The organism is Streptomyces sp. NPDC026206 (genome assembly GCF_040638465.1).
Lineage (GTDB): Bacteria > Actinomycetota > Actinomycetes > Streptomycetales > Streptomycetaceae > Streptomyces.
Genome location: NZ_JBEZYL010000027.1, coordinates 1 through 51,686, shown reverse-complemented (window position 1 = coordinate 51,686; position 51,686 = coordinate 1). Strand labels below are relative to the sequence as shown.

Annotated in this window: 54 protein-coding genes and 3 pseudogenes; 37 read left to right on the top strand and 20 right to left on the bottom strand. The window is 70.9% G+C overall.

What is annotated here, in order from left to right; genetic code table 11:
- Window positions 1–235: 235 nt before the first annotated feature.
- The 4 genes from AB0F13_RS26445 to AB0F13_RS26430 all read left to right on the top strand — a co-directional run bounded on the left by AB0F13_RS26445 (window position 236) and on the right by AB0F13_RS26430 (window position 3,018).
- A complete protein-coding gene (locus AB0F13_RS26445; RefSeq protein WP_362087237.1) occupies window positions 236–943 on the top strand; it encodes a DUF2993 domain-containing protein in 708 nt (235 codons plus the stop codon).
- 513 nt (window positions 944–1,456) lie between these two features.
- A complete protein-coding gene (locus AB0F13_RS26440) occupies window positions 1,457–2,299 on the top strand; it encodes a sulfurtransferase (RefSeq protein WP_362087234.1) in 843 nt (280 codons plus the stop codon).
- A 32-nt stretch (window positions 2,300–2,331) separates the two neighbouring features.
- Window positions 2,332–2,619, top strand: a complete 288-nt coding sequence (locus AB0F13_RS26435) for a DUF1416 domain-containing protein (RefSeq protein ID WP_362087231.1) — start codon at window positions 2,332–2,334, stop codon at window positions 2,617–2,619.
- Window positions 2,620–2,742: 123 nt separating this feature from the next.
- Entirely contained in the window at window positions 2,743–3,018 is a 276-nt protein-coding gene (locus AB0F13_RS26430; RefSeq protein ID WP_362087228.1) for a DUF3099 domain-containing protein, read from the top strand.
- Window positions 3,019–3,065: 47 nt separating this feature from the next.
- Here the strand turns inward: AB0F13_RS26430 and AB0F13_RS26425 are convergent, their stop codons facing one another.
- Window positions 3,066–3,431, bottom strand: a complete 366-nt coding sequence (locus AB0F13_RS26425; RefSeq protein WP_362087225.1) for a DsrE family protein — start codon at window positions 3,429–3,431, stop codon at window positions 3,066–3,068.
- Between the two features lie 273 nt (window positions 3,432–3,704).
- Between AB0F13_RS26425 and AB0F13_RS26420 the strand changes: the two genes are divergently transcribed.
- From AB0F13_RS26420 to AB0F13_RS26395, 6 genes are all read left to right on the top strand, one after another.
- Entirely contained in the window at window positions 3,705–4,301 is a 597-nt protein-coding gene (locus tag AB0F13_RS26420) for an FABP family protein (RefSeq protein ID WP_362087222.1), read from the top strand.
- A gap of 329 nt (window positions 4,302–4,630) precedes the next feature.
- On the top strand, window positions 4,631–5,707 hold the full coding sequence (locus AB0F13_RS26415) for an iron ABC transporter permease (RefSeq protein WP_362087246.1): 1,077 nt from the start codon (window positions 4,631–4,633) through the stop codon (window positions 5,705–5,707).
- Window positions 5,707–6,474: an ABC transporter ATP-binding protein gene (locus tag AB0F13_RS26410; protein ID WP_362087219.1), complete on the top strand. Its 768-nt coding sequence runs from the start codon at window positions 5,707–5,709 to the stop codon at window positions 6,472–6,474. Before AB0F13_RS26415 ends, AB0F13_RS26410 begins: the two co-directional genes overlap by 1 nt.
- A gap of 8 nt (window positions 6,475–6,482) precedes the next feature.
- Complete coding sequence (locus tag AB0F13_RS26405; protein ID WP_362087216.1) at window positions 6,483–7,511, top strand: ABC transporter substrate-binding protein; 1,029 nt, start codon at window positions 6,483–6,485, stop codon at window positions 7,509–7,511.
- A gap of 19 nt (window positions 7,512–7,530) precedes the next feature.
- Complete coding sequence (locus AB0F13_RS26400) at window positions 7,531–7,980, top strand: transcriptional repressor (RefSeq protein ID WP_362087213.1); 450 nt, start codon at window positions 7,531–7,533, stop codon at window positions 7,978–7,980.
- Window positions 7,981–7,990: 10 nt separating this feature from the next.
- The gene (locus AB0F13_RS26395; RefSeq protein ID WP_362087210.1) at window positions 7,991–8,971 is read left to right on the top strand and encodes a folate-binding protein; all 981 of its coding nucleotides are present in this window, start codon (window positions 7,991–7,993) and stop codon (window positions 8,969–8,971) included.
- A 6-nt stretch (window positions 8,972–8,977) separates the two neighbouring features.
- Here AB0F13_RS26395 and dtd read toward each other — a convergent pair whose 3' ends face one another.
- A complete protein-coding gene (gene dtd / locus AB0F13_RS26390; protein ID WP_362087207.1) occupies window positions 8,978–9,403 on the bottom strand; it encodes a D-aminoacyl-tRNA deacylase in 426 nt (141 codons plus the stop codon).
- A gap of 294 nt (window positions 9,404–9,697) precedes the next feature.
- Between dtd and AB0F13_RS26385 the strand changes: the two genes are divergently transcribed.
- The 4 genes from AB0F13_RS26385 to AB0F13_RS26370 all read left to right on the top strand — a co-directional run bounded on the left by AB0F13_RS26385 (window position 9,698) and on the right by AB0F13_RS26370 (window position 13,327).
- A complete protein-coding gene (locus AB0F13_RS26385) occupies window positions 9,698–10,204 on the top strand; it encodes an ABC transporter substrate-binding protein (RefSeq protein WP_362087243.1) in 507 nt (168 codons plus the stop codon).
- A 52-nt stretch (window positions 10,205–10,256) separates the two neighbouring features.
- Window positions 10,257–11,264, top strand: coding sequence for an asparaginase (locus tag AB0F13_RS26380; RefSeq protein ID WP_362087205.1), 1,008 nt, complete (start codon window positions 10,257–10,259; stop codon window positions 11,262–11,264).
- Window positions 11,265–11,341: 77 nt separating this feature from the next.
- Entirely contained in the window at window positions 11,342–12,586 is a 1,245-nt protein-coding gene (locus tag AB0F13_RS26375) for a GNAT family N-acetyltransferase (RefSeq protein ID WP_362087202.1), read from the top strand.
- Between the two features lie 147 nt (window positions 12,587–12,733).
- Window positions 12,734–13,327, top strand: a complete 594-nt coding sequence (locus tag AB0F13_RS26370) for an NAD(P)H-dependent oxidoreductase (protein WP_362087199.1) — start codon at window positions 12,734–12,736, stop codon at window positions 13,325–13,327.
- Here the strand turns inward: AB0F13_RS26370 and AB0F13_RS26365 are convergent.
- Window positions 13,269–14,432, bottom strand: coding sequence for a competence/damage-inducible protein A (locus AB0F13_RS26365; RefSeq protein WP_362087196.1), 1,164 nt, complete (start codon window positions 14,430–14,432; stop codon window positions 13,269–13,271). The genes AB0F13_RS26370 and AB0F13_RS26365 overlap by 59 nt on opposite strands.
- Window positions 14,433–14,526: 94 nt before the next feature.
- Window positions 14,527–14,910, bottom strand: coding sequence for an ArsR family transcriptional regulator (locus tag AB0F13_RS26360; protein WP_362087193.1), 384 nt, complete (start codon window positions 14,908–14,910; stop codon window positions 14,527–14,529).
- Here AB0F13_RS26360 and AB0F13_RS26355 point away from each other — a divergent pair.
- On the top strand, window positions 14,879–15,913 hold the full coding sequence (locus AB0F13_RS26355) for an MFS transporter (RefSeq protein WP_362087190.1): 1,035 nt from the start codon (window positions 14,879–14,881) through the stop codon (window positions 15,911–15,913). The genes AB0F13_RS26360 and AB0F13_RS26355 overlap by 32 nt on opposite strands.
- Before the next feature lie 86 nt (window positions 15,914–15,999).
- Here AB0F13_RS26355 and AB0F13_RS26350 read toward each other — a convergent pair.
- A pseudogene (locus AB0F13_RS26350) lies at window positions 16,000–16,215 on the bottom strand (helix-turn-helix domain-containing protein); the annotation flags it as partial.
- A gap of 169 nt (window positions 16,216–16,384) precedes the next feature.
- Here AB0F13_RS26350 and AB0F13_RS26345 point away from each other — a divergent pair.
- Window positions 16,385–17,221 carry a pentapeptide repeat-containing protein gene (locus AB0F13_RS26345; protein WP_362087187.1) on the top strand — a complete coding sequence of 279 codons (837 nt, stop codon included), beginning with the start codon at window positions 16,385–16,387 and terminating at the stop codon, window positions 17,219–17,221.
- Between the two features lie 102 nt (window positions 17,222–17,323).
- On the opposite strand, the pseudogene AB0F13_RS26340 reads toward AB0F13_RS26345, so the two are convergent.
- Together AB0F13_RS26340 and AB0F13_RS26335 are read right to left on the bottom strand one after the other, a co-directional pair.
- Window positions 17,324–17,532 (bottom strand): annotated as a pseudogene (locus AB0F13_RS26340) (cupin domain-containing protein); the annotation flags it as partial.
- A gap of 60 nt (window positions 17,533–17,592) precedes the next feature.
- Window positions 17,593–18,357 (bottom strand): annotated as a pseudogene (locus AB0F13_RS26335) (NAD(P)H-binding protein); the annotation flags it as partial.
- Between the two features lie 106 nt (window positions 18,358–18,463).
- Between AB0F13_RS26335 and AB0F13_RS26330 the strand changes: the two are divergent.
- The 4 genes from AB0F13_RS26330 to AB0F13_RS26315 all read left to right on the top strand — a co-directional run bounded on the left by AB0F13_RS26330 (window position 18,464) and on the right by AB0F13_RS26315 (window position 20,922).
- Window positions 18,464–19,348, top strand: a complete 885-nt coding sequence (locus AB0F13_RS26330) for a sigma-70 family RNA polymerase sigma factor (RefSeq protein ID WP_362087184.1) — start codon at window positions 18,464–18,466, stop codon at window positions 19,346–19,348.
- 81 nt (window positions 19,349–19,429) lie between these two features.
- Window positions 19,430–19,831 carry a helix-turn-helix transcriptional regulator gene (locus tag AB0F13_RS26325; protein WP_362087182.1) on the top strand — a complete coding sequence of 134 codons (402 nt, stop codon included), beginning with the start codon at window positions 19,430–19,432 and terminating at the stop codon, window positions 19,829–19,831.
- 18 nt (window positions 19,832–19,849) lie between these two features.
- Window positions 19,850–20,458, top strand: coding sequence for a hypothetical protein (locus AB0F13_RS26320; protein WP_362087179.1), 609 nt, complete (start codon window positions 19,850–19,852; stop codon window positions 20,456–20,458).
- 122 nt (window positions 20,459–20,580) lie between these two features.
- On the top strand, window positions 20,581–20,922 hold the full coding sequence (locus AB0F13_RS26315; protein ID WP_362087176.1) for a DUF2516 family protein: 342 nt from the start codon (window positions 20,581–20,583) through the stop codon (window positions 20,920–20,922).
- 3 nt (window positions 20,923–20,925) lie between these two features.
- Here the strand turns inward: AB0F13_RS26315 and AB0F13_RS26310 are convergent, their stop codons facing one another.
- Both AB0F13_RS26310 and AB0F13_RS26305 read right to left on the bottom strand, forming a co-directional pair.
- Window positions 20,926–22,173, bottom strand: coding sequence for a fused response regulator/phosphatase (locus AB0F13_RS26310; protein ID WP_362087173.1), 1,248 nt, complete (start codon window positions 22,171–22,173; stop codon window positions 20,926–20,928).
- A gap of 230 nt (window positions 22,174–22,403) precedes the next feature.
- Window positions 22,404–23,513: a C40 family peptidase gene (locus AB0F13_RS26305; RefSeq protein ID WP_362087170.1), complete on the bottom strand. Its 1,110-nt coding sequence runs from the start codon at window positions 23,511–23,513 to the stop codon at window positions 22,404–22,406.
- A gap of 322 nt (window positions 23,514–23,835) precedes the next feature.
- Between AB0F13_RS26305 and pstS the strand changes: the two genes are divergently transcribed.
- From pstS to pstB, 4 genes are all read left to right on the top strand, one after another.
- A complete protein-coding gene (gene pstS, locus AB0F13_RS26300) occupies window positions 23,836–24,969 on the top strand; it encodes a phosphate ABC transporter substrate-binding protein PstS (RefSeq protein ID WP_362087167.1) in 1,134 nt (377 codons plus the stop codon).
- 219 nt (window positions 24,970–25,188) lie between these two features.
- A complete protein-coding gene (pstC, locus tag AB0F13_RS26295) occupies window positions 25,189–26,184 on the top strand; it encodes a phosphate ABC transporter permease subunit PstC (protein WP_362087164.1) in 996 nt (331 codons plus the stop codon).
- Window positions 26,185–26,275: 91 nt separating this feature from the next.
- Window positions 26,276–27,352: a phosphate ABC transporter permease PstA gene (gene pstA, locus AB0F13_RS26290; RefSeq protein WP_362087162.1), complete on the top strand. Its 1,077-nt coding sequence runs from the start codon at window positions 26,276–26,278 to the stop codon at window positions 27,350–27,352.
- 65 nt (window positions 27,353–27,417) lie between these two features.
- Window positions 27,418–28,197 (top strand): phosphate ABC transporter ATP-binding protein PstB, encoded by a 780-nt coding sequence (pstB, locus tag AB0F13_RS26285; protein WP_362087159.1) that lies wholly within the window; start codon window positions 27,418–27,420, stop codon window positions 28,195–28,197.
- Window positions 28,198–28,317: 120 nt separating this feature from the next.
- Here pstB and AB0F13_RS26280 read toward each other — a convergent pair whose 3' ends face one another.
- Together AB0F13_RS26280 and AB0F13_RS26275 are read right to left on the bottom strand one after the other, a co-directional pair.
- The gene (locus AB0F13_RS26280) at window positions 28,318–29,316 is read right to left on the bottom strand and encodes an inorganic phosphate transporter (protein ID WP_362087156.1); all 999 of its coding nucleotides are present in this window, start codon (window positions 29,314–29,316) and stop codon (window positions 28,318–28,320) included.
- Window positions 29,317–29,322: 6 nt separating this feature from the next.
- Window positions 29,323–29,943 carry a DUF47 family protein gene (locus AB0F13_RS26275; RefSeq protein WP_362087153.1) on the bottom strand — a complete coding sequence of 207 codons (621 nt, stop codon included), beginning with the start codon at window positions 29,941–29,943 and terminating at the stop codon, window positions 29,323–29,325.
- 265 nt (window positions 29,944–30,208) lie between these two features.
- On the opposite strand from AB0F13_RS26275, the gene AB0F13_RS26270 reads away from it, so the two are divergent.
- A complete protein-coding gene (locus AB0F13_RS26270; RefSeq protein ID WP_362087151.1) occupies window positions 30,209–30,586 on the top strand; it encodes a metal-sensitive transcriptional regulator in 378 nt (125 codons plus the stop codon).
- An 87-nt stretch (window positions 30,587–30,673) separates the two neighbouring features.
- Here the strand turns inward: AB0F13_RS26270 and AB0F13_RS26265 are convergent, their stop codons facing one another.
- Window positions 30,674–30,874, bottom strand: a complete 201-nt coding sequence (locus tag AB0F13_RS26265) for a hypothetical protein (protein ID WP_362087148.1) — start codon at window positions 30,872–30,874, stop codon at window positions 30,674–30,676.
- A gap of 112 nt (window positions 30,875–30,986) precedes the next feature.
- Window positions 30,987–32,024, bottom strand: a complete 1,038-nt coding sequence (locus AB0F13_RS26260) for a hypothetical protein (protein WP_362087145.1) — start codon at window positions 32,022–32,024, stop codon at window positions 30,987–30,989.
- An 89-nt stretch (window positions 32,025–32,113) separates the two neighbouring features.
- Here AB0F13_RS26260 and AB0F13_RS26255 point away from each other — a divergent pair, with 89 nt between their 5' ends.
- On the top strand, window positions 32,114–32,329 hold the full coding sequence (locus tag AB0F13_RS26255; RefSeq protein ID WP_362087142.1) for a hypothetical protein: 216 nt from the start codon (window positions 32,114–32,116) through the stop codon (window positions 32,327–32,329).
- 101 nt (window positions 32,330–32,430) lie between these two features.
- Here the strand turns inward: AB0F13_RS26255 and AB0F13_RS26250 are convergent, their stop codons facing one another.
- The 3 genes from AB0F13_RS26250 to AB0F13_RS26240 form a co-directional block, all read right to left on the bottom strand.
- Window positions 32,431–33,159 (bottom strand): phosphatase PAP2 family protein, encoded by a 729-nt coding sequence (locus AB0F13_RS26250; protein WP_362087139.1) that lies wholly within the window; start codon window positions 33,157–33,159, stop codon window positions 32,431–32,433.
- Window positions 33,160–33,351: 192 nt separating this feature from the next.
- Complete coding sequence (locus AB0F13_RS26245) at window positions 33,352–34,362, bottom strand: bifunctional lytic transglycosylase/C40 family peptidase (protein ID WP_362087137.1); 1,011 nt, start codon at window positions 34,360–34,362, stop codon at window positions 33,352–33,354.
- Between the two features lie 67 nt (window positions 34,363–34,429).
- Window positions 34,430–36,181 carry a protein kinase gene (locus AB0F13_RS26240; RefSeq protein WP_362087240.1) on the bottom strand — a complete coding sequence of 584 codons (1,752 nt, stop codon included), beginning with the start codon at window positions 36,179–36,181 and terminating at the stop codon, window positions 34,430–34,432.
- A gap of 152 nt (window positions 36,182–36,333) precedes the next feature.
- Here AB0F13_RS26240 and AB0F13_RS26235 point away from each other — a divergent pair, with 152 nt between their 5' ends.
- The 3 genes from AB0F13_RS26235 to AB0F13_RS26225 all read left to right on the top strand — a co-directional run bounded on the left by AB0F13_RS26235 (window position 36,334) and on the right by AB0F13_RS26225 (window position 37,645).
- Window positions 36,334–36,675, top strand: coding sequence for a DUF6507 family protein (locus AB0F13_RS26235; RefSeq protein ID WP_362087134.1), 342 nt, complete (start codon window positions 36,334–36,336; stop codon window positions 36,673–36,675).
- Window positions 36,672–37,301, top strand: coding sequence for a hypothetical protein (locus AB0F13_RS26230; protein ID WP_362087131.1), 630 nt, complete (start codon window positions 36,672–36,674; stop codon window positions 37,299–37,301). The genes AB0F13_RS26235 and AB0F13_RS26230 overlap by 4 nt, the downstream gene beginning before the upstream one ends.
- Window positions 37,302–37,435: 134 nt before the next feature.
- Window positions 37,436–37,645, top strand: coding sequence for a DUF397 domain-containing protein (locus AB0F13_RS26225; RefSeq protein ID WP_362087128.1), 210 nt, complete (start codon window positions 37,436–37,438; stop codon window positions 37,643–37,645).
- Window positions 37,646–37,658: 13 nt separating this feature from the next.
- Here AB0F13_RS26225 and AB0F13_RS26220 read toward each other — a convergent pair whose 3' ends face one another.
- On the bottom strand, window positions 37,659–38,900 hold the full coding sequence (locus tag AB0F13_RS26220) for a protein kinase (protein WP_362087125.1): 1,242 nt from the start codon (window positions 38,898–38,900) through the stop codon (window positions 37,659–37,661).
- A 325-nt stretch (window positions 38,901–39,225) separates the two neighbouring features.
- On the opposite strand from AB0F13_RS26220, the gene AB0F13_RS26215 reads away from it, so the two are divergent.
- The 7 genes from AB0F13_RS26215 to AB0F13_RS26185 all read left to right on the top strand — a co-directional run bounded on the left by AB0F13_RS26215 (window position 39,226) and on the right by AB0F13_RS26185 (window position 47,089).
- Window positions 39,226–39,534: a hypothetical protein gene (locus AB0F13_RS26215; protein ID WP_071965919.1), complete on the top strand. Its 309-nt coding sequence runs from the start codon at window positions 39,226–39,228 to the stop codon at window positions 39,532–39,534.
- A gap of 205 nt (window positions 39,535–39,739) precedes the next feature.
- Window positions 39,740–40,594 carry a hypothetical protein gene (locus tag AB0F13_RS26210; RefSeq protein ID WP_362087122.1) on the top strand — a complete coding sequence of 285 codons (855 nt, stop codon included), beginning with the start codon at window positions 39,740–39,742 and terminating at the stop codon, window positions 40,592–40,594.
- Window positions 40,584–41,975 (top strand): hypothetical protein, encoded by a 1,392-nt coding sequence (locus AB0F13_RS26205; RefSeq protein ID WP_362087119.1) that lies wholly within the window; start codon window positions 40,584–40,586, stop codon window positions 41,973–41,975. The genes AB0F13_RS26210 and AB0F13_RS26205 overlap by 11 nt, the downstream gene beginning before the upstream one ends.
- Window positions 41,972–43,531 (top strand): SCO6880 family protein, encoded by a 1,560-nt coding sequence (locus AB0F13_RS26200; RefSeq protein ID WP_362087116.1) that lies wholly within the window; start codon window positions 41,972–41,974, stop codon window positions 43,529–43,531. The genes AB0F13_RS26205 and AB0F13_RS26200 overlap by 4 nt, the downstream gene beginning before the upstream one ends.
- Window positions 43,532–43,541: 10 nt before the next feature.
- Window positions 43,542–45,017: an ATP-binding protein gene (locus AB0F13_RS26195; protein WP_362087114.1), complete on the top strand. Its 1,476-nt coding sequence runs from the start codon at window positions 43,542–43,544 to the stop codon at window positions 45,015–45,017.
- A gap of 55 nt (window positions 45,018–45,072) precedes the next feature.
- A complete protein-coding gene (locus AB0F13_RS26190) occupies window positions 45,073–46,587 on the top strand; it encodes a type VI secretion protein (RefSeq protein ID WP_362087111.1) in 1,515 nt (504 codons plus the stop codon).
- Window positions 46,588–46,669: 82 nt separating this feature from the next.
- Window positions 46,670–47,089, top strand: coding sequence for a nuclear transport factor 2 family protein (locus AB0F13_RS26185; RefSeq protein ID WP_362087108.1), 420 nt, complete (start codon window positions 46,670–46,672; stop codon window positions 47,087–47,089).
- 144 nt (window positions 47,090–47,233) lie between these two features.
- Here AB0F13_RS26185 and AB0F13_RS26180 read toward each other — a convergent pair whose 3' ends face one another.
- The 3 genes from AB0F13_RS26180 to AB0F13_RS26170 form a co-directional block, all read right to left on the bottom strand.
- A complete protein-coding gene (locus AB0F13_RS26180; protein WP_362087105.1) occupies window positions 47,234–48,445 on the bottom strand; it encodes a serine hydrolase domain-containing protein in 1,212 nt (403 codons plus the stop codon).
- Between the two features lie 148 nt (window positions 48,446–48,593).
- Complete coding sequence (locus tag AB0F13_RS26175) at window positions 48,594–49,250, bottom strand: response regulator transcription factor (protein ID WP_362087102.1); 657 nt, start codon at window positions 49,248–49,250, stop codon at window positions 48,594–48,596.
- A complete protein-coding gene (locus tag AB0F13_RS26170; protein WP_362087099.1) occupies window positions 49,247–50,314 on the bottom strand; it encodes a histidine kinase in 1,068 nt (355 codons plus the stop codon). The genes AB0F13_RS26175 and AB0F13_RS26170 overlap by 4 nt, the downstream gene beginning before the upstream one ends.
- Window positions 50,315–50,505: 191 nt before the next feature.
- Here AB0F13_RS26170 and AB0F13_RS26165 point away from each other — a divergent pair, with 191 nt between their 5' ends.
- Window positions 50,506–51,555 carry a hydroxyacid dehydrogenase gene (locus tag AB0F13_RS26165; RefSeq protein ID WP_362087096.1) on the top strand — a complete coding sequence of 350 codons (1,050 nt, stop codon included), beginning with the start codon at window positions 50,506–50,508 and terminating at the stop codon, window positions 51,553–51,555.
- Window positions 51,556–51,686: the final 131 nt, after the last annotated feature.

Here is a 51,686-nt window from a genome sequence, read left to right as displayed (position 1 = left end):
GAGATCCTCGTCACGTCGCGAAATTTTCCCGGTTTTCCCCGCGCTTGAGGAAGAGACCGGACGGGCTGCATTTGCAGCCCGTCCGGCGCTTGAGGACAAAGAAACGGCGAAAGGGCGGGACCGGGGCAGGACCCCCATCGGTTACAGACCGGTGACGTGCGCGCCCCCGCGTTCACCCGAACAGTCCGGTTAGGCTCACGGGACAGCCTGACCGAGAGTGGGGGACCGACAGCCGATGCGCGCCATACGCACAACCCTGATCGTCGCCGTGATCCTGGCGGGCCTCTTCGTCGCCGCGGACCGGGCGGCGGTCTACTTCGCCGAGAACCAGGCAGCCGAGAAGATCCGCAGCAGCCAGGGGCTCTCCGGCACCCCCGACGTCTCCATCAAGGGCTTCCCCTTCCTGACCCAGGTCGCGGGCTCCGAGCTCGAAGAGGTCGACATCAAGCTCGACGGCGTCACCGCCGGCGCCGGCGACCGCTCGGTCAAGGTGAGCGGCTTCGACGCCCAGCTGCACAACGTCCGCATCGACAGCAGCTTCTCCTCGGCCGTCGCCGGCAGCGCGACGGGCACCGCCCACCTCTCCTACGACGAGCTCACCAAGGCCGCCGGCGACCCCAACGTCTCCGTCGCCTACGGCGGCAAGGACGGGGCCGGCCGCAGCCAGGTGAAGGTCACGGGCCAGGTGACGGTCATGGGCCAGCCCGTGCAGCGCAGCGTGGTGTCCACGGTGAGCGTGGTGAACGGCAACACGATCCGGGTGCGGGCGGACGAGGTTCCGGCGCAGGGCATCCCCGGCCTGGAGCGGAAGGTCCGCGAGAAGACCGACTTCGACCGGCAGCTCTCGGGCCTGCCCAAGGGCATCAAGCTCGACAAGGTCGTCACGACGCCGACCGGCGTCGACATCACGCTGACGGGCACCGACGTCAACCTGGCCGGCTGACGCTCCGCCGCCCGGCCGGACGGGACGCCCACGCCCGGGCAGTCCCGTACGGGCCCGGGGCCCGCGCCCCGGGCCCGTACGGACGTCCACGTTACGAGACGTGGTGTCCGCGCATCAGCTCCCAGGGGCGTCCGGGGGCGCGTACGGCCGCACGGCGGGGGCCGCGCGTGGCCACGCAGGCGACACGCAGGCGACGCGCGTCCCACCATCCGGGATTTTCCATCTCACTATTCGGCCCCCTGGTGACAGGGCTCCCGGTCCCTCCCTACGATCGCCCCATGAAGCGACAGGCGGATCTCACCAAGCGACGGGCAGTGGACCTGTGTCGCGTGGCCGCCATGCTCTGTCGCCCCGTCTGACGGGGACCGCTCTCCGGCTCCCCCTTCGGCCGTTCCGGCCGCCTCCCCGCACCATCGCTCCCCCCGCCGCGCGGCGCAGCCCCCGGTAAGGCCCCGGCCGCCGCGCACCCGCACACGCTGGCGCACATCTGCAACTGCCCCGGAGGAGAACAGCATGAGCCGCAACGACGTCCTGGTGGACGCCGACTGGGTACAGGCCCGCATCGACGCAGGCGACCCGAAGACCGTCATCGTCGAGGTCGACGAGGACACCTCCGCGTACGACAAGAACCACATCAAGAGCGCCATCCGGATCGACTGGAAGTCCGACCTCCAGGACCCGGTCCGCCGCGACTTCGTCGACCAGGCCGGCTTCGAGAAGCTCTTGTCCGACAAGGGCATCGCGAACGACGACACCGTCGTCCTCTACGGCGGCAACAACAACTGGTTCGCCTCCTACGCCTACTGGTACTTCAAGCTCTACGGCCACCAGGACGTCAGGCTCCTCGACGGCGGCCGCAAGAAGTGGGAGCTCGACTCCCGCGACCTGGTCGCCGAGGTGCCCCAGCGCGCCCGCACCCAGTACACGGCCAAGCCGCAGGACCCCTCGATCCGTGCCTTCCGCGACGACGTCCTCGCCTCCATCGGCTCGCTGAACCTGATCGACGTGCGCTCCCCCGACGAGTTCAGCGGCAAGCTGCTCGCCCCGGCGCACCTTCCGCAGGAGCAGTCGCAGCGCCCCGGCCACGTGCCGGGCGCGCGCAACATCCCGTGGTCGAAGGCGGCCAACGACGACGGCACGTTCAAGTCCGGCGCCGAGCTCAAGGAGCTCTACGAGGCCGCGGGCGTGGACCTGGCCAAGGACACCATCGCCTACTGCCGCATCGGCGAGCGCTCCGCGCACACCTGGTTCGTGCTGCACGAGCTGCTCGGCCAGCACAACGTCCGCAACTACGACGGCTCCTGGACCGAGTACGGCTCGCTCGTCGGCGTGCCGATCGAGCTCGGCGCCAACTGACCTCCCGACCAGCGCAACGAGAAGGATCACTCATGTGTGGAGCAAAGGCCGGCGGTCCGGACGCCTCGACCGCCAAGCCCGGTGAGACCACCATCCAGGGCTCGGTGACCCGCGACGGCGTGCCCGTCCAGGGGTACGTGCGCCTGCTGGACAGCACCGGCGAGTTCACCGCCGAGGTGCCCACGTCCTCGACCGGGCAGTTCCGCTTCTACGCCGCCGAGGGCACGTGGACGCTGCGGGCGCTCGTGCCGGGCGCGACGGCGGAACGCACGGTCGTCGCCCACAAGGGCGCGCTGGCGGACGTCGCCATCGCCGTCTGACGCCACCGCGTCGGGCACACGAACGGCCGGAGGGCCGTACCCCGGGGTTGGACGCCTTGATGGTGGGGTACGGCCCTTCGCGCTACCTTCGCGCCACCCCCGGCGCGGTCGTACGGTGAAAGGGTGTACGCGAGGCGCCGACACCTCTACTTCGCCATGATGGGCGTCTGCATCTTCATGTTCGTCCTGGCGTGGTCCGTGGTGCGCCTGTGGTCGGTGCCGGCGGCGGTCGGGATGTGCCTGTTCGCCATGGTCATCCCCCCGGTCGCGGCCATCGTCGCCAACCGGCGCGGACCGGACGACCGCTGGTGGGACGACCCGTCGGGGGACCCGAAGTCGGACGAGTGGTGGGACGAACTGGACGGCAAGCGCCGCCGCCCGGAGTCCCGCGACCAGTAGCGGACCGGCTTCGGCGGACCGAGTGGGTCAGTGGCGGACCGAGTGGGTCAGTAGACGAGCGCCTGCACGCCGTCCGCCATGATCTCGCTCACGAACACCTGCGCCCCCGCGATGCGCGCGCCCTCGATCAGGTCCTTCTCCTCGATGTCGCGGCGCGCCGCGCACTGCGTGCACACCGTGATCATCCCGCCGGCGCCCCTGATGCCGTCGATCAGGTCCGGGAGCGGTGCCGCGTGCGGCAGCTCGAACTCCGCCGCCCGCCCCGGCAGCCCGAACCACGACGACTCGCCGGTCAGCCACAGCGAGACCTCGACGCCACTGGCCGCGGCCACGGCCGCCACCGTGAACGCCTGCGAGCACCGCTCGGGCGCGTCGGCGCCCGCCGTCACCTTGATCACAAGCTTCTTCGCCATGCCGCCACTCTAGGACCTGACACCGCCGGCGGCCGGACGCCCGGGAACGATCCACCTCACAGCGCCACTCGCGCAACGGCCGACTAGACTCGTGCCCGGTCCGTACACCCACACTCCGACCGAGGAGCGCGCTCGTGCTTGAGGCATTCTTCACCACCCTGCTCGTCCTGGTCGCGGTTGGCGTCACCGCCTTCGCGGGCCTGACCTTGAAGAAGCTGTACCAGGGCCAGCGCTGACCCCCCTGTCCGCACCCCCTACAGATCGCCTGAGCTGATGATCGAGATTCCGTCCGACCTCCACCGTGACCTCGCGCCCCTGGTCTTCCTCCTCGGCAAGTGGGAGGGCGCGGGCGTCGCGGACTTCCCCGGCGCCGAGAAGTGCAACTTCGGGCAGGAAGTCACCTTCTCGCACGACGGCCGCGACTTCCTCGAGTACACCTCGCACACCTGGGTGCTCGACAGCGAGGGCAAGATGGTCCGCCCGCTGGAGACCGAGAGCGGCTTCTGGCGCATCGACGCCGACCGCAAGGTCGAGATCGTCATGACGCGCGACTCGGGCGTCGCCGAGGTCTGGTACGGCGAGCTGGCCGACAAGAAGCCGCAGATCGACCTGGCCACGGACGCCGTGGCCCGCACCGCGGCCTCCGGCCCGTACACCGGCGGCAAGCGCCTGTACGGCTACGTCAAGGGCGACCTGATGTGGGTCGGCGAGAAGGCCACCCCCGAGGTGCCGCTGCGCCCCTACATGTCCGCGCACCTGAAGAAGGTCGCCACGCAGCAGAGCCTGCAGGAGTGGGCCGAGAACCTGCCCGAGGACCTGCCGGACGGCGTCTCCTTCTTCCGCGAGGACGGCACGCCCTACACCCCCTGAGCACCACCTCACGAGCGCCCCGCGGGGGAAGTCCGGTCGAATTCCGGCGCTGACCCTCCCCCATAGCCCGAACGGCATGGGGGCGCCCCCATCGGTAGGCGGAAAGCCCCCTCGGGGGCTTTCCGCGAGCCCGATCGCCTGCGGCGGCGCAGCTCCCCGCACAACTCGCCGTGGACTGCGAGGGGACACCCGCGCGGATCGCGCCGCGGGCCACTCCTCGGTACGTACGCCCGGACAGATCCGGAAGAAGCTGCGTACGCAGAGAAAACACGGCCCGAGGCGAAGGCGTACCGCCCGTGGCGATCGATCCTCCGGCCCTTGCTACCGGGCTGCCGGGCGGCCCGCCCGCCGGCACGGCCCCGCCACCGCGGCGCAGGCTCCCCCTGGCGCCGCTGCTGGCCGGGCTCACCGTCGCGCTCGCCGTCTCGCTGCTGTGCTGCGTGGCGCTGGGCTCCTCCGGCGTCGGCTGGGGCGCGGCGCTGCGCTATCTGCGGGCGGGACTGACCGGCGGGAGCATCGCGCCCGGCGAGATCGCGGCGTACACGATCATCTGGGAGCTGCGCTTCCCGCGCGCCCTGCTGGCCGCGGTCGTCGGGGCGGGGCTGTCCGCCATCGGCGTGGGCGCCCAGGCCATGGTGCGCAACGCCCTCGCCGACCCGTTCACCCTCGGCATCTCCTCCGGCGCCGCCGTCGGGGCCAACGCCGTGCTGCTCTTCGGGGCGTTCGCCTCGCTGGGCGTGTGGGCGCTGTCCAATGCCGCCTTCCTCTCCGCGCTCGCCGCCATGGCCCTCGTCTACGCGGCGGCGCGCACCGCGCACGGGCTGACCCCGCTGCGGCTGGTGCTGACCGGCAGCGCCATGTACTACGGCTTCTCCGCTGTCACCACGCTCATGGTCTTCCAGGCCGACCGGGGGGAGGCCGCCCGTTCGGCGATGATGTGGCTGCTCGGCAGCCTGGGCGGCGCCACCTGGTCGTCCCTGCCCATCGCCGCCGCCGTCGTGCTGGCCGGGACCGGGTATCTGCTGTGGTCCGCGCGCGCCCTGAACGCGCTGGCCATGGGCGACGAGACCGCCGCCGCGCTGGGCGTGGACGCCGAGCGGCTGCGCCGGGTGCTGTTCCTCGTCACCGCCGCCGTCACCGGGGCCGTCGTCGCCGTCAGCGGGGCGATCGGCTTCGTGGGGCTGATGGTTCCGCACATCACCCGCATGCTCGTCGGCGCCGACCACCGCCGGGTGCTGGCCGTGGCGCCGCTGCTGGGCGCCGTCCTCCTGCTGTGGGTGGACGTCGTCTCCCGGCTGCTGCTGGCGCCGGTGGAGCTGCCGGTCGGGGTCATCACGGCGCTCATCGGCGTGCCGTGCTTCGTGCTGCTGATGCGGCGGCGCGGCTACACCTTCGGAGGTTCGTGATGCGCGTGGCCATCGAGGGGCTGTCGGTCGAGGTCGCGGGCGCCCGGCTGGTCGAGGACATCACGCTCCGGGCCGGCAGCGGTCAGGTCGTGGGGCTGGTCGGCCCGAACGGCAGCGGCAAGTCCACGCTGCTGCGCTGCGTCTACCGCGCGCTGCGGCCGGCCGCCGGGCGGGTGCTGCTGGACGGCGACGACCTGCATGCCCTGACCGCCCGCGAGGGGGCGCGCAGGCTGGCGGCGCTGCCGCAGGAGTCGGGCGGTGAATTCGACTTCACCGCCTCGGAGGTCGTGGCGATGGGCCGGCTGCCACACCAGAGCGCGGCCGGGCGGGTCACGGCGGCCGACACGAGCGCCTGTGCCACGGCCCTGGAGCGGGTGGGTGCGGCCCACCTCGCCGGCCGCGGCTTCCTGACCCTGTCGGGAGGCGAGAAGCAGCGGGTGCTGATCGCCCGGGCGCTGGCCCAGCAGCCGCGGGTGCTGGTGCTGGACGAGCCCACGAACCACCTGGACATCGCCCAGCAGCTGGAGGTGCTCGCGCTGGTGCGCGCCTCGGGGCTGACCGTCCTGACCGCGCTGCACGACCTCAACCTCGCCGCCTCCCACTGCGATGTCCTGTACGTGATCGCGGGCGGCCGCATCGTCGCCTCCGGCCCGCCGCACTCCGTGCTCACCGCCGCTCTGCTCGCCGAGGTCTTCGGCGTACGGGCGCACCGCGTGCCGCACCCGGCCTCCGGCGCCCCGCAACTGCTCTTCGACCGACTGCCGTAAGGACACCCATGCGCACCGCCCGTATCTGCGCCGCCCTGCTCGCCGCCGTCACTCTCACGAGCTGCGGCGCGAAGGTTTCGGATGCTTCCGGCGACAAACAGAGCGAGGCCGGCTCGGCCCACTACCCCGTGACCGTCGAGAACTGCGGCGTGAAGACGACGTACGACAAGGCGCCGCGGCGCGTGGTCACCAACGACGTCGGCATCGCCGAGATCATGTTCGCGCTCGGCCTGGAGGACCACATGGCCGGCTATGTGGCCCCCGACTACAGAACGGGCCGGGACGACAAGGGCGAGGCACCCTGGAAGGCCGGCTACGGCAAGGTGAAGCGGCTGGCCAAGAAGGAGATCAACAAGGAGCTCGTGCTGGACGCGAAGGCGGACCTCGTCTTCGCGGGCTGGAACTACGGCTTCGGCGAGGGCAACGGCTTCACCCCCGAGGCGCTGAAGAAGCTCGGTGTGGGCTCGTACGTCCTCACCGAGTCCTGCCACAACGGCACCACCGGCAAGTCCCGCGGGGTCATGCCGCCGCTGGAGGCGCTGTACACCGACCTGGAGACGCTGGGGAGGATCTTCGACGTCGAGGACCGGGCGCGAAAGCTCGTCGAGGGCTTCAAGAAGCGCGTCGCCGACGCCCGGGCCGGTGTCCCGGAGGACGGCAGGGCGCCGCGGGTCTTCCTCTACGACGACGGCCGGGACAAGCCGCTGACGGCGGGGGCGTTCGCCGGGCCGCACGACATCATCACCAAGGCCGGTGGCGACCACGTGATGAAGGACCTCAAGGACTCGTGGGTCACCGTCGGCTGGGAGACCGTCGTCGAGCGCGACCCCGAGGTCATCGTCATCAACAACTACGGCGATGTGAGCGCGGCGGAGAAGAAGAAGTTCCTGATGTCCTACCCGCCGCTCGCGGGCGTCTCCGCCGTCAAGAACGACCGCGTTTTCGTCCTCGACTACGTGGATCTCGTCGAGAGTCCCCGCAACCCGGCGGCCATCGCCGTCCTGGCCGACTGGCTGAAAGGGGTACGCGAGGGCTGACGCTGCCTAGACTGGGAGCGTGGTGGACACCGACTGGCAGAGCGACCTCCGTAAGCGCGGCTATCGGCTGACCCCGCAGCGCCAGCTCGTGCTGGAGGCGGTCGACCGCCTTGAGCACGCGACACCGGACGACATCCTCACCGAGGTCCGCAGGACCGCGGGCGGGGTGAACATCTCGACCGTCTACCGGACGCTGGAGCTGCTGGAGGAGCTGGGCCTGGTCAGTCATGCCCACCTCGGGCACGGTGCGCCCACGTACCACCTCGCGGACCGGCACCACCACATACACCTGGTCTGCCGGGACTGCACGGCCGTCATCGAGGCCGATGTGTCGGTCGCCGCGGACTTCACGGCGAAGCTGCGCGAGGACTTCGGTTTCGAGACCGACATGAAGCACTTCGCGATCTTCGGCCGGTGCACGCAGTGCTCCTCGAAGGCTTCCTCGAACGCGCCGGCGACGGCCCCTTAGGCTTGGCGGCATGCTGCGTCAATCGAGAAGCCCGCTGCTGTCGCTGCCCGGTGCCGTCCCCGCCGAGGGCCCGGACGAAGGCGTCGCCGCCCACTACGGCGATCCCTTCCGCGAGCAGCGTGCGCTCGCCGGCGGATCCGGGTTCGTGGACCTCTCCCACCGGGGGGTCGTCACCGTCACCGGCGCCGACCGGCTGAGCTGGCTGCACCTGCTGCTCACCCAGCACGTGAGCGACCTCCCGCCCGGCCGGGCCACGCAGGCGCTGGTCCTCTCCCCCCACGGCCACATCGAGCACGCCCTGTACCTGGTCGACGACGGGGAGACGACCTGGGCGCACGTGGAGCCCGGCACCCAGGAGGCGCTGATCGCTTACCTGGAGAGCATGAAGTTCTTCTACAGGGTCGAGGTCGCCGACCGTACGGACGACATCGCGGTGACGTACCTGCCCGCCGGCTCGATCACCGAGGTGCCCGAGGGCGTCGTGGTGCGCGAGACCGCTCACGGCCGTGATGTGTTCCTGCCGCGCGAGCGGCTGGCGGACTTCGCCGCCGCGCACGGCCCGGCGGCGGGCGTCCTGGCCTACGAGGCCCTGCGCGTCGAGGGCCACCGGCCACGCCTCGGCCGCGAGACCGACCACCGCACGATCCCCCACGAGCTCGGCCTGATCGGTGAGGCGGTGCACCTCCAGAAGGGCTGCTACCGCGGCCAGGAGACCGTCGCCCGCGTCCACAACCTGGGCAAGCCGCCGCGCCGGCTGGTCTTCCTGCACCTCGACGGCAGCGAGGTGACCCTCCCGGCCCACGGCGCCCCCGTCCGGCTGGCCGCCGACGGCCCGGAGGGCCGCCAGCTGGGCTTCGTCACTACCGCCGTCCGCCACTACGAGCTGGGCCCGATCGCCTTGGCCCTGGTGAAGCGGAACGTACCGGTCGACGCTGCTCTCCTGGTCGGCGAGGGCACGGCCGCCTCGCAGGAGACCGTCGTCGAGCCCTGACCGGGCTCAGACCTCCACCAGCACCGTGAACGGGCCGTCGTTCGTGAGCGAGACCTTCATGTCCGCTCCGAAGCGGCCCGTCTCCACGCGCGCCCCCAGCGCCCGCAGCTGCGCGACGACCTCGTCGACGAGCGGCTCCGCCACCGCCCCCGGCGCGGCCGCGTTCCACGTGGGCCGGCGCCCCTTGCGGGCGTCACCGTAGAGGGTGAACTGGGAGATCACGAGCAGCGGTGCGCCCACGTCGCTGCAGGACTTCTCGTCCTGCAGCACCCGCAGGGACCACAGCTTGCGCGCCAGCTGGGCGCAGCGCTCCGGCGTGTCCTCGTGTGTCACGCCGACGAGCACGCACAGGCCCTCGCCGACGATCTCGCCGACGACCTGACCGTCCACGGCGACGCTCGCGCCGTTCACCCTCTGCACCACTGCACGCATGCGGACCATGATGCCCTGCGGCCATCCAGGGCTGTTCGGGTGGAGAGACCCTGCGCCCGGGGCACACCGAGTGGCACGATGCGTGCAGGCGGTGCCATATGCGGGCAAGGGCAACGTGATCCGGCCGCACACCGCCCGAGGGGACGGAACCGCATGACCACACCCACCGAGGATGGCCCCATGCTCACCGCGGCCGACCGCACGGCCGCGGAGCTCAAGGGCCTCAAGAACTTGAAGGACCTCACGGCAGTGGACAGCTTGCACGCCAGGCCCCCGAGCCAGCGCTCCGGGCGGATGGCGGACGTCCCCGGGCGGCGGCTGACCGAGCTGTGCCTCGTGGAGCTGCGTGCGCTGCGCCGGGACGCGCAGCGCGACGAGGCCGACCTCAGCTACGTGCGGCGGCTCCTGCAGGGCCGTATCGACATTCTGCGGGCCGAGCTGGCGCGCCGGGCGGCGCCGGGCTCACCGGTGGTGGAGAGGCTGCTGGTGGAGCGGCTGACGGAGATCCTCGCGGACGGCCCCTCGGCGCACCGCTCGTCCGCCCGCCATGTGACGGTGGGGACGCCGCACAGCGAGGAGTACCGGCGGCTGGCCGACGACATGCTCTCGGAGGTCGAGCTGTCGGACCTGGGGGCCCGTACGGACGGTGAGCTGCGCGAGGGCATGGGGCGCCTGGAGGAGTACGAGCGGCAGGTCTCCGTGCGCCGTACGGGACTGCAGCGCACGGCCGACGATTGCAGTGCGGAGATCGCACGAAGGTACCGTGAAGGAGAAGCACAAGTAGACGACCTCCTCTCGTGATCGCCCGTCGGGCTCCGGAGGCGGTTCTCGCACCACCCCCGGAAGGCCGACGATGACCTCCTCCCCGATACACGCAGCGCCCGCGCAGGTCCCGTCCGGCGGTGCCACCGGCACACCGGGCATACCCCCGGTCCTCGCCGAGGTCGTGCGCTCGGGCTTCGTCGAGGGCCAGCACCGCGGCTCGCTGGTGATCCTGGCGGCCGACGGCAGCGTGGAATTCGCGCTCGGCGACCCGGCGGCCCCGGTCTACCCGCGGTCGGCCAACAAGCCGATGCAGGCGGCCGCCATGCTGCGGGCCGGTCTGGAGCTGTCCGGTGAGCGGCTGGCGCTGGCTGCCGCCAGCCACTCCGGCGAATCGTTCCACCTGGATCTCGTCCGCAAGATGCTCGACGAGTTCGGCGTCCCGGAGGAGGGCCTGCAGACCCCGCCCGACCTGCCGCTGGACCCCGTCGAGGCGGAGTCCTACCTGGCCTCCGGCCTGGTCCGCGACCGGGTGACCATGAACTGCTCCGGCAAGCACGCCGCCATGATCGCCGTCTGCGTGGCCAACGGCTGGCCGGTGGAGAGCTACCTCGCGCCCGAGCACCCGCTGCAGCAGCTGGTGCTGCGCACCGTGGAGGACGCGAGCGGCGAGTCCGTCGTGCACGTCGGCACGGACGGCTGCGGCGCGCCCCTGATGGCGCTGACGCTGACCGGCCTGGCACGGGCCTTCCGCAGCTTCGTGCTGGCCGAGCCGGGCACGCCCGAGCGCAGGGTGGCCGATGCGATGCGCGCCCATCCCGAGTACGTCGCCGGTACCCGCCGCCCGGACACGTGGCTGATGCGGGAGATACCGGGGGCGCTGTCGAAGATGGGCGCCGAGGCGGTCCAGGCGGTGGCCCTGCCGGACGGCCGCGCCCTCGCCTTCAAGATCAACGATGGTTCCGGGCGGGCCCTGGGCCCCGTGCTGGCGCGCTCGCTGCAGCTGCTGGGCATCGACTCCCCCGTCGTCGCCCGCATCGCCGACGAGCCGCTGCTGGGCGGCGGACAGCGCGTCGGTGAGATCCGTGTCGCCTTCTGAGCAGGGCGTGTACTGAACCGCTGACGGACGTAACGAAACCCATGCGTCCGGCCGGGCAGGGCCCCTAGCGTGCTCGCATGAGCCTTGAGGTGCGAACGATCGGCGATTCCGACCTCCCCGACTGGATCCGTGCCATGCACACCGGCTTCCTGCGACCGCCCTCGGTGACCAAGGAAGAGATAGAGGTACGCCGCGCGGGCACGGACCTGGAGCGTGCCCAGGGGGCCTTCCACGCGGGGCGCTGCGTGGGCACGTTCCGCAGCTTCGCGCAGCGCATCACGGTGCCCGGCGGGGCATCGGTGACGGCGGACGGGATCTCCAACGTCACCGTCTCGCCGACGCACCGCCGACGGGGCCTGCTCAGCCGCATGATGGAGCGCGACCTGCGGGCCGCCCGGGAGCGCGGCGACGCCGCCGCGACGCTCGTCGCATCCGAGTGGCCCATCTACGGCCGGTACGGGTTCGGGCCGGCCGCCTGGGTCACCGAGTGGGAGGTGGAGGTGGCCCGCGCCGGGCTGGACAAGCGCTACGCGGGCCCGGCGGACGGCGGCCGGGTCGACCTGGTGGACGCGGCCGCCGTGCTCCGGCACGGGCCCGGGCTGCACGAGCGGCTGCGCGCGACGCGGCACGGCGTCATCGACCGCAGCGAGCGCTGGTGGCGGCTGGCCACGGGTGACATCCCCGTGCCCGGCAACACGTCGTGGACGGAGCCCTACTACGCCCTCTACCGCTCCCCCGGCGGCACCGTCGACGGGCTGCTGACCTACACCGCCGACGAGGTGTGGGACGGCATGCGGCCACTGAACACCGCCGCCGTACACGGCCTGATAGCGGTCTCACCGGAGGCCGAACGCGCCCTGTGGTACTTCCTGTTGTCGGTCGACTGGGTCACCAAGGTCACCTCCTGTTACCTCGCGCCCGACGACCTCCTGCCGCACCTGCTGCCCGACCCGCGCGCGGCGAAGGTCATCCTGCAGTCCGACTTCCTGTGGTTCCGCCCCCTTGACGTGCCGGCCCTGCTGGAGGCCCGTACGTACGCCTGCCCGGGCTCCCTCGTCCTCGACGTCGGCGACCCGTGGGGCCTGGCGGGCGGGCGCTTCCTGCTGGAGGCGGACCCGCAGGGCGCGAGCTGTACGCCCACGAAGCGGCCGGCCGAACTGTCCCTGGGCGTGGGCGGACTGGGGTCCTTGTACCTCGGCGACGAGTCCGCGGTGCGGCTCGCGGCGCTGGGGCGGATCGGCGAGGAGCGGGCGGGCGCCGTGCGGCGCGCGGAGCTCATGCTGCGCACGGCGCGCAGGCCGTGGTGCCCGGACCTGTTCTGAGTTCCTCGCGGACCGCTGCGGATCGCTCCCGGCCCGCGCTTGACCTCAAGCAAGGTTGAGGTAGGAGGCTTCTTCCCACGGCCCCGGGGCTCACCGCCCCGGGACGTTCCGCCCGCGCCTTTCGACCCTGCCGAGGAGAACTCCATCATGTCCCAGGCCCCTTACCGCCTCGCCGTCGTCGTCGCCTCCACCCGCGAGGGCCGCTTCGGCCCCACCGTCGCCAAGTGGCTGGCCGAACAGACCGCGCAGCGCGACGACATCGACGTCGACGTCATCGACCTGGGCGAGCACCCGCTGCCGGTGAACCTCAGCAGCGAGCCCGGGCCGCAGGAGGCCGCCGCCCTCGCCGGTGTGACCCCCCGGCTGGCGGCGGCGGACGCCTTCATCGTCATCACCCCCGAGTACAACCACAGTTACCCGGCCTCCCTGAAGAACCTCATCGACTGGCACTACACCCAGTGGCAGGCCAAGCCGGTGGCCTTCATCTCCTACGGCGGCCTGTCCGGCGGCCTGCGCGCGGTCGAGCACCTGCGCCCGGTCTTCGCCGAGCTGCACGCCGTCACCATCCGCGAGACCGTCAGCTTCCACAGCCCCTGGGGCAAGCTGGACGAGACGGGCCGGCACCTGGACGAGGAGGCCGGTACCTCCGCTGCCGGCGCCGCCAAGGCGCTGCTCGACCAGCTCACCTGGTGGGCGCTGTCCCTGCGCGAGGCGCGCGCGGCCCGCCCGTACGGCAAGTGAGGCGTTCACCTCGACCGGCAGCCGGGTGAGCCGGAGACCCGGCGGCATCGTGCACCGCGAGGTGCACGACGTGGTGCCACCGCAGGCCGAGTACTCCCTCACCGGGGAGGGCCAGGACCCGCACACGGCACCGGCTCCCCTCGGCGCCCTGGGGGGCGGCCGGCGCCGGCGGACCGGCCGCGCAACCGGGCGGGGACATGGCGGGCACCGCCGCCGCACTACTTGGCCGGAACCGGCCACGTGCTGCCCGGGGCCGCCGTCCACGGGCAGCTTCACACCGGTGGTGGACGTCGCGACGGCGGCCGGGAACAGGGCCGCCCGGGCCGCCTCGTCGGCGCAGCCGTGCCGCTTCATCGGGGCGATCTCGCCGCCCCGGGCCTGGAGTGGGCCTGATCCTCGGCCGCGATGCTGCTCGGCACGGGCCGCCGCGACCCGTGCCCCGGCGGGCGGCACCTGCCGCCGAGGACGCCGAGCGCGTCGTCGTGCGCATCACGCCGCGCAAGGTCGACGGCTCGCTGTAGGCCGGTACCCGCAGGTCCGTACGGTCGCGCTCCGCCTCAGGCGCCGTCGGACGGTTCAGGGCGTCGTCGAGCACGGGCCGGCACTCCTTGGGCGGGCCGGGAAGCATGACGACGCGGGTGGCCCCCGTCTCCAGGAGCGCGCCCCAGGCGGTGCCGTTACCGTTCGGCAGGAGCTCGGTCCCGCGCGGGAAGAGGGCCTGCTGCCGGTTGCTCTCGTGGACGGTGAGGCCGAAGCGGGTGAGCCGCTCGACGACGGCGTCCCAGGCCTCCGCACGGTGTTCGAGGTCGCGGCCGAGGGCGTCGGCGAGGCCGAAGCGGGTGACGTCGTCCGAGGTGGGCCCCAGGCCGCCGATCACGATCAGGACGTCGGCGTGCAGGAGGGACTGGACCGCCGCGGAAATGACCCCCAGCGAGTCCCCCACGGTGCGGTGCTCGACGACGCGGAAGCCGCCGCCGCGCAGGGCGGCACCGGCGGCCGCACTGTTGGTGTCGGCCACCTCTCCGGACAGCAGTTCGTCGCCGACGGTCAGGACGGCGGCGGTGGGTTCCGGCACCGACGCCGAAACGATCTTTTCGATGCTCATGTGACGGCTTCCTGGTGGAACGGTGGTGGCGGACGGGGAGGTTCGGGCGGATGCGGCGGCACGGGCCGCGGGGGCGGCCCGTGCCGCCGCCGCGTCAGGACGCCTCGGGAGGCGTCCAGTCGGCCACGAGGCCGAGCAGCCCGGGGAAGCGGGCGTCGAGGTCGTCGACCCTCACGTGGCTGCGCCGCTCGAGCCCGTACTGGCGCTGCCGGGTGACGCCGGCCTCGCGCAGGGCCTTGAAGTGGTGCGTGAGCGACGACTTGGGCCGGTTGAGCCCGAACCACCCGCAGGAGTGGTCGAACTGCTCGGATTCCAGCAGGAGTTTGCGCACGATCCCCATGCGCAGTGGATCGCTCAGAGCGCCCATCACCACTTCCAGGGGCAGCTCGCCCACTGCCGGCTCCGGCAGGGGGTCGGGCAGACCCTCGGGTGTGGGCAGGACCTTGATGGCCGCTTGTGCGCGGGCCGTTGGCGTCATTGGCGTGGTCTCGGACCGGGTCGGCCGCAAGCCCGTCCTGCTGCCGGCGCTGGCGCTGACGGTGCTGGCCTGCGGGATCTTCGCGACCGCCACCTCCGTGGCCGCGCTGATCGTGGCCCGGCTGTTCACCGGAATCGCCGTCGGCGCCGTCGTCTCGGCGGGCATGGCCGCGGTGACGGACGTGGCCGGACCCGACCGCAAGCGGCTCGGCGCCCTGCTGGCGTCCTGCGCGATGGTCCTCGGCGCGGGCCTGGGCCCGCTGCTGGCCGGCGTGCTCTCCGAGACGCTGCCCGCCCCGACCGTCACCGTCTTCCTCGTCGAGATCGCGCTGCTTGCCCTGGCGTTCCTGACCGTGCTGCGCATGCCGGTGCACCGCCCGGCGGTCGTCGGCAAGGGCGCCTGGATCCGGGTGCCCAAGGTGCCGCAGGGCAACGGCCGCCAGCTCCTGCTGGGCATCGCGGTGTTCGCCCCCGGCATCACCTCGGCCTCGTTCGTGCTCTCGCTCGGCCCGTCCCTGCTGTCCGGCCTGCTGGGTACGACCAGCCGCGTGGTGGCCGGTGCGATGGCCTTCGTGATGTTCCTTACCGCCACGGGCGTGCAGTTCGCGGTCAAGCAGCTGCAGGTGCGGACGATCCTGATCGCCGGTTCGGCGAGCATCGTGGCCGGCATGGCCGCCCTCATGGCCGCCGTGCACACCTCCTCCGTCACCTTCCTGGTCGTCGCCGCGGTGCTCGCCGGCGCCGGGCAGGGCATGGGGCAGCTCGGCGGCCTCTCGCTGCTGAACTCCAGCGTCCCCGGAGCACGCCTCGCCGAGGCCAACGCGGCGCTCAACGTGAGTGGTTACGTCCCCGCCGGCGCCCTGCCCGTCTCGGCCGGCTACCTGAGCGACGCGATCGGCCTGACCAACGGCGCGACCACCTTCGCGGTGGCGCTGATCGGCCTCGCGGTCGTCGGCGGCCTCATCGTCCTCGCCGGCCGCCGCCGGACGCCCGAGGCCGCGTAACGCGGCGCCCGGAACCCCCGAGCCCCCATGAGAAGAGGGAACCCCCGCCGCTCGACCACGGCGACGGCCGGCACCTCCTTGGAGGGGTAGTGGAAGTAGACCGCGCCCTTGGTCATCCCCACCCGGTCGGCGACGTCCTCCACCGAGGTGCGGCCGAAGCGCTGTGCCGCGAAGAGCTCCGCGGCTGCCCGCAGGACAAGGGACTTGGTGCGGATGAAGCGGTCCTGCTTGGGGGCGGGGCCCCGGGTGACGGCGATCGGTTTCGCCGAGAACGCGGACGTCGGTGGGGCGTCGTTCGCCATCTGTGCTCCGTCTCCTGCGGTCACACCGTTGATCACGGGAACCGCAGGTCCGGCCTGCCCGGACAGCTGTCGGCTCCTTGAGCCTGGCCGGCGCCCGCACCCCCGGCGTTAGACTCGAAGGTCCATGTCGGAGCCCAGTCACGCCCGGGCACGAGGAGAGCAGCACACGGTGTCCGAGGAAGACCGAAACGCGCACGCCGGCACAGGCCGCCGCCTCGACCTGCTCGGCGACTGCGAGAGCTGCTTCGGGCTCTGCTGCGTCGCGCTGCCGTTCGCGGCCTCGGCGGACTTCGCGGTGGACAAGGACGCCGGGAAGCCCTGCTCGAACCTCCGGACGGACTTCCGCTGCGGCATCCACACCGGCCTGCGCAAGAGCGGTTTCCGGGGCTGCACCGTGTACGACTGCTTCGGCGCCGGGCAGAAGGTCTCACAGGTCACCTTCGGCGGCCGGGACTGGCGGCAGGCCCCGGAGACCGCGCGGCAGATGTCCGACGTCTTCCCGGTCGTGCGCCAGCTCCACGAGCTGCTCTGGTACCTGACCGAAGCACTCGCGCTGCCCCCGGCCCGCCCGGTCCACGCCGAGCTGCGCAGCGCCCTCGACGAGACCGAGCGCCTCACCCTCCTCGACGCCGGGCTCCTCGCGGACGTCGACGTGGCGGCGCACCGGCAGCACGTCAACACCCTGCTGCTGCGCACGAGCGAGCTCGTCCGCGCCAAGGCCGGGCGCAGGACGAAGGACCGCCGGGGCGCCGACCTCATGGGGGCCCGCCTCAAGGGCGCCGACCTGCGCGGCGCCAACCTGCGCGGGGCCTATCTCATCGCCGCCGACCTGCGCGGCGCCGACCTGAGGTGCGCCGACCTCATCGGCGCGGACCTCCGCGACGCCGACCTGCGGGGCGCCGACCTCACCGATTCGGTCTTCCTCACCCAGCCCCAGGTCAACGCGGCCAAGGGCGACGCCGCCACCAAGCTGCCGCCCGCGCTGAACCGGCCCTCGCACTGGTGAGCCGGCGGGGCTCGCGGGCCTCGATGAGGGAGAGGGACGGGTGGGCGACGAACGAGCCGTCCCGCTCGATCCGTTCGTGCAGCTCACGCAGCCGGTCGCGGGTCACTTCGCCGCTTCGAGGGCGGCGCGCCACACCGGGCCGTCCACGTAGTGGTTGTCGAAGCGCTCGGACGACTCCTTGATCTCCTTCGGGCTCGCCTCGCCCCGCATCACCCGGCCGAGCAGCCGGAGGTAGCCGAAGCGCGGCATGCCGGGCGTGAGACGAACAGCACGTCGGCTTCGGCGCCGGGAGCCACCGCGAAGGCGTGCGGGCGTGCGGGGTGTGCGGCGGCACGAGCGTCACCGGCCCACCGGCTCACCGGCCCACCGCTCACCCGCTCCGCCAGGAAGTCCTCCCAGGTCCGCTTGCCCACGGCTGCCCCCTCGAAGGACAGGTTCTCGCCGGCCCGGTACGCGCGGCCGGCCTTTCCGGGCATCCGGACCGGCATCATCAGCCGGCTCTTTCCGCGCGCTTGCAGGTATCCGCGGCTCAGATCGGCCATCCCGTACACCGTCGGCCCGGCCAGGTCGGGCACCAGGCCGGCCGGCTCGCCGAGCGTCAGTTCCACGAGCCGGGCGGCCACTTCGCGCGAGTCGACCGGCTGGAACCGCAGTCCGCCCGGGCAGGGCACCACGGGCATCTTCGCCATCTTCTCCACCACCTTCAGGACCAGGTCGTGGAACTGGGCGGCCCGCAGCGTCGTGAACGGTATGCCGGAGTCCGCGATGGCACGCTCTGCGTCCCGCTTGGCCTTGAACCAGCCCAGCGGCATCGTCTCCGTGCCGATGACCGAGACGTACACCAGGTGCCGCACCCCGGCCCGTGACGCGGCCCGCACCAGGTTGCGGGTCGCCTCGTCATCGCCCTTGGGGCCGCCCGCGAGGTGCAGAACGGTCCCGGCCCCGGCCACCGCCGCCTCGGTCCCCTCGTCCTTGAGCAGGTCACCGGTCACGTACTCGATGCCGTCCCCGGGCTCGCGGCTGTGCCGGCTGAGCACCCGCACGTCGCAGCCGGCGTCCCGCAGGAGCGGCACGACGAGGCGCCCGAGCGTGCCCGTGCCGCCGGTGACCAGAAGGGGGGAGGTCGTCGCGGTCATCTCAACATCTCCGATTCGTTCGCCCGGGAGATGATCTCCCGGCTGCAACCCGGTCGGTTTTCGTGGGTCTGCTGCTATGACCCGCGGCGAGTAAGGAATGTGACAGGTGGACGAGAATTCTTTTCTGACGGAGCGTTTCGAGGAACACCGGACGCGTCTGCGGGCGGTGGCCTACCGGATGCTCGGCTCGCTCAGCGAGGCCGAGGACGCCGTTCAGGACACGTGGTTGCGCCTCAGCCGCACCGATACCGGCGACGTCGAGAACCTCGGCGGGTGGCTGACCACGGTGGTGTCACGGGTGTGCCTGAACATGCTGCGCGCCCGTCAGGTGCGGCGTGAGGATCCCCTCGACGGGTATGTGCCCGACCCCGACCGCGGGGAGGAGGACGGGTGCGACCCCGAACAGGAAGCGTTGCTGGCCGACTCGGTGGGGCTGGCCATGCTGGTGGTGCTCGACACGCTGTCGCCGGCCGAGCGGCTCGCCTTCGTCCTGCACGACATGTTCGCCGTGCCCTTCGACGAGATAGGCCCGATGATCGATCGATCCCCGGCCGCGACCAGACAGCTCGCGAGCCGCGCCCGCCGCCGGGTCAAGGGCGGCGCCCCGGCGCCCGACGCCGATCCGGCCCGCCGGCGTCCGGTCGTCGAGGCCTTCCTGGCCGCCACCCGCGGCGGGAACTTCGACGCGCTGGTCGCACTGCTCCACCCGGACGTGGTGCTCCGGGCCGACAGGGCGGTCGGCCCCACGCCCGAGCCCATCCTCGTCCGCGGCGCCCACACCGTGGCCGCGGGCGCGATGGCCGCCATGGCCCGGGCGCGGTTCACCGGGCCCGCACTGATCGACGGAGCGGTCGGACTGGCGATGGCCCGCCGAGGACGGCTGTTCCTGGTCCTCGACTTCACGATCACGGACGGCAGGATCACCGAAATCGACCTGATCGCGGAGCCGGACCGCCTCCACCGCCTGGACCTCGCCGTCATCGACGACTGACACGGCCCCACGCCCGACACGCTGGCTACTTTTGCAAGCACCTGCTTGCAAAAGTTAGCAACGTGGGGCAGCATCGTCCCCATGGCATCACTCAACGTCGGCAACCTCGGCGGGTTCCTGCGCGAGCAGCGGCGCACCGCGCAGCTGACGCTGCGGCAGCTCGCGGATGCCGCCGGAGTGTCCAACCCGTATCTCAGCCAGATCGAGCGCGGCCTGCGCAAGCCGAGCGCCGAGATCCTGCAGCAGCTGGCCAAGGCGCTGCGGATCTCCGCCGAGACGCTGTACGTGCAGGCCGGGATCCTCGACGAGCGGGACCGGGACGAGGCGGAGGTCCGCAGTGTGATCCTCGCCGATCCCTCGATCAATGAGCGGCAGAAGCAGGTGCTGCTCCAGATCTATGAGTCCTTCCGCAAGGAGAACGCGCTCGCGGCGGACGAACCGGACGACCCCAGCACACCTTCGAGCAGCAAACCTTCGAGCTGATCCGGGAGACCCATCGTCATGGCCATCACACAGGACATCCGCAAGACCGCAACCGACACCGCCTACGCCGCCGCGGGTGCGGCCGACCTGGCGGCCGAGAAGCTCGGGCAGCTCGTCACCGAGGCCCCCGAGCGTTTCGAGCAGCTGCGCAACACCGACCCGAAGGCCTTCGGTGAGCGGGTGACCCAGCAGGCCAAGCAGGTGCAGACCCAGGTGACCACCAAGTTCACCGAGATCGTCGGGACGATCGACACCGACGCCAAGAAGCTGGGCCAGACCGCCCAGGACCTGGCGCTGCAGGGCGTCGGGCAGGTCGTGGCGGTCGCGGCGCAGGCCGGCGAGACGTTCGAGAAGCTGGCCGAGCGCGGCCGCACGGCCGTGAAGACCTGGCGCGGCGACGCCGCGGAGGAGATCTCGGAGATCGCCGTCGCCGTGGAGCCGGACGCCGAGAGCGACAAGCCTGCGGCGAAGGACGAGCAGCCGGCCGCGGCGGCCACGGACGCCGACGGCGGGGCCGGGGCCGAGGCGGACGGCAAGCCCGCCGCCGCCCGCAAGCCCGCGGCGAAGAAGACGGACACCAAGGCCACGGCCGCGAAGAAGACGGACGCCAGGACCGGCGAGCAGTGACACCGCGCCGGTGACGGCGTGGTGACGACAGGCCGGTGAGGGTCCGGTCCGGGCACGCCCCGCCTGCCCGGACCGTTCTCCCGGTACCGTGGCAGAAGACGCAGGGACAAGAGGTGGACGGCATGCTGGTGGAAGGCTTCGGCGAAGTTCTGTACTGGGTGTCGATCGGCCTGCTCGTCTTCACGGCGGTCGCGTTCGTCGACGCGGCCGTCCACCGCGAGGATGCCTACCGGGCGGCCGGCAAGCAGACCAAGGGCTTCTGGCTGATCATCCTCGGCATCGCGGTCGCCGTGAACCTCTTCTTCGGCATCCTGGCCTTCCTGCCGGTCCTCGGCCTGATCGCCACGATCGTCTACATGGTCGACGTCCGCCCCGCCCTGCGCCAGGTCTCCGGACGCGGCCCGCGCCGCCGCGGCGGCTCCAGCTCGGACGGCCCCTACGGCCCGTACAACGGCGGCCGGTAGCCCTCAGCGCGGCCCGCGGTCGAGCACGATCACGGCCAGATCGTCCGTCAACTCGCCGCCGTTGAGCTCCCGGACCTCCGTGACGGCGGCCTCCAGCAGCTCCTCGCCGCTCAGGCCCTCCTTCACCTGGCGGGCAATCAGCTCGATCATGCCGTCCTGGCCCAGCCGCCGCGTCCCCGCACCGACCTTGCCCTCTATCAGGCCATCCGTGTACATCAACAGGCTCCAGGCATCGCCGAGTTCGACCTCGCGGTGCGGCCAGCGGGTGCACGGCAGCAGCCCCAGCGCCGGCCCCCCGTCGTCCTGCGGCAGCAGGACGGGAGGCTGCCCGGGGCGTACGAGCAGCGGGGCGGGGTGGCCGGCCAGGCGGACGGCCGCGGTGCGGCCGCCGGGGGCGATGTCGGCCGTGCACAGCGTCGCGAAGATCTCCTCGTGCGCCCGCTCGTGCTCCAGCACCTGCTGCAGCGTGACCAGCAGCTCGTCGCCGCACAGCCCGGCCAGCGTCAAGGCCCGCCATGCGATGCGCAGTTCGACGCCCAGGGCCGCCTCGTCCGGCCCATGGCCGCACACGTCGCCGATCATGGCGTGCACCGTGCCGTCCTCGGTGCGGACCGTGTCGTAGAAGTCCCCGCCCAGCAGGGCCCGGCTGCGCCCGGGGCGGTAGCGGGCGGCGAACCGCAGCGTCGAGCCGGCCAGCAGCGGGTGCGGCAGCAGGCCGCGCTCCAGGCGGGCGTTCTCCTGGGCGAGCAGCCGCGTCTCGGTGAGCTGCCGCTGCGCGAAGTCCGCGCGCTTGCGCTCGACGGCGTAGCGGATGGCCCGGCTGAGCACCCGCCCGTCGAGCTCGTCGCGGAAGAGGTAGTCCTGCGCCCCGACCCGTACCGCTTCGGCCGCCCGCTCCGCGTCCGCCTCGGCCGTCAGGGCGAGCACGGCGTGGTGCGGGGCGAGGCGCAGCACCTGGCGCAGCGTGTCCAGCTCGGCCGGGCCGCCGGGCGCCTTCCCGGGCGGGCAGTCCATGGCGGGCAGGGCGAGGTCGAGGAGGATGCACTGCACGTCGTCGGTGAGCAACCGTTCCGCCTCGGTGAGGTTGCGGGCGGTGCGGATGCGTACGGGCCGGCCGGCCGTACCGGTCATGTCGGCGATGTCCGGCCCGGACAGCGAACCGGCGGGGTCGTCCTCGATCAACAGCAGCGTCAGCCCGCCGTCGGGCAGCACGACGGGTGGTTCCGCCTGCCTCGGCGCGGGTACGGGCATCACTTCGTTTTCCTTCCCTCCCCCCGAGGGCGCGGCGCCTCGCCGAGGGGCGGGCACTGAGGGTGACCCTAGCGCCAGAGCCCGGGGGAGCGGAATGGTACGCAGCCACCCGCCTCTGTCATATGCCGTGGCCACAAGGGGGATTGGCGCCGGAAGGGCCACGAATGGGGGACCTCGCGATGACGAACATCACGTCGTACGGGCGTACGAACATACGCGCCGGATCCGCCCTATCCCGGGCGCACCACCCCGAGGATCGGCATCGTGCCGGCGCCCGCGAGCGTCACCTGGCGGCCCGGCCGGGGCGCGTGCACGATCGCTCCATCGCCCACGTACATCCCCACATGGCTGGCGTCGGAGAAGTAGATCACCAGGTCCCCGGCGCGCATGTCCTTGACGTCGACCTTCGGCAGCTGCCGCCACTGCTCCTGCGAGGTGCGCGGTATCGCCCGGCCGGCCGCCGCCCACGCCTTGAGCGTCAGGCCGGAGCAGTCGTACGTCTCCGGGCCCTCGGCGCCCCAGACGTAGTTCTTGCCGATCTGCGCGGTCGCGAAGCCGACGGCGCGCCTGCCGTCGCCGCTGGCGGCGGCCCCCTGCCCGGCCAGGCCCTTCGCGGCGCCGGTGGCCAGCCACGCCGTCTGTGCCAGGCGGGCCCGCTCCTCCTCCAGCTGCCGCAGCCGCTCCCGCTCCTTCTCCTCCGGGCGGGACTCGAGCTTCTTCGCGGCCTCCAGCCGCTCCTCGATCTCCTTCTTGGCGGCTTCCTTCTTCTTGCGCTCGCCGTCCAGCGTCTTCCAGCGCTCGTCCGCGGCCTTGGCGTACCCCTCCAGCTCCACGCGCGTGGCCTCGACCTGGGCCAGCAGCCCGCGGGTGGCCTGCTCGCCCTTGCGGGCGAGGGCGACGCCGTTGAGGAAGTTGTCGGGCGAGGCGCTGAAGAAGAGCTGGGTCTGCGGAGTGAGCCCGCCGCTGCGGTACTGCGCACGTGCCAGGGCACCGGTCTGGTCGCGGAGCCGGTCCATGCGCTGCCGCGCGGCGGTCACCTGGCGGGCGAGGTCCGCGATCGACTTCTCCTGCAGGCGCAGCTGCTCCCCCGCCGCGTTGTAGGCGTCGGTGGCGGCCTCGGCCTTGCGGTAGAGGGCCTCCACCTCCTTGTGCACGTCCTCGAGGCTGCGCGGGGCATCGGCGGGGGCGGTCCGCGAGGGCCCGGGGTCGGCGTGCGCCGTGCCGGTGGCGCTCAGCGCGCCGAGGACGGTGCTCACGAGCACGGTCGCGACGGCCAGCCGCTGCCGTCCGCGCGTCACCCCACCGCCGACGCCGTCGTTCCGCCTGACAGCACACCCCACAGGACACCTCCGCGACTTCGCCCCCATGCCTGACATACCGTCACGCCGGTCGGATGCTGTCATGCCCACCCGTAAATCAACAGAGACCTGCGTCACACTTCGACCGGAACCGGCCCCTTCCAGGGGGCCACCACCCTGACGGCCGAGGTTCACCCTCCGTTCACTCTGACCCATCGACCGCTTCACCTGATCTGCCTAATTTCAGCCGTGGAGGGTGCGGGCATCACCGCCCGAACGGCCCCGCCCGCACATCAGCGGAACAGCATCTCCAAACCTCTCGCACGCCGCCCCAGCGGCGGCTCCCGGAAGGAACACCACGAAAGTGAAGCTTCAGCGCACCAACCGGCTTCGCACCGTCGCCCTCGGCGCCATCGCCGTCTCCGGCGCCCTGGTCCTCACGGCGTGCGGCTCGGACGACAACAGCGGCAGCGGCTCCGGCGGCGGCAGCGGCTCGACGAAGGCCGCGGGCAACATCAAGTGCGAGGGCAAGGGGCAGCTGCTGGCCTCCGGCTCGTCCGCGCAGAAGAACGCCATGGACCTGTGGGTCAAGAACTTCATGGCGGCCTGCAAGGACATCCAGGTCAACTACAAGCCCACCGGTTCCGGCGCGGGCATCCAGGAGTTCCTCCAGGGCAAGACGGCCTTCGCGGGCTCCGACTCGGCGCTCAAGCCGGAGGAGGTCACCAAGTCCAAGGAGGTCGTCAAGGGCGGCCAGGGCGTCAGCCTGCCCCTGCTCGGCGGCCCGATCGCCATCGGCTACAAGGTCCCCGGCGTGGACAACCTGGTCCTGGACGCCGACACCCTCGCCAAGATCTTCGACTCGAAGATCGAGAAGTGGAACGACGAGGCGATCAAGAAGCTCAACCCGGACGCCAAGCTCCCGGACCTCAAGATCCAGGCGTTCCACCGCTCCGACGAGTCGGGCACCACCGACAACTTCACCAAGTACCTCAAGGCCACCGCCGACAAGTCCTGGCCCTACGCCCCCGCCAAGGCCTGGGCGGCCAAGGGCGGCCAGTCGGCCGACGGCTCGGCCGGGGTGTCCTCGCAGGTCAAGCAGACCCCGGGTGCCATCTCCTACTTCGAGCTTTCCTACGCCACCGCCAACAAGATCGACACGGTGAAGATCAATACCGGTGCGGCCGCCCCGGTCGAGGCCACCTCCGACAACGCCTCCAAGGCCATCGCCGAGGCGAAGATCACCGGCGCCGGCCAGGACCTCGCCCTCAAGCTCAACTACGGCACCAAGGCCGACGGCGCCTACCCGATCACGCTGGTGACGTACGAGGTCGTCGGCGACAAGGGCAACAAGGCCGAGACGCTCCCCGCGACCAAGTCCTTCCTGACCTACATCGCGAGCGAGGACGGCCAGTCGGTCCTCAAGGACCTCGGCTACGCCCCGCTGCCCGCCGAGATCGCCAAGAAGGTCCGCGAGAGCATCGCGAACCTCTCCTGACCCGCGTGCGGGTGCGCTCCGCGCCCGGACCGGCCGAGAGCCGCATCCCCGGGGCCGCCCCGGAGCCGGCCGGGAGAGCCCCGGGCCCGGCCCCGGAACCCGGCCCCGGAAGCGGCCCGGTCCCGGACGGGGCAGGACGTACACCCGCACACATCCGGTGCACCGCCGCGCCAGGAGGGGCGCCCGTGACAGGGCCCGCTCCGCAGACCGGAGAAACCCATGGACATAACCCCAGCCACAACAGCGACACCGCCACCTCAGCCCGGCGGTGCGTACCCGGCCCCCGCCGAACAGGCGAAGGCCGCCACCCGCCCCGGTGACCGGATCTTCCTCGCGCTCTCCCGCGGTTCCGGCATCCTGCTCCTGGTGATCATGGCCGCCATCGCGGTCTTCCTCACCATCCGGGCCACGAACGCCCTCTCGCACAACGAGGGCGACTTCTTCACCACCTTCGAGTGGCGCGCCAACGCCACCCCGCCGGTCTTCGGCATAGCCGTCCTGGCCTTCGGCACGGTCGTCAGCTCGCTGATCGCCATGGTCATCGCCGTGCCGGTCGCCATCGGCATCGCGCTGTTCATCTCGCACTACGCGCCGCGCCGGCTCGCCTCGCCGCTGTCGTACGTCATCGACCTGCTCGCCGCCGTCCCGTCCATCGTGTACGGCCTGTGGGGCGCCCTGTTCCTGGTGCCGCACCTCGGCGGGCTCTACAGCTGGCTGAACGACTACTTCGGCTGGACCGGCGTCCTCGAGTACCACGACGGCGCCGCCCGCTCGCTCTTCACCATCGGCATCCTGCTGGCGATCATGATTCTGCCGATCGTCACCAGCGTCAGCCGCGAGGTCTTCCTGCAGGCCCCGAAGATGCACGAGGAGGCCGCCCTCGCGCTCGGCGCGACCCGCTGGGAGGTCGTCCGGATGTCCGTCCTGCCCTTCGGCCGCTCCGGCATCATCAGCGCCTCCATGCTGGGTCTGGGCCGCGCGCTCGGCGAGACGATGGCCGTCGCCACCGTCCTCTCCCCCAGCTTCGAGATCGGCACCAGCCTGCTGGACCCGGGCGGCGGAACGTTCGCCCAGAACATCGCGAGCAGCTTCAAGGAGTCCGGCGAGATCGGCAAGGACGCCCTGATCGCCTCCGGCCTCGTCCTGTTCGTCCTGACCCTGCTGGTGAACGGCGCGGCCCGCCTGATCATCGCGCGCCGCAAGGAGTACGTGTGAGCGTCGCACGGGCGGCCACCGGGCCGCGGACGACAGTGACGGCGGCGCCTTCGCGCCGCACGGACGCGGAAGCGAACCGAAGGAGCGCGGCATGAGCCCCATGACCATGGACAAGCCGGCCGTCGCCGACCGCGCCCCCCGGCCCTCGTACAGCCTGCGCCGGCCCAGCCTGCCGCGCTGGACCGCGCCCGCCCTCGCGGCCGCCGCGGCCGCCGTCGGCGCCGGCACCGGCATCGGCGCCGGGCTGAGCAGCCGCATCCAGTGGGGTCTGATCGCGGCGATCGTCTTCGTCGCCGGGATGTACGCGCTCGCGGCCCGCGTCGAGGGCCGCAGGCAGGCCAAGGACCGCCTCGCCACCAGCCTGGTGTGGGTCTGCTTCCTGCTGGCCGTCGTCCCGCTGGTCTCCCTGATCCAGGAGACGGTCTCGCGCGGCGGCAAGGTCCTCGACGGCGGCTTCCTCGGCCACTCCATGGGCGGCGTCCTGTCCGTCCAGCCCGGCGGCGGCGTCTACCACGCCGTCATCGGCACGCTGGAGCAGGTCGGCATCGCCACCGCCATCGCGGCCCCCATCGGCCTGCTGACGGCGATCTACCTGGTCGAGTACGGGCGCGGCCGCCTCGCCAAGGCCGTCACCTTCTTCGTCGACGTCATGACGGGCATCCCGTCGATCGTCGCGGGTCTGTTCGTCCTCAGCTTCTGGATCCTGATGCTGGACAACGGCTACTCGGGCTTCGCCGGCTCGATGGCCCTGGCGATCCTGATGATGCCGGTGGTCGTCCGCTCCACGGAGGAGATGCTCAAGCTCGTGCCCAACGAGCTGCGCGAGGCCTCCCTGGCGCTGGGCGTGCCCAAGTGGCGCACGATCCTCAAGGTCGTCCTGCCGACCGCCATCGGCGGCATCGCCACCGGTGTGATGCTCGCGGTCGCCCGCATCGCCGGCGAGTCCGCCCCGGTCGTCCTGCTGGTCTTCGGCTCCCAGCTGATCAACAACAACCCCTTCGAGGGCGCCCAGTCCTCCCTGCCGTACTACATCTACGAGCAGTGGGCGGCCGGCAACGACGCCAGCTACGACCGCGCCTGGGCCGCGGCCCTGGTCCTCATCGCCTTCGTCATGATCCTGAACCTGGTGGCCCGCGGGATAGCCCGCTGGAAGGCCCCGAAGCACTGATGTGCGGCTCCGCCGCGCGGCCGGCCGCTGACGCGGTTGTCTCCCCGAAAGAAGTAGTGATCCCCATGGCCAAGCGAATCGACGTCAGCGGCCTCACCGCCTACTACGGCAACCACAAGGCCATCGAGGACATCTCGATGACCGTGGAGCCCCGCTCCGTGACCGCCTTCATCGGCCCGTCCGGCTGCGGCAAGTCCACCTTCCTGCGCACCCTCAACCGCATGCACGAGGTCACCCCCGGCGGCCGCGTCGAGGGCAAGGTGCTGCTGGACGCCGAGAACCTCTACGGCGCCGGCGTCGACCCCGTCTCCGTGCGCCGCACGGTCGGCATGGTCTTCCAGCGGCCGAACCCCTTCCCCACGATGTCCATCTACGAGAACGTCGCCGCCGGCGTCCGCCTCAACGGCGGCCGGATGCGCAAGGCGGACCTGGACACGATCGTCGAGAAGTCCCTCAAGGGCGCCAACCTCTGGAAGGAGGTCAAGGACCGCCTGAACAAGCCGGGCGCGGGCCTCTCCGGCGGTCAGCAGCAGCGCCTGTGCATCGCCCGGGCCATCGCGGTCGAACCCCAGGTCCTGCTGATGGACGAGCCCTGCTCGGCCCTCGACCCGATCTCCACGCTCGCCATCGAGGACCTGATCGGCGAGCTGAAGGAACAGTTCACGATCGTCATCGTGACCCACAACATGCAGCAGGCGGCCCGCGTCTCCGACCGCACCGCCTTCTTCAACCTGGCGGGCGTCGGCCGGCCGGGCAAGCTGGTCGAGATCGACGACACGGAGCGCATCTTCTCCAACCCCTCGGTCCAGGCCACGGAGGACTACATCTCGGGCCGCTTCGGATAGCAGCCCGCCACCGGCAGCCTTGCGACGCTGCTTGGCGGTGCCGCCGCAAGGCAAAGGGCCCGCCCCCTGTTCGTACCAGGGGGCGGGCCCGATCCGTTCAACGGATGAGATGCCAGGAGGTCACCCGAAGGCGAGGTTCACGATCCAGAAGCTGAACGCGGCGACGATCGCCGCGGCCGGCATGGTGATGAACCAGCCCATCACGATGTTCTTCGCGACACCCCACCGGACCGCACGCGAGCCCTTCGTGGAGCCCACGCCCATGATCGCGGAGGTGATGACGTGCGTCGTCGAGATCGGCGCGTGGAACATGAACGAGGCCGTGTACATCACGGAGGCGGCCGTCGTCTCGGCGGCGAAGCCCTGCGGGGGGTCCAGCTCGATGATGCGGCGCCCCAGCGTCCGCATGATCCGCCAGCCACCCGCGTAGGTACCGAGCGAGAGCGTGATCGCACAGGCGAGCTTGACCCACAGCGGGATCGCCGCGTCCTTGCCCTGCACATCACCGATGACCAGGGCCATCACCACGATGCCCATCGTCTTCTGGGCGTCCTGCAGACCGTGGCCGAGCGCCATGCCGGCGGCCGAGACCGTCTGGGCGATACGGAAACCGCGCTTGGCCTTGTGCGGGTTGGACCGGCGGAACATCCACATGATCGCGACCATCACCAGATAGCCGATGATCAGGCCGACGAACGGCGAGAGGAACATCGGGATGACGACCTTCTCGACGACGCCCGACCAGATGACGGTCGTGCCGCCCGCGAGCGCCGCGCCCACCATGCCGCCGAACAGGGCGTGCGAGGAGGACGAGGGCAGGCCGTAGTACCAGGTGATCAGGTTCCAGGCGATCGCACCGATCAGGGCCGCGAAGAGGATGCCCATCCCCTTGTCGCCCACCGGCGTCTCGATCAGGCCCTTGCTGACGGTCTTGGCGACGCCGCTGCCCAGGAAGGCACCGGCCAGGTTCATGACCGCCGCCATCGCCAGGGCCGCGCGCGGGGTCAGTGCCCGCGTGGAGACGGAGGTGGCGATGGCATTCGCGGAGTCGTGAAAGCCGTTCGTATAGGTGAATCCGAGCGCGACCCCGATGGTCACGACAAGCGCAAACGTATCCACCGGGGGTCAGGACTCCTTGACCGCGATGGTCTCGACCGTGTTCGCGACGTGCTCGAAAGCGTCGGCGGCCTCCTCCAGCACGTCCACGATCTGCTTGAGCTTGAGAACCTCGATGGCGTCGTACTTGCCGTTGAAGAGCTGAGCCAGGAGCTTGCGGTGAATCTGGTCGGCCTGGTTCTCCAGCCGGTTCACCTCGATCCAGTACTCGGTGAGGTTCGTCATGGTCCGCAGATTCGGCATCGCCTCGGCGGTCAGCTCAGCGGCCCGCGCCAGGACCTCGATCTGCTGCTCGACGCCCTTCGGCAATTCCTCGACCTGGTAGAGGACGACCAGGTCGACTGCCTCCTCCATGAAATCCATGATGTCGTCGAGCGAGGAGGCGAGGTTGTAGATGTCCTCGCGGTCGAACGGCGTGATGAAAGAGGAGTTCAGCTGGTGGAAGATCGCGTGCGTCGCGTCGTCCCCGGCGTGTTCCGCTGCTCGCATCCGCTCGGCGATCTCGGCACGGGCGGAGGTCTCCGCTCCGAGCAGTTCCATCAGGAGCTTGGAGCCCGTGACGATGTTGTCCGCGGAGGCGGCGAACATGTCGTAGAAGCTCGTCTCCCTGGGGGTCAGACGAAAGCGCACGTGGGATCCTCGGGGTGCAGCGGATTCGGTCTCGTTGATGCTAGGCGCATCATCCGGCCACAGCTAACTGGCATTCCCTCAGTGTCGCCCATCGGGCACAGTGCTCATGAAGCCGGTACGGGCCTCCGACAGTAAATTTCTGTACCATATACCCGGCAGGGGTATACGAATGGCGGACAGCCGGCACCCGGCCACTACCCGCGGCGACACCCCTGCCACGGCTGATGACCAGCGCCGAGGCGCCGGCAGGACGACGGAGGACGCCATGACGCCCACGGAAGCCACCGTGACCAGCACCACTGACCCGGCGCCCTGCCACGGCGACACCGCCGTTCAGGGGGGACAGTCCGGCCATCCGGGCCCGCACGGATACAGCCATCAGAAGGACCAGCACCTCAAGCGGCTGCGGCGGATCGAGGGGCAGATCCGCGGTCTGCAGCGCATGGTCGAAGAAGACGTCTACTGCATCGACATACTCACCCAGGTGTCGGCGAGCACGAAAGGCTTGCAGTCCTTCGCCCTCCAGCTGCTCCAGGAGCACCTGCGCCACTGCGTGGCGGACGCGGCGCTCAAGGGCGGCGCGGAGATCGACGCGAAGGTCGAGGAGGCCGGCGCGGCGATCGCGCGCCTGCTGCGGACGTAGCCCGTTTGTCGGGCAGTCGTTCCGCCGAGCCGGGGGCACCTGCCAGGGGTAGCCGGGGGAGGAAAACCAGCCACAGCCCGCACCCGGCTACTCAGGCCCCGGGCTCTCCCCCGGGCTCTCCGGCCCGGCCCCGTGCCGCGGCACCACCCGCAGGACCTCATCGATCCGGTCGAAGCTGAGGCGCTCCTCCACCGCACTGGATGCCGCGATCATCAAATCGCCGTAGAGCTCGATCTCGATGAGGGCCACGGGGTCCGGCCCACCGGACGAACCGCGTCGCGAAACCACGTGATTCGCCTCCTCGGGTCTGCTCGTCCACAGCTTTCCAGCGTAGTGATCGGTACACACTGCGCGCATGGCACAGAAGGACCATTTCCATGGCCAACTACGCCCTGCCGCGCTATTTCTGCGGCGAAGCGACGGTACCCGCATAGATTTCAGCCGGCGCCGGCAACGAGACGACCGGGCGGAATCCGAAGGAGAACAGCTCCACGGTCGATACCACCGACATGGGTGACGGCGGGGCCGAGGGAGCGGCCGTGGCCGCGGCGGCATCGGCCGCGGGCATCGACGCGGCCGCACCCGCCGCCGTCGTCACCGGCCGCCGGCTGTCCGCCGGCGTCCCCTGCGCCCCGGCGATCCGGTCCGCGACGCCGAAGCGGTAGCGCAGCATGCGTGGCCTGCCCCGCTCGTCGAGGTACGCGTCGAAGCCCACCGTCCCACTGGAGAACCCTTTCGCCGCCGCGTCCAGCGCCGCCCGGTCCCGCAGGGGCGCGGCCCGCGCCGCCCGGGAGAGGTCGATCGTCCCCCAGTAGTGCGTCACCCGGGTCCCGCCGATCCGCTCGTCCCCCGCGTACGCGACCTCGCGCGCGCCGCCCAGCAATTCGGCGGCGGCCAGCGGATCGGTGGCCCCACTCGTGAGGAGGTCGCCGTCCGCGAGCGCGCCCGTGTCGAGGCGTACCCACTTGTCGGCGGGGACACCCGCGCCACGGTTCTTCATGTACAGAGCGCCGGGCGCGAAGATCTCCGTGATCGGCCGGTGCCCGGCCGTCCCGGCGGCGCCCTCGGGCAGCATCACCGTCAGCCGCCCGACCGGCCGGGCGAAGTCGTAGACGCCCTTCCCCCGGATGGTCAGCCGTGTGCCGCCGCTGACGGTCTCCATGGACGTGCGGACCTGCGCACCGCCCGCCCGCGCCAGCGCGCCATGGACGTGCCGCACGGCGGCGAGCGCCCGGGCGGGGTCGGCGGCCGCCGGGCCGGCCGGCCCATGGACCTGCCGTACCTGGCTGCTCCCGCGGGCGTGCGCGGCACCGCCGCCCGGGACCTCGACGGCCTGCTGCTCGGCGCAGCCGGACACCACGAGCAGCCCGAGGGCAAGGCCGCCCGCCACCGCGCCGGCGACGACCGCGCCTTTGCGTCCGTGTCCTTGCACCGCCATGAACGTAAGCCCCCTGCCGCACGCTAGTGGAACCCGTTCTCTTCAACGACCGCCCCGGGGTCACCGTCACGGCCGGGTAGCGTGGTCCCGTGTCCGAACCAGCCTTCGCGCCGCCCGGCGCCGAACACACCACCAGCACGAACGAGCGGGGCTCGTTCTGTACGGCCCGCTGCACCTGCGGCTGGTACGGCCCGGCGCGCCGGGCCCGCTCGCTGGCCCGCGAGGATGCCGAGACCCACCTGACCGCGACGGCGGGCGGCGACGGGCTCCCGATCCCCGGACAGGCGTCGTCACCGCCGCACTGACCGGCCGCGGCACCAGTCGGCCGCGACCGGCTGGTGCGTGGGCTTTCGCGGCTGAGCGCGGTTTGCACGGCCACGCCCGGATGGCGCGGCCGTGCGTGCGGCTAGGCGGCGAGATCGCGGTCGTGATGGAACGGCTGCTGTCCGGCCACCGCCGGGTCGGCGCCGGTGGCCGGCACCACGGGCACGGGCGCGTCGGCCGAGCGTACGAGCCGGCCCGCCCGGGAGAGCGCGATCATCTGCGTGAGCGGGGTGAGCAGCATCATGGCGAGGGGCGCCAGGAGCAGCGCCACGGCCGTCCCGAGGGCGAGGCCGCCGACGACATCCGTCGGGTAGTGCACTCCCATGTAGACGCGGCAGAAGCCTTCGAGCAGCGCCAGACCGATACCGATGAACCCGTACTTCCGGTTTGCTACGAACAAACCTACGGCGAGTGCCATCGTCAGCGTCGCGTGGTCGCTGACGAACGAGAAGTCCCTCTTCCCGTTGACCAGCACGTCCAGCCCGGGGTGGTCCAGGAACGGCCGCGGCCGGCGGACGAACCCCCGGATGGGGATGTTGATGAGCAACGCGATCCCGGCCGCGATCGGGGCCCACAGCAGCGCCGCAACACCGGCGGGGGCGTCCGCGCTCCTGCGGACGCTCCACCAGGCGCAGAGCATGAGCACCGCGAGCCCGAGGATGATCCCGTACTCGCCGATGAACTCCATCGCCCGGTCCGCCCAGTTGGGCGCCGACCTGGCGATGCCGTTGATCTCGTAGAGCAGGCTGACGTCGGGGTTCGACTCACCCCCGGCCACCGGCATGGAGTCTCCCGTCACGAGTCCAGCCATCGCCCCGGCCCCTATCTGTCGCCCGTCGCTACGTCCAGCTACCGACCCCCGTGGTCCGTGCGCCGCAGCTTGCGGCGCTGCTTTGCCACTTCCATGGAACGCCCGGCTCCGGCCCGGCGTTCCACTCTCCACCCAATGATCACCAGGACGTTATCGAAGGGTGACCGATCCCCGCGGGCCAGGGTCCACCGTTCAGGCCCTGTTCGGCTTGGGGAGCGCCTTCGCGCCGTCCTCCGTCACCCGGGTCGCCCCGATGTAGTCCGGTTGCGAGTCGATCCTCTCGAACCGGATCACGGCCCCCGTACGCGGCGCATGGATCATGTACCCGCCCCCCACGTACAGCCCCACGTGGTGGATGGTGCGCGGATCCTTCAGGTCGTGCGCGAAGAAGACCAGGTCCCCCGGCAACAGTTCGCCCCGCCCGGGGTGCGCCCCGGCGTTCCACTGGTCGTTGGCCACGCGCGGCAACTCGATCCCGACCGAGGCGTACGCCGCCTTGGTCAGCCCCGAGCAGTCGAACCGCCCCTCGTCCTCCTTCCCGCCGTCACCACCCCACAGGTACGGGGTGCCGAGCTTCTCCTGCGCGAAGTAGATGGCTGCGGCGGCCGCCTGCGAGGGCGCGACCCTGCCGACGGGCCGGGCGAAGCTCTTCTCCAGGCTGCGAATGGACTTCACGTAGCCCTGGGTCTCGCTGATAGAGGGCACTCCGCCCGCCTTGATGACCCGGTACGGGCCGGCGTTGTACGCGGCGAGCATATTGTCCGTCAGATCGCCCGATACGCCCTTGACGTCCTTGGCCAACTGGCAGTCGTAGGAGGCGGCTGACGGAATGGCGTCGGCGGGGTCCCATACGTCACGCCTGCCGTCGCCGTTGCCGTCTATTCCCTGCGTCGACCACGTCTGGGGGATGAACTGCGCTATGCCGTGCGCGTCGGCGGGGCTCTTCGCCGTCGGGTCCCAGTTGCTCTCGGTGTAGAGCTGGGCGGCGAGGACCGCCGGGTTGAGGGCGGGGCAGAGATCGCCCCACTTCGCCACGAGCGCCTGGTACTGATCGGGCACGGCCCCCTTGGCCAGCCCGACCGTGCCCCTGCCGCCCGCGGCTGTGATGTTCCCGGCGGCCACGTACACCCCGACGACGAGCAGCCCGACGAAACTCAGGCACATCGCAATGCCGACACCCACGCCCACCCAGAACTTGCGCACGCGTCAACCTTCCCCCATGGGGGACCCGTTGCACTGGCGTTTCCGGAATATCGTGCGAGGCCTGCCCCTACCTCGCAACGAAGCCGTAGCAGGCGATGTTGGCGTACTCCTTCGGGCCCTTCACGTGCTGGAAGAGCACCGTCCAGTTCCCGGGGTCGTTCCCGACCGGGATGCCCGGCGCGTACGGCTTGCCCTGGAGGAACTGCTGGAAATCGTCGGGGTACGTCAGCTCGACGTACGGTGCGCCGAAGCTGGGCGTACCGCTCTTGAGAAGGTCCACCGGCTTGCTGGTATACCCCAGACTGAGGTTTGCCTGGGTCAGGCCCTCAAACGGCTTGCCGGTTTTCACATCGATCTCATGCGGAGGTTTGACGGCCACGGAGACGTAGTACGGCCTGCCGAGGGAGGGGTCGGCGTACTTGAAGCGGAACGAAATCTTCACCTTGCCGTTCATCTGCTTGCCGGCCGGGTTTTGGACGTTCACGAGAGATGCCTGCAGCTGTCCCTGTCCGGCGCGCTCCTCGGCCGGGAGGCTGCATGACCCACCGCCGTCGGGGGATCCTTGCGTGGGCGTCCAGAAGTCGCGCTCAGGGTTGGTCGCCTCGATGAAGGCGGGTTCCTTGCCGGGCTCGCCGGACGAAGCCCTGGACCCCGGAGGCGAGGCGGACACGGAAGGCTTCGCCTCCCCTTTGGCGAGCGCCTTGTCACCGCCGTCCCCGGAGTCGTCACCGAGCGACTGGACGGCGAGCGCCGCGACGACGCCGAGCGCGACGGACGCGGCGCCGACGCCCATCCACAGCTTCCTGGGCGAACGCCCGGCCGGCACCGCAGCCCCGTCCGGAGCCGGAGCAGTGGGCATCAGCGTCGGTACGTACCCGGGAGCGGGAGCCCGCTGAGGTACCGGCGGAACGACGGGGGTGCCGCCCACCCCGGTCAGCGCCTGATACACCGGATCGTCGACGAGCGCCGAGGTCACGGCGCACCGCATGATGACCTCGGCAGGAGCGGGCCGCTTCCCCGGCTCGCCCGCCACACAGGCCTCGATCAACCCCGCCAGCGCCGGCTCCACCCCGGCCACGTCCACTGCCCCGTGCACCACCCGATACGTCACCGACTCCGACGATCCCTCGCCGTAGGGCGGTCGTCCGGTCGCCGCGACGGCAAGGGTCGCGCCCAGCGCGAACACATCTGCCGCGGCGCTGACGTCGTTCCGGGTGATGATCTCGGGAGCCGTGTAACCGGGCGTTCCCGGCGCCGTGCCGGGCTGGGTGAGGGCGGTCTGCCCGGCGCCGCGCGCGATGCCGAAGTCGATGAGCTTGGGCCCGACGGCCGACAGAATGATGTTGTGCGGCTTCAAATCCCGGTGCAGCACCCCGTACCCGTGCACATGGGCCAGCGCCTCGGCGAGCGCGGCGAACAACCGCAGGCAGGTTCCGGCCGGGAGCGGCCCCCGCGCACGTATCGCCTCGACCAGGGTCGGCCCGGGAACGTACTCCGTGGCGAGCCAGTACGGCGGCGCTTGGAGCGAGGCGTCGATCAGATTCGCCGTGTACGCACTGCGCACGGCCCGCACGGTCTCCACTTCCCGACGGAACCGCGCCAGGGCCTCGGGAGACTCGGCGAAGTCCTCCCTGATGACCTTGATCGCCAACTGCCGCCCCCCGGGCGACCTCCCCAGATACACCTGCCCCATCCCCCCGGCTCCGATCCGGGCGAGAACGGTGTGCGAACCGATGCTTGCGGGGTCCTGCGGTCGTAGCGCTTCCACGAGGGGAGACTGTGCCACAGCCCATGCGACCTCATGGAACGTGAGTAGCATACTCACGACCCTCCGGCTCTGCACATGACAGAGTGTCACCAGACGTTACGTGTATGCACTCATGCGTCCGACTTCGGCACAGAAACGTTCCTGGGGAGGGGTAGGCACCACCATGTCTCGATGGGACATCAAGCCCGCCGGCTGTACGCGCGGTGGTCGGCCGGACCGCAGAGGTCGTCGGCAAGCTCGGTGACGAAGCCACGTCGTACGGCGTCCACGCGAAGTCCGCCGGCGGCCACGCCGGTGCCCTGGCGGGACCGTGCGACGGGAACCAGGGCTTGGTGGGCCTGGCCCTGGCCGCCTACACCCAGCACGCCACCCCGGAGCTCGTCTTCATCGCGGCAAGGGCGCAGAAATCGCTGCAGGGCGCGCTGGACGCGACGGCGGAGTACGAACAGGGCGACCTGGAAATGGCCGCGAACACGCAGCGAACCGCCAGCCAGGCCCCCACTCCGGAGGAGCTCGCGAGGGTTGCAAAGGGGGACAAGAAGTGAGCAGTTCCCCGATCGACCCGATGTTCATCCCCCATTTCACGGGCGACATCGGCGCCTTGGAGAAGGACATAGCGGCCCTGGCGAAGGACGCGTCCGACATCCGCACCACAGGCGCGGACACCCACTCCACCTTCCAGGGCCTGTCGTCCTGCTATGCCGCACCCGAGGCCGGGCAGCTGCTCGATTCGACCCTCCCGGTGCGCGACCGGGCGGACCACTTCGCGGATGGTCTGGAGAAGGTGAAGTCCGCGCTGTCCGAGTACGCGGCGGAGATCCGCCCGATCGTGAAGGAGCTGAACCGGCTCCGCGAGCAGGCTGCGGCGTTCCGCACGGAGATAGGCGACGGCGACGGCTGGCTCAAGGACCAGGGCAAGGTCGACCGGAACCAGCACCTCATCCAAGCGGTGGCGGTGGCTCAGGAGAAGTTCCACGCGGCCGAAGCCGCCGCGTTCAACAAGATTACCGGCCTGTTCGACAAGAGCCTCCGCCTCACGACGGACGACCGCACCCACAAGAAGGGGATGTACGGCTACAGGCCGAGCGACGCCGCGAAGGTCACCAAGACGCCGTGGGGCGTGGTCGAGGACCGCGAATACGACGGAATGGAGGCGGCCTGGCACGGGTAGCCGAGGAGGCCACCGGCGCCGTAAAAGGCTTCTTCGCGGGGAGGCCTCTCGACAGCTCGAACCACTGCCCGCCGGTCCCCTATCGTGAGCGCCGACGTTCATCCGAACATCCCATCCCGCGAGGAGGGCGGCACGTGCCCGAGCTCAACTGGATCCCGGCCACCGACGACGAGACGCTCACCGAGTACCTGGAGATCGCCTTCGGGGACGACGGCAATGTCTACATCCGGGAGAACATCAACCCCGACAAGGTCGTCGTGACCACCGACGCCAAGTGGGACGCCTTCGTTCTCGGCGTGAAGGCCGGGGAGTTCGACCATTTCGTCGAGGGCGTCGAGGGCTGACCGTCAGCCCCGGTCAATCATCGTCATCCTTCCCCCGCTTCTGCGGCTTCGGCGACTTCTGCGTTTTCTGCGGCTTCTTGTACTTGCTCGGTGACGGGGCAGCCGGCTTCGGCCGCACCGTTGCCTCCGCCGGGGCGGCACTCGGATCGGGAGCGGTGCTCGCTGCCGGGGCCGGCTGTGAGCCGCCGGTGCCGCTGTCCGACGCGAACAGGGAGGCGCCGAACACGGCCGCCGCCACAAAGGCCACCACCCCGGCGGCGGCCCCGAGCAGCACCTTCCTCTTCCGGTTCGGCGGGGGCACCGCCGCGTAAGTGGTCGTCCTTGCCTGCTGCCCGGCCGGCGGAGGCATCACCGGCGGGCGCGGGGGCACGGCGACCGGGGCCGCGACCGGCGCCTGCGGCAAAGCCGCCGACCTGACAGGCGATGGCAGCGGCTGAGGAGTGTCCCGCCAGGACGTGCCCGCGAAGAAGTCCGCCACCTCCTGCGCCGACGGCCGCTCCTCCGGCTGCTTGGACAGCATGCGCAACAGGCATGCCTCGAAGGCGTACGGCACCTCGCCGCGCTGCAGGCGCGGTGACTCGGGCGGGGTGTCGACATGCATGTAAAGCAACGTGGTCGGGCTTTCCGACCAGAAGGGCGGGCGGCCGACCAGCAGCTGGTACAGCACGCATCCCAGTGCGTACACGTCCGACTCCGGACCCGCCGTCCTGCCGAGCGCCCGTTCGGGAGCGAGATAGGTGCTCGTACCGACGATCTGGCCCGCTCGCGTCAGCCCGGCCGAGGTCTCGTCGACGAAGCGCGCGATGCCGAAGTCGCCGATCTTCAGGGCCCCGGTCGACGCGTCGACCATGAGGTTGCCGGGCTTCACGTCCCGGTGCACCACCCCCTGCCGGTGGGCGGCCGCCAGACCCGAACCCGTCTGTGCCGCCAGCTCGGCGACGCGCGCGACCGCGAGCCTGCCGTGCGCCGACAGCTCGGCGGCCAGACTCGGCCCCTGGACCAGCTCCATGACCAGGTAGAAGCGGCCCTCCCACTCGCCGAAGTCGTACACCGCGACAACCTGAGGATGATTCAGACGAGCCGCCGTCTGTGCCTCCAACCGGAACCGCATCGCCGCGGACTCGTCGCCGTCGTCGCCCAGCAGCAACTTCACGGCTACCTGACGGCCCAGCACTTCGTCGTGGCCCTGCCAGACTTCGCCCATTCCGCCACGGCCGAGCGGCTCCCCCAACCGGTAACGACCGGCAACCAGCACCCGTACCACCCTTGATCTGAACCCATGCGCCGATCAGGAAGAGTACCCACCGAACAGACTGTCGTTTGAACATCTCCGCGCCCCCCTGTCCCACCGAACATTGCTCGGCGTCCATACGCGTGATACACAGAGTCACCCTAGGACTCCCCGCTGACAATGGGGCTTCGCCGCAGGTCAGAGCGGTACTACCGGCCACCCATACGGGTTCCGACAAAAAATGCCGCCAAATCGACATGTGAGGGCGGCATCGTCGGCGAAGATAGGTCCCGACCTTTGCCGTGCGGCAAGGGGGAAACAACAACCCATAAGGGGCGGTGAGTTAGAAATGTTTTTGGCTGCCGGCAAGGGCGACATCAACCTCATCATTGGGGGAATCGCCCCGAAATGGGGTCCGTTCGGCCAACTCGGCCAGGAGGCCCGCGTGATGATCGAGGTCATCATGGCAGCAGCGATCCTTCTGTGCCTCGCGATCGCGATCTGGGGAGCGGCAAAGCAACGGATCGGCGCGACGGCGCTTCGCGACACCTTCAGCGCGGAACAGGGCAAGGGATTGATCGTCGCCGGGCTGACCGGTGTGTTCATCATCGGCTCACTCGGCACGCTGTTCACCATCGTCTACGGCATGGCGGTCTGAGCCGCCCCACGCGCCCCCTTCCGCCCCCGCCTGCCCCACCGCGCATCGCTCCCGCGCAGACCCCCTCGCCCCGATTACCCCCGCACCGAGGCTGCTACCTGATGCCCCCTCACTCCCCTTCGCCCTCCCCCCGGATTCCCTTCACACCGCTACCGTCATATACGGGCGGCAAGCCAGCCACAACGTATGAGGGAGCAGGCGAGCGATGAGTCTCGGCGACGACGGCTACGGCAGTGGCGGCGATCACCACGTGACACGTACGCGGCTCCCCGAGGGCGAGGTCGACCCCTACGCCCCACCCCGCCGCGGCTCCGGCCGCGGTGGCCGCACGGGGCGGACCTCCAGCCGGAACCTGATGACGGTGGTCGGCGTGGTGGTACTGCTGATCGCAGCCATCGCCTTCGCCAACAGAGGCGGCGGCTCCGGGTCCGACAGCCCGGACGGCGGCGATACCCGCAAGGCGGCCGGCAGCGGCCCGACAGCACCGTCGGGCGTGAAGCCGGTGGACGGCAAGACCGGAGGTATCGCTTCCGGTTTCGCTCATTCGGAGCAGGGGGCGCAGTCCGCGGCGGCGAATTTCGCGGTGGCGCTGGTATCCGCAGACATCCTCAAGCCGGAGAGACGGCACGAGATCGTTCCGCAGGTCTTCGTCAGCGACAAGGTCGCCGAGCTCCAGAGCAGACTCGATGGCGCCTACTCGAAGGACTTCTTGGCCAAGCTCGGCTTGAACGAGAAGGGTGAGGCTGCCAAGGGCATGATCTACGTGTCGCGCACCGCCCCCGTGGGCACCAAGGCGACCGCATACAGCGACGCATCCGCCTCCGTCGAAGTCTGGTGCACAGGAGCCTTCGGCACTGCCGGTACCAGCTCCACCAATCCGGTGGCGAACGACTGGTTCACCATGACCATCAATCTGCGGTGGGTCAACGGCGACTGGAAAGCCGAAGGTTTCTCGCAGAAGGACGGCCCGGCCCCCGTGAACAGCGACAGCACCGCATCCAATGCTGATGAGATCGCGAAGGCCGTCGAGCAGTACGGAGGGTTCACTTATGCCCGGTAGGCCCCGCCGCCGTAGCCTGAGAATCACCGCTGCTCTGACGAGCATCCAGGTGAGTGTCGTCCTCCTGGCCTCTCGTGCTGTCGCCGCGCCGACCCCACCGCCTTCCACGCCGGGTACGTCCCCCGGCCCGACCCCGACCACGACCGGGGTACCGAGCGGGACGCCGACACCCAGCTCCAGTCCGTCCGGCAAGGACAATTGCGATCTCATCGTCGGCCCCGCCAAGGAGTACTGCCAAGGCGGCAAAGGCAGCGGCGCCAGCAGCGGCACACCCCCCACCGACACCCAATCCGCCCTCGACCCCCTCGCCTCCCTGGCCAAAGGCTGCGCCGACGCCGCCGCCTGGATCATCGGCAAGCTCTCCGAAGCCATCCGTTCCACCGGCAACGTCGACTTCACCAACGCGCCCTTCCTCCGCCAGTACGCCGTCGTCTTCGCCGCCTCCACCATCCTGACCCTCGTGCTGTGGCTGCTGGCCGTGGCCAAGAGGGCCGTGCGCGGGGTTCCCGTGACACAGGCGATCACGGAGGCCGTCGGGTTCCTGTGGCTGACGGTGCTGGCGTCCGCGTTCACACCGCTCGTCCTGTACACCGTCGTGTCGGCGACCGATGCCGTGACCGAGGTCATCGCCAGTGGGTCGGGGACGAACAACGACGCGTTCTTCGGCGGCTTCGCCGAGGCCCTCAAGAAGGGCAACGGCATCGGCGGCGGGCCGGTCATGCTGATCGTCGTGTCGCTCGTGTCCGTGCTCGCCGCAGGCGTGCTCTGGCTCGAGCTGGTGATCCGGGCCGCCCTGCTCTACGTGGGCGCGCTGCTCGGCACGGCGGTGTACGCGGGGCTGGTGGACAAGAACATGTGGGGGCACGTCCGGCGCTGGGCGGGGATCATGATCGCGGTGATCCTGGTCAAGCCGATCATCATGATCGTGCTCGGTCTCGCCGGGGCGCTGTCCTCCGGTGACGGGCCGACCGCGTTCTCCGCCGTCGTGTCCGGACTCGCGATCATCGTTCTCGCCATCTTCGCCAGTGCGATGATCTACCGCTTCGTCCCCGGCTTCGGCGACGAGATCGTCAGCAGCCGCAACGCCAGCAACGACGCGGCGTCCCGCCAGGCCGCCGCGGTGATCTCCTCGCCCGCCGCGCTCGTCAAGCAGGGCATCACCACCCACAGCGCCCGCGGCGACGGCAATGGCGGCGGTTCGGCCCAGCAGGCCCGTCCCGCCCACCCCGTCTCCGGCGGTGTCGCCGCCCACAGCGCCCGCCCTGCCGCCCCGAGCGGCGGCCACGGCAGCAATGGAAGCGCTCCCTCCGCAGCACCGGCCCCCGCGCCCCGTGCGCAGAACAACAGCAAGAGCAATACATCCGGAGGTGAGCGGAGTTGACGGTTCCGGCCCAGTCCCAGCCGATCGCGGCCCGCCGTACGTATCTGATCGGCCGCGCGCGCCCCAACGCGGTCGTCGGCAAGAACCGGGAGACCGGCGAGATCGCGCTGATCATCGCCGGCGCGTTCCTGGGCATGATGTGCGGGCTGCTGGTGCCGGTCCTTCCCCTGCGGATCATCACCCTCACCGGCCTCCCGGCGCTGTCGCTGGCGGCCGTCTACGTCCCGTACAAGAACCGCACGTTCTACAAGTGGTTTGAAATCAACCGTTCGTACAAACGGACGCTGCGCCGGGGCACGACGTACCGCTCCAGCACCATGGAGGCGGGCACGCGTCTGGACGGGCGCGAGGTCGAGGTCGGGCCGCCGCCGGGCATCGGGCGGATCAACTGGTTGTCGGCGCCCTTCGGGCCGGACGAGATCGCCGTTCTGCTGCACGCCGACCGCCGCACCGTCACCGCCGCGATCGAGATCGAGGGCCCGGGCGTCGGGCTGCGCGACTCGGAGGACCAGGAGGCACTGGTCGAGCGGTTCGGGACGCTCCTGAAGCACGTCGCCAACGGGGACGGCTACGTCACCCGCATCCAGATGCTGGCCCGCACCCTGCCCGCCGACCCCGACGCGCACGCGAAGGACGTCGAGCGGCGCGGCGACGGGAAGGCGCCGGAGTGGCTGAAGGAGTCGTACGACCAGCTGCAGTCGATGGTGTCGACGTCGTCGGAGCAGCACCGCGCGTACCTCGTCGCCTGCATGCACTACGGCCGTGAGCTGGCCGCCGAGGCGCAGGCCATCGCCCGCGCGTCCCGCCACGAGGGCGGCAAGCGCCGCCTGGACCGGGACGCGGGGCTGGCGGTGGTCATGGCGCGCGAGCTGACGGACATCTGCGCGCGGCTGGCCGAGGCCGACATCCGGGTGCGGCAGCCGCTCGGGCAGGGGCGGCTGGCGTCGCTCGTGCACTCCATGTACGACCCGGACCACCCCATCGACCACATCCAGGCGATGACCAAGCGGAACGCCTGGCCGGCCGAACTGGACGCCATGGAGCCCACCTTCCTCCAGGCGAAGACGCGCGAGTCGTCAACCCGCGCGCCCTGGTGTCACTCCACCGCGTGGGTGAAGGAGTGGCCGATGACGCCCGTGGGCGTCAACTTCCTCGCGCCCCTTCTCGTCCACACCCCGGACGTGATCCGTACGGTCGCGGTCTGCATGGACCTCGAACCGACCGATGTGGCCATCGAGCGGATGCTGACCGAGAAGACGAACGACGACGCGGACGCCTCCCGCGCCGCGAAGATGAACCGGGTCGTCGACCCGCGCGATGTCGCCCACCACTCGCGCGTCGACCAGCGCGGCGAGGACCTCGCCAGCGGCGCGGCGGGCGTCAACCTCGTCGGGTACATCACCGTCTCGTCGCGCTCTCCGGAGGCGCTGGCGCGCGACAAGCGGACCATAAGAGCGTCGGCCGGAAAGAGCTACCTCAAGCTCGAGTGGTGCGACCGCGAGCACCACCGGGCGTTCGTCAACACGCTGCCGTTCGCGACCGGCATCCGACGATAGGGGCAACGCCGTGCTCGATCCGCTCGCCGCCGTCACCGACGCGTTCACCAGTTTCCTCTTCGGGAAGGTCGAAACCACCCGTCTGCCCGTCCGCACCTCCACCGGGCAGGCGCAAGCCGTCTACCTTCCCACCGCGGCACCCGGCCTCGGCGACTCGGGCGTGATCATCGGCCGTGAGGTCTACTCCGGCAAGGGCTACATCTACGATCCGTTCCAGCTCTACGGCCAGCAACTGCCCGCCCCGCACTGGCTCGTCCTGGGCGAGTCCGGCAACGGCAAGTCCGCGCTGGAGAAAACGTACGTCCTGCGGCAGCTGCGCTTCCGCGACCGGCAGGTCGTCGTCCTGGACGCCCAGGGCGAGGACGGCGTCGGCGAGTGGAACCTCATCGCGCAACAGCTGGGTATAACCCCCATCCGGCTGGACCCGGCGGCCGCCCTCAACGGCGGCATCCGCCTCAACCCCCTCGACCCGGCGATCACCACGACCGGCCAGCTCGCCCTCCTCCGGACGATCATCGAGGTCGCCACGGGCCGCGGCCTGGACGAACGGGCCGGCTTCGCCCTGAAGGTCGCGCACGCTTACGTCATCGAGACCATCCTCGACCGCCAGCCGGTCCTGACGGACATCGTCGAGCAGCTGCGTCACCCGGAGGCCGAGTCCGCCGAGTCGATGAATGTCGACATAGACGATGTACGGGCCTGGGGCCTGGACGTGGCGCTGGTTCTGGACCGGCTGGTCGACGGTGACCTGCGCGGCATGTTCGACGGGCCGACGACGGCCGGCATCGACCTCGACGCACCGCTGATCGTCTTCGACCTCTCCCACATCGACCGCAACTCCATCGCCATGCCCATCCTGATGGCCATCGTGGGCGTCTGGCTGGAGCACACCTGGATCCGGCCGGACCGCAAGAAGCGCATCTTCCTGGTGGAAGAGGCCTGGCACATCATCAATTCGCCGTTCGTGGCGCAGCTCTTCCAGCGGCTGCTGAAGTTCGGCCGGCGACTGGGCCTGTCGTTCGTGGCGGTGGTGCACCACCTGTCGGACGTCGTCGACGGCGCCGCGGCCCGGGAGGCCGCGGCGATCCTGAAGATGGCCTCCACGCGGACCATCTACGCCCAGAAGGCGGACGAGGCCCGCGCCACGGGCCGCGTACTGGGCCTGCCCCGGTGGGCGGTAGAGATCATTCCGACGCTCACGCCGGGCATCGCCGTCTGGGACGTCAACGGCAATGTGCAGGTCGTGAAGCACCTGATCACGGATGCGGAGCGTCCGCTGGTCTACACCGACCGGGCCATGACGGAGGACGGTGACTTCGCGCGGGAGCTCGCGGCCGAGGCCGCGGCAGCGGAGCGGGCGGCCGCGGCGATGGACGTGCGGTTCGCCGACGAGCCCTACGGATCCGCTCCGGGCTCCACCTCGCCCTCATCCTCCTCTCCTTCGTCACCCTCGTCGCCCTCGTCACCCGAGTCGACGGTGGCCTGACGTGACACCCGTACGGGACCGGGAACAGGCCCCGGAGCGTGGGATTCCGGATGGCTTGCTGGTCAGCATCCTCGCCTTCCTGCTGGGGCTGACACTGCTGGTCTGGACGGCGACCGGCCTTTCGGCCCTGTTCGCCCACGGTTCCTGGCCGGACGGCGTGTCCCTCACCCGTACACCGCAGGCACTGCGGCACCTCATGACTCAGCCGCGCGACCTGCCCGCCGCCTGGCCGGAGACGTCACCGGACGCCCTGTCCGGGTACGGGCTGTTCTGGGGGCTCCTCATCAGCGAGGCGCTGGTGACCGTGGTGCTGCTGACGTTCGTGATCGGGACGGTGGCCAGGTGGCGCGGGGTGCGGGCCCGGCGCCGGAGCTCGCCGGTCCCGACGATGGCGCCGGGGGCGGTCATGGCGACGGCGCCGAGGGCGGTGCCGGTGCCGAGCGCATCGGCCGCGACATCGGCCCTGGCCCCGGCCCCGACGCCAGCCGCCACCACGCCCCCGGAGACCCCGGTTCCGGCACCGGCACCGGCACCGGCACCGGTCCCACCCCCGATCCCCGCACAGTCACAGCCCCAGTCACACCCCCAGCCGCACCCCCAATCCCAGCCACCACACCCCGCGCCCCTCCCCGTCTACGCCCCCGCAGCACCCCAACACCTCCTCTACACCACCGACCGCCGCGGCCCCGCCACCCGCGCGGTGCTGGAAGCCCCCGGCCCCGTCCTGGTCGTCACCAGCGACCCCGCCCTCTGGGCCGACACCAGGGCTCCGCGCGCCAAACTGGGCCCGGCCCACGTCTTCGACCCGTCCCACCGCATCGACACCCCCGACCGCCTCCGCTGGAGCCCCACCGCCGGCTGCGAGTCCCGCGAGACGGCCGCCTCCCGCGCGACCGCGCTGCTCACGCCCGTACGCCCGCTGAGCACCCTCGACTCGGCCACCGCCGACACGGCCGAGACCCTGCTGCGCTGCTGGCTGCACGCCGCCGCCGTGGACGGCCGTCCCTTCCGCCAGGTGCACCGCTGGGCACAGGGCACCTCCGCCCACGAGCCCGTACGCATCCTCCGTACGAACCCCAAGGCCACCGGCGGCACGGCGGGCGAACTGGAGTCGGCCCTCACCGGCCACCCCGAGCGGCGAGAACTGGCACAGGAGTTGACGGCCCTGGCCCTCAACGCACTCTCCTCGGTCCATATCCGCGATGCGTGCAACCCAAATCGAGCCAATTCGCTGGCCTTGGAATCATTCATCGCAGAAGGGGGAACGCTGTACGTGGTGGGTGAGGCGATTGAGGATCCCCGCACCCGCCCGGGTGCGATGCCGCTGCTCACCGCACTCGCCTCAAGCGTGGTCGAGCGCGGCCGCCGCATGGCCGAACGGTCATCCTCCGGCCGGCTCGACCCACCATTGACCCTCGTCCTCGACGACGTGGCGGCCGTGGCCCCGCTCCCCGCCCTCCCGGAACTGCTGGAGAGCGGCGAGGCGCAGGGCCTGCCCACCCTCGCCCTGATGCGCTCCGAGGAACAGGCCCGCGCCCGCTGGCCCCGCCATACCCTGTCGGCCCGTTAGGAAGGCCGCCGCGGAGGCGAAGTGCCTGGCACGCTAGTTTGGGTGCACACCCCACGGAAGCGTAGGAAGGGCAAGTACCGGTATGAGCAGCGCCGATGTCAATACCCGTGCCGTCGTACAGGAGTTCCTCGTCCGGCTCGGGGAAGGGGCGCCGGACCGTACCGCCGCCCTGTTCACGGAGACGGTCGACTGGATGATCGCCGAGAATCCGGTCGTTCCCTGGCTCCGGCCGCGCTCGACGCGCGCGGACGTCGCGGACCACTTCCGCGAACTGGCCCTGGGCATGGTCCCGGTGGAGGGCAGCCCCACGGTCGACGCGTTCCTGGTGGACGGCGCCGACGCGGTGCTGACGGGGCGCCTGGCGGGTGCCGTGCAGACGACCGGCAAGGTCTTCCGGTCCCCGTTCGCGATGCGGCTGACGGTCGAGGACGGCCTGATCACGCGGTACCACCTCTATGAGGACAGCCTCGCGATCGCCGAGGCCTGCACCCCGGACGCCTAGTCCGAGCGCCTCCGCGTCCCGTTGGGCCTTGATCTCCTCCATGAGCATCCGGAGCGTGCCGCAGAGCTTTTCCGGAGGCAGGGCATCCAGGGTGGCCCGGGCATGGGCCGGACCACCCGCCTCATCGGGGCCCGGTCGCCGTGCTCAGAAGCCCGCCGCCGCGATGATCCTGCCGGCCACCGGGTTCCGCTGCTCGCCCTTCGCATCGGTGGCGTTGACCGAGTAGACGAGCGTGCGGGAGAGATTCCGGGTGGCGCCGAAGCCGTTGACGTAGCCGTAGCGTCCCCCGGTCTTGCCCCAGACCACGGTGTCACCGATCTTGATGCGGCTCAGGCCACTGCTGTACGACGCCTCCCCGCCGCCGTACGCCGGGACGTCCGGAACGGTGAACATCAGCTTCAGCTCGGGCTGCGGGACGATACGGCCCCCGAAGAGCGCGGACGTGAAGCGTTCCAGGTCGGAGGTGGTCGTGATCAGGTCGCCGGACGCCCAGGTGATCGACTGGTTCCACTCGCTGACGTTCACAAGGCGCTCGCCGGAGCCGCCGGGGCCGCTCACGGACTGGTAGCCCTGCGTGTGCCGGCCGCGGATCGTGGGGTCGTTGCCGGGGCTGTACGTGTCCGTGAGGCCGGCACGGCGGATGACACGGTCACGCACCTCGCTCTCGTAGGAGTGGCCGGTGACCTTCTCGATGAGCAGGCCCAGCACGTTGTAGCCGATGTTCGAGTAGTGCTGCTGCGTGCCGGGAGTGAACTCCATGGGCTTGTCGAAACCGCGCCGGACCAGCTCCCGGTGGTCCCAGGTGGTGAAGCGGTGCTCGAAGTCCGACTCCTGCGAGCCGTCGGCGCCCGGCAGGCCGCTGGTGTAGTTCAGAAGGTGCTCGACGCGAACCTCGGGGTAGTGGGCGGGCAGCAGGCCCGGAAGGTACTGCTGCACGGTTCCGTCGAGGCTCAGCCTGCCTTCGTGGACGAGCTGGAGCACGGCGGCGGCCGTGAACGTCTTGGTGATGCTGCCGGCCCGGAAGCGCTCGTCGCCCTTCGGGGCACGGTGCGTACGGAGGTCGGCCTCGCCCGAGGTGCCCTGCCAGCTGCCGTCAGCGCCCCCGAGGCGGACCTGCGCGGCGGTGGCGACCGACGGGTCCGGCAGCCCGGCTATGGCCTCGCGCAGGGCCTTGGCTGTCGACGGCGCGATCGCCTTCCTGTGCGCGGACGCGTGCGCGGACTCGTGCGCGGGCGCATGAGTCCCGGTGAGTGCCTGCCCTGCGGCCTGTGCGGCGAGGGACGGTGTGATCACACCGATGCTCATGGCGGCGACGGCGGTGGCGATGACAGCGACTCTCTTGGAGTTTCGGTGCACGGTGGTTCCCCAGGTCTCAGTGGATCACTTGCTGACGCGTTCCATCCTGGGGACCGGCGCCGCCCCGCACATCGCCGACGCGAGCGGTCCCGCGGACCCACGGCCTCCCTCGCACGAGGGATGGGCGATCACGAGCAGCAGTCGGCGATCAGTTCCTGCCAGGAGCGATCAGACCGGTCTCATACGCGCAGATGACCGCCTGGATCCGGTCACGCAGCCCCAACTTCGACAACACATTGCTCACATGCGTCTTCACGGTGTGCTCACTGACCACCAGCTCGGCCGCGATCTCCGCGTTCGACAAACCCCTCCCGAGCAGTACGAGCGTCTCGCTCTCCCGCGCGGTCAGCGCCCCGAGCTCCGGCGCAGGCCCTCGCTGCGGAGCATGGCTGACATAGTCCGCGACCAGGCGCCGGGCCACCGAAGGAGCCAGCAGCGAGTCCCCGGCGGCCACCACCCGCACCGCGTGCACGAGATCGTGACGGCGCACGTCCTTGAGCAGGAACCCGCTCGCGCCCGCGTGCAACGCCTCGTACACGTAGTCGTCCTGATCGAACGTCGTGAGCATCACGGCCTTGGTGTCCGACTCGGCACACACCACCCGGGCAGCCTCTATGCCGTCCATGCGCGGCATCCGGATGTCCAGCAGCACGACGTCCGGCGCGTGACGCCGCACGGCCTCGACGGCCTCGGCCCCGTCGCCGGCCTCAGCCACCACCTCGATGTCCGGCTGCGCTCCCAGGATCATCGCGAAACCGCCCCGCACCAGCTCCTGGTCGTCGGCCACCACCACACTGATCGTCACCTTCGCACCTCCGTCGGCGAGGAGACCACGACGGGCAGGTCCACGGCAACGCGGTAGCCGCGCCCTCCCGGACCGGGCCCCGCGGCGGCCGTACCGCCGTGGGCTGCGGCCCGCTCCCGGATACCGACGAGGCCGCGACCACCGCCGGTGTCCGGGCCCGGCCGCACCCTCGGCCCCGGCACGTCGGCGGCGTCGTTCTCGACGGAGACGGTGAGCCGGTCGTCCGGTGTCCACGTGAGGCGTACGGACACCGTGGTGGCGCCGGCATGCCTGAGCACGTTGGTGAGGGCCTCCTGTACGACCCGGTACACCGTCACTTGTACGTCGGGTGCGAGCGGCCGGGGTCTCCCCTCCACCGCGAGAGTGACCGGAAGCCCGGTGCGCCGAACCTCACCGACCAGGTCCTCCAGCCCGGCCAGCGTCGGCTGCGGGCTGCGCGACGTGCTGGGCTCGCCCGCTGCGGACGGCTCGTCCTTGAGCACCCCGAGCATCCGTCGCAACTGCACCATCGCGTCCCGGCCCGCGCCCGCGATCGCGTCGAAGGCCGCCTCCGCCCGCTCGGGATCGGACCGTACGACCAGCGGCCCGGCCTCCGCCTGAACGATCATCAGGCTCACGGCGTGGGAAAGGATGTCGTGCATCTCACGCGCGATCCGCGCCCTTTCCCGCTCCACCGCCCGCTCGGCTTCTGCCTGCCGCGCCTTCTCCAGCTCCGCGGCCCGCAGTTCGACCGCCTCGGTATACGCCTGCCGGGTACGGGCCAGCACCCCGAGCACGTACACCATGGTGAAGAGGAAGAAGGCGAAGAGGTATTCACGCGCCGTGTTCGTCCGGATGGCCACGGAGACCGCGATCAGCGGAAGGCCGAGGCCGATCGCGAACCGCCGCTGCCGGAGGCCTCCCTGCGCGGCGACGGTGAATATCGCCACGAGCGGGCTGTAGGGCAGCGGCTGCCCCGGACCGTCCGTGGCCAGATACACAAAGCCGGCGACCGTAATGCACAGCAGAGACGTGAAGGGCGCCCGTGTACGCCAGAGCAGAGGCAGCACGATCAACGTTGTCATGCCGTACGCGGGCAAGGTGGCAGGGGGTAGGTCGGCCGAACGCGGCACGACGAAGGGTATGGTCACCGCGGCCTGCACGACAGCGGTGATCAGGGCATCGACGGCCCATGGGCTCGAAGTGCGGAGCCGGTGCGTCAGAGGCGGCATCGAGTCCTCGGCGGCCCGCCGGGCCGTACGATCCTGGGGAATTCGTGCATGCGCAGATCGTCGCTTGCGGCGATGACGCGGGACAATGTGTTTTCGCTCATCGCGAGGCGGGCAGAGGGCAGCGCATGAATGACGCCCGCACCATTGTGATCGCCATGGGTACGGACGAAGCCGCTGCCGTGCTCCCCTCAGACCTGCGCAACAGGCTCTCCGCATATGGGGCGGTGGCCGAACGGGACGACATCGCCGCGGCCGACATGCTGATCACCGGTTGGGGAAGCCCCCGGCTGACCGGCGAACTCCTGGACTCGGCCCCTCGTCTGCAGGCCGTCATTCACGCCGCGGGCTCGGTGAAACGGCTCCTCACTGCCGCTGTGTGGGAACGGGGCATCGTGGTCTCGTCCGCTGCCGACGCCAACGCCGGCCCGGTCGCGGACTACACCTGCGCACTGATCGTCCTGGCAGCGAAGAAAGCCCTCACCACAGCGGCCGCGTACGCCGATTCCCACTGGCCTGCCTTTCGTGACCGCGCGGGTGCCGACGCCCGCACGGTCGGAGTCGTCGGGGCCTCGCGCATCGGCCGCCTGGTCATGGCCCGGCTGCGTGCGGCGGATGCCGGCTACCGCATCCTGCTGTACGACCCGTACGTATCCGGTGCGGATGCACGGCGATTGGGAGCCGAAGCCGTGGACCTCGACACCCTGTGCGCGGACAGCTCGATCATCACCCTGCACGCGCCGGAGCTGCCGGAGACCCGGCAATTGCTCGACGCGGCACGGCTGGCGCTCATTCCGGACGGCGGCACGGTCATCAACACCGCACGGGGCGCACTCGTCGACACGGGCGCGTTGGTACGGGAATGCGCCTCGGGCCGCCTGGACGCATTCCTGGATGTCACCGATCCGGAGCCCCTGCAGTCGGGACATCCCTTGTTCGCGTTGCCGAACGTGCTGGTCACTCCCCATATCGCGGGAGCACAGGGAAGCGAGACCCGACGGCTCGGGGAGTACGCGGTGGAAGAGGCCGAGCGCTGGATGCGGGGCCGGCAGCTGCTGGGGCGAGTAAAGCAGGAGGATCTCCCCCGGCTGGCATAAGGCCACGCCGGTGCGGGCATTGCCGCCTGATTTTCCCCCTAAACGCAAAAATGCCGCAGGCCCCGAGTCAAAGACTCAGGACCTGCGGCTAAAAATTGTTCGGCGGCGTCCTACTCTCCCACAGGGTCCCC

Excerpts from the sequence above, each read along its gene's own strand:
- AB0F13_RS26445 (WP_362087237.1), top strand. The coding sequence starts at position 236 with ATGCGCGCCATACGCACAACCCTGATCGTCGCCGTGATCCTGGCGGGC.
- AB0F13_RS26440 (WP_362087234.1), top strand. The coding sequence starts at position 1,457 with ATGAGCCGCAACGACGTCCTGGTGGACGCCGACTGGGTACAGGCCCGC.
- AB0F13_RS26435 (WP_362087231.1), top strand. The coding sequence starts at position 2,332 with ATGTGTGGAGCAAAGGCCGGCGGTCCGGACGCCTCGACCGCCAAGCCC.
- AB0F13_RS26425 (WP_362087225.1), bottom strand. The coding sequence starts at position 3,431 with ATGGCGAAGAAGCTTGTGATCAAGGTGACGGCGGGCGCCGACGCGCCC.
- AB0F13_RS26420 (WP_362087222.1), top strand. The coding sequence starts at position 3,705 with ATGATCGAGATTCCGTCCGACCTCCACCGTGACCTCGCGCCCCTGGTC.
- AB0F13_RS26410 (WP_362087219.1), top strand. The coding sequence starts at position 5,707 with ATGCGCGTGGCCATCGAGGGGCTGTCGGTCGAGGTCGCGGGCGCCCGG.
- AB0F13_RS26405 (WP_362087216.1), top strand. The coding sequence starts at position 6,483 with ATGCGCACCGCCCGTATCTGCGCCGCCCTGCTCGCCGCCGTCACTCTC.
- AB0F13_RS26395 (WP_362087210.1), top strand. The coding sequence starts at position 7,991 with ATGCTGCGTCAATCGAGAAGCCCGCTGCTGTCGCTGCCCGGTGCCGTC.
- dtd (WP_362087207.1), bottom strand. The coding sequence starts at position 9,403 with ATGCGTGCAGTGGTGCAGAGGGTGAACGGCGCGAGCGTCGCCGTGGAC.
- AB0F13_RS26385 (WP_362087243.1), top strand. The coding sequence starts at position 9,698 with ATGGCGGACGTCCCCGGGCGGCGGCTGACCGAGCTGTGCCTCGTGGAG.
- AB0F13_RS26380 (WP_362087205.1), top strand. The coding sequence starts at position 10,257 with ATGACCTCCTCCCCGATACACGCAGCGCCCGCGCAGGTCCCGTCCGGC.
- AB0F13_RS26375 (WP_362087202.1), top strand. The coding sequence starts at position 11,342 with ATGAGCCTTGAGGTGCGAACGATCGGCGATTCCGACCTCCCCGACTGG.
- AB0F13_RS26370 (WP_362087199.1), top strand. The coding sequence starts at position 12,734 with ATGTCCCAGGCCCCTTACCGCCTCGCCGTCGTCGTCGCCTCCACCCGC.
- AB0F13_RS26365 (WP_362087196.1), bottom strand. The coding sequence starts at position 14,432 with ATGAGCATCGAAAAGATCGTTTCGGCGTCGGTGCCGGAACCCACCGCC.
- AB0F13_RS26355 (WP_362087190.1), top strand. The coding sequence starts at position 14,879 with ATGGCCGCTTGTGCGCGGGCCGTTGGCGTCATTGGCGTGGTCTCGGAC.
- AB0F13_RS26360 (WP_362087193.1), bottom strand. The coding sequence starts at position 14,910 with ATGACGCCAACGGCCCGCGCACAAGCGGCCATCAAGGTCCTGCCCACA.
- AB0F13_RS26325 (WP_362087182.1), top strand. The coding sequence starts at position 19,430 with ATGGCATCACTCAACGTCGGCAACCTCGGCGGGTTCCTGCGCGAGCAG.
- AB0F13_RS26320 (WP_362087179.1), top strand. The coding sequence starts at position 19,850 with ATGGCCATCACACAGGACATCCGCAAGACCGCAACCGACACCGCCTAC.
- AB0F13_RS26315 (WP_362087176.1), top strand. The coding sequence starts at position 20,581 with ATGCTGGTGGAAGGCTTCGGCGAAGTTCTGTACTGGGTGTCGATCGGC.
- AB0F13_RS26310 (WP_362087173.1), bottom strand. The coding sequence starts at position 22,173 with ATGCCCGTACCCGCGCCGAGGCAGGCGGAACCACCCGTCGTGCTGCCC.
- pstC (WP_362087164.1), top strand. The coding sequence starts at position 25,189 with ATGGACATAACCCCAGCCACAACAGCGACACCGCCACCTCAGCCCGGC.
- pstA (WP_362087162.1), top strand. The coding sequence starts at position 26,276 with ATGAGCCCCATGACCATGGACAAGCCGGCCGTCGCCGACCGCGCCCCC.
- pstB (WP_362087159.1), top strand. The coding sequence starts at position 27,418 with ATGGCCAAGCGAATCGACGTCAGCGGCCTCACCGCCTACTACGGCAAC.
- AB0F13_RS26270 (WP_362087151.1), top strand. The coding sequence starts at position 30,209 with ATGACGCCCACGGAAGCCACCGTGACCAGCACCACTGACCCGGCGCCC.
- AB0F13_RS26260 (WP_362087145.1), bottom strand. The coding sequence starts at position 32,024 with ATGGCGGTGCAAGGACACGGACGCAAAGGCGCGGTCGTCGCCGGCGCG.
- AB0F13_RS26250 (WP_362087139.1), bottom strand. The coding sequence starts at position 33,159 with ATGGCTGGACTCGTGACGGGAGACTCCATGCCGGTGGCCGGGGGTGAG.
- AB0F13_RS26240 (WP_362087240.1), bottom strand. The coding sequence starts at position 36,181 with ATGCTACTCACGTTCCATGAGGTCGCATGGGCTGTGGCACAGTCTCCC.
- AB0F13_RS26215 (WP_071965919.1), top strand. The coding sequence starts at position 39,226 with ATGTTTTTGGCTGCCGGCAAGGGCGACATCAACCTCATCATTGGGGGA.
- AB0F13_RS26210 (WP_362087122.1), top strand. The coding sequence starts at position 39,740 with ATGAGTCTCGGCGACGACGGCTACGGCAGTGGCGGCGATCACCACGTG.
- AB0F13_RS26205 (WP_362087119.1), top strand. The coding sequence starts at position 40,584 with ATGCCCGGTAGGCCCCGCCGCCGTAGCCTGAGAATCACCGCTGCTCTG.
- AB0F13_RS26185 (WP_362087108.1), top strand. The coding sequence starts at position 46,670 with ATGAGCAGCGCCGATGTCAATACCCGTGCCGTCGTACAGGAGTTCCTC.
- AB0F13_RS26170 (WP_362087099.1), bottom strand. The coding sequence starts at position 50,314 with ATGACAACGTTGATCGTGCTGCCTCTGCTCTGGCGTACACGGGCGCCC.